At 72.3% G+C, this 44,126-nt stretch carries 39 protein-coding genes and 4 tRNA genes; 16 read left to right on the forward strand and 27 right to left on the reverse strand.

All coding sequences use genetic code 11. From position 1 onward, the window contains the following. Positions 1–41 precede the first annotated feature (41 nt). The 4 genes from ACFWE2_RS05770 to bcp all read right to left on the reverse strand — a co-directional run bounded on the left by ACFWE2_RS05770 (position 42) and on the right by bcp (position 3,348). Positions 42–1,478 carry a hypothetical protein gene (locus ACFWE2_RS05770; protein WP_377223257.1) on the reverse strand — a complete coding sequence of 479 codons (1,437 nt, stop codon included), beginning with the start codon at positions 1,476–1,478 and terminating at the stop codon, positions 42–44. 63 nt (positions 1,479–1,541) lie between these two features. Then, positions 1,542–1,623, reverse strand: a tRNA-Leu gene (locus tag ACFWE2_RS05775). A gap of 34 nt (positions 1,624–1,657) precedes the next feature. After that, the gene (locus tag ACFWE2_RS05780; RefSeq protein WP_377223258.1) at positions 1,658–2,869 is read right to left on the reverse strand and encodes an acyl-CoA dehydrogenase family protein; all 1,212 of its coding nucleotides are present in this window, start codon (positions 2,867–2,869) and stop codon (positions 1,658–1,660) included. After that, positions 2,869–3,348 (reverse strand): thioredoxin-dependent thiol peroxidase, encoded by a 480-nt coding sequence (gene bcp, locus ACFWE2_RS05785; RefSeq protein WP_377223259.1) that lies wholly within the window; start codon positions 3,346–3,348, stop codon positions 2,869–2,871. The genes ACFWE2_RS05780 and bcp overlap by 1 nt, the downstream gene beginning before the upstream one ends. Before the next feature lie 148 nt (positions 3,349–3,496). Here bcp and ACFWE2_RS05790 point away from each other — a divergent pair, with 148 nt between their 5' ends. The 5 genes from ACFWE2_RS05790 to ACFWE2_RS05810 all read left to right on the forward strand — a co-directional run bounded on the left by ACFWE2_RS05790 (position 3,497) and on the right by ACFWE2_RS05810 (position 9,082). Beyond that, positions 3,497–3,793, forward strand: coding sequence for a GroES family chaperonin (locus ACFWE2_RS05790; protein ID WP_377223293.1), 297 nt, complete (start codon positions 3,497–3,499; stop codon positions 3,791–3,793). A 93-nt stretch (positions 3,794–3,886) separates the two neighbouring features. Next, a tRNA-Lys gene (locus tag ACFWE2_RS05795) sits at positions 3,887–3,962 on the forward strand. Between the two features lie 106 nt (positions 3,963–4,068). Further along, positions 4,069–4,141: transfer RNA gene (locus ACFWE2_RS05800), tRNA-Lys, on the forward strand. 244 nt (positions 4,142–4,385) lie between these two features. Continuing rightward, positions 4,386–7,895 (forward strand): metallophosphoesterase, encoded by a 3,510-nt coding sequence (locus ACFWE2_RS05805; RefSeq protein WP_377223260.1) that lies wholly within the window; start codon positions 4,386–4,388, stop codon positions 7,893–7,895. Beyond that, positions 7,892–9,082, forward strand: coding sequence for a HupE/UreJ family protein (locus tag ACFWE2_RS05810; protein WP_377223261.1), 1,191 nt, complete (start codon positions 7,892–7,894; stop codon positions 9,080–9,082). Before ACFWE2_RS05805 ends, ACFWE2_RS05810 begins: the two co-directional genes overlap by 4 nt. Here the strand turns inward: ACFWE2_RS05810 and ACFWE2_RS05815 are convergent. Then, on the reverse strand, positions 9,079–10,080 hold the full coding sequence (locus ACFWE2_RS05815) for an alpha/beta fold hydrolase (protein ID WP_377223262.1): 1,002 nt from the start codon (positions 10,078–10,080) through the stop codon (positions 9,079–9,081). The two genes, ACFWE2_RS05810 and ACFWE2_RS05815, sit on opposite strands and share 4 nt — an antisense overlap. An 87-nt stretch (positions 10,081–10,167) precedes the next feature. Between ACFWE2_RS05815 and ACFWE2_RS05820 the strand changes: the two genes are divergently transcribed. Beyond that, the gene (locus ACFWE2_RS05820; RefSeq protein ID WP_377223263.1) at positions 10,168–10,767 is read left to right on the forward strand and encodes a TetR/AcrR family transcriptional regulator; all 600 of its coding nucleotides are present in this window, start codon (positions 10,168–10,170) and stop codon (positions 10,765–10,767) included. A 12-nt stretch (positions 10,768–10,779) separates the two neighbouring features. On the opposite strand, the gene ACFWE2_RS05825 is transcribed toward ACFWE2_RS05820, so the two are convergent. Further along, positions 10,780–11,070: a hypothetical protein gene (locus ACFWE2_RS05825; RefSeq protein ID WP_377223264.1), complete on the reverse strand. Its 291-nt coding sequence runs from the start codon at positions 11,068–11,070 to the stop codon at positions 10,780–10,782. Between the two features lie 192 nt (positions 11,071–11,262). Here ACFWE2_RS05825 and trmB point away from each other — a divergent pair, with 192 nt between their 5' ends. The 3 genes from trmB (at position 11,263) to ACFWE2_RS05840 (ending at position 14,267) form a co-directional block, all read left to right on the forward strand. Beyond that, positions 11,263–12,060 (forward strand): tRNA (guanosine(46)-N7)-methyltransferase TrmB, encoded by a 798-nt coding sequence (trmB, locus tag ACFWE2_RS05830; RefSeq protein WP_377223265.1) that lies wholly within the window; start codon positions 11,263–11,265, stop codon positions 12,058–12,060. Between the two features lie 219 nt (positions 12,061–12,279). Then, positions 12,280–12,618 (forward strand): DUF485 domain-containing protein, encoded by a 339-nt coding sequence (locus ACFWE2_RS05835; protein WP_377223266.1) that lies wholly within the window; start codon positions 12,280–12,282, stop codon positions 12,616–12,618. Between the two features lie 11 nt (positions 12,619–12,629). Further along, entirely contained in the window at positions 12,630–14,267 is a 1,638-nt protein-coding gene (locus ACFWE2_RS05840) for a cation acetate symporter (protein WP_377223294.1), read from the forward strand. Between the two features lie 79 nt (positions 14,268–14,346). On the opposite strand, the gene ACFWE2_RS05845 is transcribed toward ACFWE2_RS05840, so the two are convergent. Then, a complete protein-coding gene (locus ACFWE2_RS05845; RefSeq protein WP_377223267.1) occupies positions 14,347–16,674 on the reverse strand; it encodes an FdhF/YdeP family oxidoreductase in 2,328 nt (775 codons plus the stop codon). A gap of 78 nt (positions 16,675–16,752) precedes the next feature. Between ACFWE2_RS05845 and fdhD the strand changes: the two genes are divergently transcribed. Further along, positions 16,753–17,565 (forward strand): formate dehydrogenase accessory sulfurtransferase FdhD, encoded by an 813-nt coding sequence (gene fdhD / locus ACFWE2_RS05850; RefSeq protein ID WP_377223268.1) that lies wholly within the window; start codon positions 16,753–16,755, stop codon positions 17,563–17,565. Here fdhD and ACFWE2_RS05855 read toward each other — a convergent pair. Then, complete coding sequence (locus ACFWE2_RS05855; protein WP_377223269.1) at positions 17,538–18,419, reverse strand: alpha/beta hydrolase fold domain-containing protein; 882 nt, start codon at positions 18,417–18,419, stop codon at positions 17,538–17,540. The genes fdhD and ACFWE2_RS05855 overlap by 28 nt on opposite strands. Before the next feature lie 28 nt (positions 18,420–18,447). Between ACFWE2_RS05855 and ACFWE2_RS05860 the strand changes: the two genes are divergently transcribed. Next, a complete protein-coding gene (locus ACFWE2_RS05860) occupies positions 18,448–18,936 on the forward strand; it encodes a MarR family winged helix-turn-helix transcriptional regulator (RefSeq protein WP_377223270.1) in 489 nt (162 codons plus the stop codon). Positions 18,937–18,948: 12 nt separating this feature from the next. On the opposite strand, the gene ACFWE2_RS05865 is transcribed toward ACFWE2_RS05860, so the two are convergent. The 3 genes from ACFWE2_RS05865 to ACFWE2_RS05875 all read right to left on the reverse strand — a co-directional run bounded on the left by ACFWE2_RS05865 (position 18,949) and on the right by ACFWE2_RS05875 (position 21,899). Further along, positions 18,949–19,107, reverse strand: a complete 159-nt coding sequence (locus ACFWE2_RS05865) for a hypothetical protein (protein ID WP_377223271.1) — start codon at positions 19,105–19,107, stop codon at positions 18,949–18,951. A gap of 2 nt (positions 19,108–19,109) precedes the next feature. After that, on the reverse strand, positions 19,110–20,501 hold the full coding sequence (locus tag ACFWE2_RS05870; protein ID WP_377223295.1) for an OFA family MFS transporter: 1,392 nt from the start codon (positions 20,499–20,501) through the stop codon (positions 19,110–19,112). A gap of 105 nt (positions 20,502–20,606) precedes the next feature. Beyond that, positions 20,607–21,899, reverse strand: coding sequence for a serpin family protein (locus tag ACFWE2_RS05875; protein ID WP_377223272.1), 1,293 nt, complete (start codon positions 21,897–21,899; stop codon positions 20,607–20,609). Positions 21,900–22,109: 210 nt separating this feature from the next. Here ACFWE2_RS05875 and ACFWE2_RS05880 point away from each other — a divergent pair, with 210 nt between their 5' ends. Beyond that, entirely contained in the window at positions 22,110–24,515 is a 2,406-nt protein-coding gene (locus tag ACFWE2_RS05880; protein WP_377223273.1) for a Tex family protein, read from the forward strand. 49 nt (positions 24,516–24,564) lie between these two features. Then, positions 24,565–26,136, forward strand: coding sequence for a dihydrolipoyl dehydrogenase family protein (locus tag ACFWE2_RS05885; RefSeq protein WP_377223274.1), 1,572 nt, complete (start codon positions 24,565–24,567; stop codon positions 26,134–26,136). Between the two features lie 73 nt (positions 26,137–26,209). On the opposite strand, the gene ACFWE2_RS05890 is transcribed toward ACFWE2_RS05885, so the two are convergent. Next, the gene (locus ACFWE2_RS05890) at positions 26,210–27,241 is read right to left on the reverse strand and encodes a glycine betaine ABC transporter substrate-binding protein (protein ID WP_377223275.1); all 1,032 of its coding nucleotides are present in this window, start codon (positions 27,239–27,241) and stop codon (positions 26,210–26,212) included. Positions 27,242–27,351: 110 nt separating this feature from the next. Continuing rightward, positions 27,352–28,188: an SDR family NAD(P)-dependent oxidoreductase gene (locus ACFWE2_RS05895; RefSeq protein WP_377223276.1), complete on the reverse strand. Its 837-nt coding sequence runs from the start codon at positions 28,186–28,188 to the stop codon at positions 27,352–27,354. Positions 28,189–28,253: 65 nt separating this feature from the next. Between ACFWE2_RS05895 and ACFWE2_RS05900 the strand changes: the two genes are divergently transcribed. Beyond that, positions 28,254–28,850: a TetR/AcrR family transcriptional regulator gene (locus ACFWE2_RS05900; RefSeq protein WP_377223277.1), complete on the forward strand. Its 597-nt coding sequence runs from the start codon at positions 28,254–28,256 to the stop codon at positions 28,848–28,850. An 81-nt stretch (positions 28,851–28,931) separates the two neighbouring features. On the opposite strand, the gene ACFWE2_RS05905 is transcribed toward ACFWE2_RS05900, so the two are convergent. After that, on the reverse strand, positions 28,932–29,615 hold the full coding sequence (locus tag ACFWE2_RS05905; RefSeq protein WP_377223278.1) for an ABC transporter permease: 684 nt from the start codon (positions 29,613–29,615) through the stop codon (positions 28,932–28,934). After that, positions 29,612–30,271 carry an ABC transporter permease gene (locus ACFWE2_RS05910; RefSeq protein ID WP_377223279.1) on the reverse strand — a complete coding sequence of 220 codons (660 nt, stop codon included), beginning with the start codon at positions 30,269–30,271 and terminating at the stop codon, positions 29,612–29,614. The genes ACFWE2_RS05905 and ACFWE2_RS05910 overlap by 4 nt, the downstream gene beginning before the upstream one ends. 41 nt (positions 30,272–30,312) lie before the next feature. Here ACFWE2_RS05910 and ACFWE2_RS05915 point away from each other — a divergent pair, with 41 nt between their 5' ends. Together ACFWE2_RS05915 and ACFWE2_RS05920 are read left to right on the forward strand one after the other, a co-directional pair. Continuing rightward, entirely contained in the window at positions 30,313–31,374 is a 1,062-nt protein-coding gene (locus tag ACFWE2_RS05915; protein ID WP_377223280.1) for an ABC transporter ATP-binding protein, read from the forward strand. A 67-nt stretch (positions 31,375–31,441) separates the two neighbouring features. Further along, a complete protein-coding gene (locus ACFWE2_RS05920; RefSeq protein WP_377223281.1) occupies positions 31,442–32,338 on the forward strand; it encodes a RimK family alpha-L-glutamate ligase in 897 nt (298 codons plus the stop codon). A 66-nt stretch (positions 32,339–32,404) separates the two neighbouring features. On the opposite strand, the gene ACFWE2_RS05925 is transcribed toward ACFWE2_RS05920, so the two are convergent. The 12 genes from ACFWE2_RS05925 to ACFWE2_RS05980 all read right to left on the reverse strand — a co-directional run. Next, positions 32,405–32,480: transfer RNA gene (locus tag ACFWE2_RS05925), tRNA-His, on the reverse strand. Between the two features lie 72 nt (positions 32,481–32,552). After that, a complete protein-coding gene (gene orn / locus ACFWE2_RS05930) occupies positions 32,553–33,188 on the reverse strand; it encodes an oligoribonuclease (protein ID WP_377223282.1) in 636 nt (211 codons plus the stop codon). A 157-nt stretch (positions 33,189–33,345) separates the two neighbouring features. Continuing rightward, positions 33,346–33,495, reverse strand: a complete 150-nt coding sequence (locus ACFWE2_RS05935) for a hypothetical protein (protein WP_377223283.1) — start codon at positions 33,493–33,495, stop codon at positions 33,346–33,348. A 315-nt stretch (positions 33,496–33,810) separates the two neighbouring features. Then, entirely contained in the window at positions 33,811–33,987 is a 177-nt protein-coding gene (locus tag ACFWE2_RS05940) for a hypothetical protein (protein ID WP_377223284.1), read from the reverse strand. A gap of 204 nt (positions 33,988–34,191) precedes the next feature. Continuing rightward, the gene (locus ACFWE2_RS05945) at positions 34,192–34,998 is read right to left on the reverse strand and encodes an FHA domain-containing protein (protein ID WP_377223285.1); all 807 of its coding nucleotides are present in this window, start codon (positions 34,996–34,998) and stop codon (positions 34,192–34,194) included. Next, complete coding sequence (locus tag ACFWE2_RS05950; protein WP_377223286.1) at positions 34,995–36,284, reverse strand: VWA domain-containing protein; 1,290 nt, start codon at positions 36,282–36,284, stop codon at positions 34,995–34,997. Before ACFWE2_RS05950 ends, ACFWE2_RS05945 begins: the two co-directional genes overlap by 4 nt. 26 nt (positions 36,285–36,310) lie before the next feature. Next, positions 36,311–37,423 (reverse strand): PP2C family serine/threonine-protein phosphatase, encoded by a 1,113-nt coding sequence (locus ACFWE2_RS05955; protein WP_377223287.1) that lies wholly within the window; start codon positions 37,421–37,423, stop codon positions 36,311–36,313. Positions 37,424–37,474: 51 nt separating this feature from the next. Next, complete coding sequence (locus ACFWE2_RS05960; protein ID WP_377223288.1) at positions 37,475–39,775, reverse strand: tetratricopeptide repeat protein; 2,301 nt, start codon at positions 39,773–39,775, stop codon at positions 37,475–37,477. Next, positions 39,772–40,875 (reverse strand): hypothetical protein, encoded by a 1,104-nt coding sequence (locus ACFWE2_RS05965; protein WP_377223289.1) that lies wholly within the window; start codon positions 40,873–40,875, stop codon positions 39,772–39,774. Before ACFWE2_RS05965 ends, ACFWE2_RS05960 begins: the two co-directional genes overlap by 4 nt. Then, positions 40,872–41,870 (reverse strand): glutamate ABC transporter substrate-binding protein, encoded by a 999-nt coding sequence (locus ACFWE2_RS05970; RefSeq protein ID WP_377223290.1) that lies wholly within the window; start codon positions 41,868–41,870, stop codon positions 40,872–40,874. Before ACFWE2_RS05970 ends, ACFWE2_RS05965 begins: the two co-directional genes overlap by 4 nt. Next, complete coding sequence (locus tag ACFWE2_RS05975; protein WP_377223291.1) at positions 41,867–43,195, reverse strand: hypothetical protein; 1,329 nt, start codon at positions 43,193–43,195, stop codon at positions 41,867–41,869. Before ACFWE2_RS05975 ends, ACFWE2_RS05970 begins: the two co-directional genes overlap by 4 nt. Beyond that, the coding region (locus tag ACFWE2_RS05980; RefSeq protein WP_377223292.1) for an AAA family ATPase at positions 43,192–44,126 on the reverse strand (935 nt) is incomplete at its 5' end. The genes ACFWE2_RS05980 and ACFWE2_RS05975, both read right to left, overlap by 4 nt.

Genomic DNA, 44,126 nt, shown 5'->3' on the forward strand with positions numbered 1-44,126 from the left:
CCCGTGCCCGGGGACGACCGTCGCTGTCGTTCCGGCCTCCGTCACCGTCGCGCGTTCTGTCGCTTCGGCTTCGGCTTCGGCTTCGGCTTCGGCTCCGGTCTCGGTGTGAGTGACGGGCCCGTCGACGCCGGGTCCGGCCGCTTCTCGCCGTCCTCGCCCACCATCCGCGGTGCGGGCTTGACGGGCCAGCGCTCCACCACGCGGTTTCGTAGGTCGTAGCCGCGGGCGGAGACGGCGACGTCCCACACGAGGGCGAGGAGCACGAGGGCGGCCGAGATCGCGAGCGTGACCAGCGCCTGCGGTACGAAGCCGCCGAACGTCTCGTCCGCCTCGCCGTACAGCGTCGCGACGTCCGCCATCCCTCCGGTGCCGAGGCTGTACACCCCCCAGCCGAGCACAGCCCCCAGCGCGGCCAGCAGTGCAAGGGCCTGTACGAAGATCACCGGCTGATGGTCGGCGTACTTGCGCAGCAGGACACGAGGCGGGCGCGGGGCCGCGGGGTCCTCCAGCGCCTCGCGCAGGATCTCCTGCTCCCGCCGCTGCACGGCCGAGTCGGCGAAGAACCCCACGACCAGGAGCGCGACGGCCGCCACCATGAGGGCCGCGAAGACCCAGACGCCGGCGACGAGCACCACCTCGATGCCGTCCCCGTACTCCACGCGCGGACCGGGATCGGTCGTGGAGCGGAACGGGTGGGTGACGAACAGCCAGAGCTGCATGAGGCTGAACCCGAGCGCGAAGCACACGATGCCGACGTACTCCAACCAGGTCGCCCTGCGCCGCATGCGCTGAAGGTCCGCTGGGAGCGCCGTCGTGTCGTCGTCCTCGGCTCGCGCGGGGGCGGCTCGCCGCCAGGCGGCGTGCTCGTCGGCGGTGGACCAGTGCGCCGCGACCGCCAGGCGACGCCGGTGGTGCGCGGGGCGGCCCGCGAGCGCGAGCAGCACGAACGCGCCGCCGACCCCCGTGGTCACGAGGAAGCCCCACAGGATGGGCAGCTCGCTGCCGTTGACGGTGAAGGCCGCGATCACGGCCATCAGCAGGCCGATCCCGCCCACCAGGACGGCCATGACGAGGAACGCGAGGAACGGAGGCTGGGCCGTCAGCAGGTTGACCTGGCTCGGGTGCGGCACGGCCGTCCGGGGCGCACCCTCTGCGACCGCCCGGACGACGGCCCGCGAGGTGATCACCTCGCGCAGCGCGAGCAGGACGGTGGTCAGGACACCCGCACCCAGTGCGAGGACGAGCACCGGCATCATGGCGGCGCGCGCGAGCTGGTCGAGCGCGCCGCTCACGGCGGGTTCGTAGGCCAGCGCCTCCTCACCGACCAGCGCGACGGCCAAAAGGAGCACGAAGGCCGCCCCGATGCCGAGGAGGAAGGGGGCGAGCGCGTTGATCGCCGCGTTCACGACATTGCCCGCGAGTCCCACCGGGTACACCCGCCAGTGCGGCTGATCTGCTGCAGGTCGTTGTGTCGTCATGGCGCGGGCAGCCTATCCGTGCGGACGAGAAAGGGCCCGGCCAACGGCCGGGCCCTTCTCCGGTGCGCGAGGGGGGACTCGAACCCCCACGTCCGAAGACACCAGGACCTAAACCTGGCGCGGCTGCCAATTACGCCACTCGCGCGCGGCGCACAGTCTACGGGTAGCGAGCGCGCAGGTCAGCGGAACGCGGCGAGTCCCGTGATGTGTCGTCCGAGCACGAGCGTGTGGACCTCGTCGGTGCCCTCGTACGTGCGTACCGACTCCAGGTTGCCGGCGTGCCGCATCGGCGAGTGGTCCAGCGTGATCCCGTTGCCGCCCAGCACCGTGCGTGCCTCGCGGCAGACGTCGACGGCGATACGCGCGTTGTTGAGCTTGCCGGCCGAGATCATGTGCCCCTCCAGCCGCCCCGCATCCTTGAGCCGGCCGAGCCGCAGCGCCATGAGCTGCGCCTTGGTGATCTCCAGGGCCATGTCCACGAGCTTGGCCTGCGTGAGCTGGAAGCCCGCGATCGGCGTGCCGAACTGCTCGCGCCCCTTGGCGTAGGCCAGCGCGGCCTCGAACGCGTCCCGTGCGGCGCCGACGGTGCCCCACACGATGCCGTAACGCGCCTCGTCCAGGCAGGCGAACGGCCCCGCCAGGCCGGGGTGCTCCGGAAGCAGGGCGTCCGCCGGTACGCGGACGCCCTCCAGCGTGATGTCGCACTGCACGGACGCGCGCATCGAGAGCTTCGGCTCGATCGGCACCGCCGCGAACCCCGGCGTCGACGTCGGCACGATGAAGCCGCGCACCCGGTCCCGCTCGCCGCCGCCCTCCTGCGGCTCCGCCACCTTGGCCCAGATGATCGCGAGGTCCGCGAACGAGGCCATGCCGATCCACCGCTTGGCGCCGTCGAGCACCCACTCGCCGCCGGCGTCGCCGCCCTCGCTGCCCGGCACGAACCGGGCCCGCGTGGTCATGCTCGCCGGGTCCGAGCCGGCACCCGGCTCGGTGAGCCCGAAGCAGCCCACCACCTCGCCGGTCGCCATGCGGGGGAGCCACCGCTGCTTCTGTGCCTCGGAGCCGTGCTTGTGGATCGCCGACATCGCCAGCGAGCCCTGCACCGACACGAACGTGCGGATGCCGGAGTCGCCGGCCTCCAGCTCCTGCGCGGCCAGCCCGTACTCGACGGCGGAGCGGCCGGCGCAGCCGTACCCGTCCAGGTGCATGCCGAGGAGGCCGAGCTCGCCCAGCTCAGGTACCAGCTCCCGCGGGAAGTACGCGTCGGCGAACCAGCGGGCGATGTCCGGCCGGACGCGCCGGTCCACGAACTCGCGGACCCGGTCCCGGGTGGCCAGCTCGGCGTCGCTCAGCTCCGAGTCGAGGTCGAGCAGGTCGGCGGGTGAACTCATCAGTCGAGCCCGAGGACCTTGCGGATCCGGGCCACGTGGCCCGTCGCCCTCACGTTGTAGAAGGACTCGGCGACCGTCAGGTCCGGGTTCACCACGAAGGTGGAGCGGATGACGCCGACGTACGTCTTGCCGTAGTTCTGCTTCTCGCCCCAGGCGCCATACGCCTCCAGGGTCGCGTGGTCCTCGTCCGACGCGAGCGGGAACGTGAGCGCCTCGGACTCGGCGAACTTGGCCAGCTTGGCCACCTTGTCGGGCGAGATGCCCACGACGGCGTAGCCAGCGCCCAGCAGCGACGCCTCCGAGTCGCGGAAGTCGCACGCCTCCTTGGTGCAGCCCGGCGTCGCGGCGGCCGGGTAGAAGTAGACGATGACGCCCTTGTCGGTGCTCTTCGCCAGGTCGGCGAGGCTCACGGTGGAGCCGTCGGCGGTCGGGAGCGTGAAGTCGGGAGCCTTGTCCCCGGTCTCGAGACGTGTGGTCATGTCCGTAACGTTAGCCGCCTCGCGGGCCGACGGCGGTCCGTCCGGCGGGACCTGTGGACAACCCGCTCCGCCGGTCGCGTAGCGTTGTCCTGTGAGCACCCCCGCAGTGACGAACTCCGCCACGAAGCCCGGCACCCTCCCGATCCGCATGCTGCACGACCGGCTCCTGGTCGAGCCGGAGACGGAACCGGGGGAGCGGCACTCGACGGGCGGCCTGGTGATCCCGGCGACCGCCGTCGGGCCCAAGCGGCTCGCGTGGGCGACCGTCGTGGCCAAGGGTGAGCACGTGCGCCAGGTCGACGTCGGGGACCGCGTCCTCTACGACCCCGAGGAGCGCGCCGAGGTGGACCTGGCGGGCCGCGACTACGTGCTCCTGCGGGAGCGCGACGTGCACGGCGTCGCCGAACGGGACGAGGCGGACGGCTCGACCGGCCTGTACCTGTAGGCGGGGCGGTCTGTCGCGCAGTTCACAGGGCCGGGCTGCTCGTTCGGTTTCCGGTGACGGCGCAGGTCCTGGTAGTGTTTCTTCCCGTCGCAGGCGCCATTAGCTCAATTGGCAGAGCAGCTGACTCTTAATCAGCGGGTTCATGGTTCGAGTCCATGATGGCGCACCAGACGACGGTCCAGCAGGTCCCTCTCGAGGGCGTGTGCGAGGGTCGTCGTGAGGCGGAAGTAATGGTGCGCCAGAGGGTCCAAGCCCTGGTAATCTTTCCGTCGCAGGCGCCATTAGCTCAATTGGCAGAGCAGCTGACTCTTAATCAGCGGGTTCATGGTTCGAGTCCATGATGGCGCACAGCATCACGAAGGCCCCCACCGGTGGTGGGGGCCTTCGTCGTTCCCGGTGTCAGGAGCCCAGGACCTGGCGCTCAAGTTCACCCGGGTCCCGCGTGCTCGCTGACCTGCGGCTTCACCCAGCCCACTGGACAATTTGTCCGGTTGTTGCCTCCCGCACCCGTTCTGTTCACCCACCCGGTCCAGGTTGACCTCCGGGCGTGCTCAGGGCCGTCCACCTTTCACGGACCACAGGGAGGACGGCCATGCGGCCAGTCACCAGGAAACAGCGAGCTCGGCAGCAGGCCGGTCTCGTCGCGGCGGTCACGGCGGCCACGCTCGCCATGACGGGGTGGGTCGCGACGTCGTCGTCCGCCGCCCCCGCCCAGGCCGGCACCGCCCAGGCGGGTGCCACCGCGACGGCGCCGCACGAGCCGGCGGAACCGGCGCCGGGCGGTCCCGTCCTCACGCCCGAGGAGGGCGAGTTCCTCGAGGGGACCGTCCCGGTCGCGGCCGAACCCGTCGCGCCTGGTGACGACGTCGAACGCCTCACGGTCGACGGCGTCGACGTGCCGGGTGCCACCGAGACGCTGGGCACCTCGATCCTCGGCTACAACGTGGCGACGAACTCGACCGAGGCGCGCTACAAGAACTACGTGTCGGTGAACGGCTCGGAGCCGATCTACCTGCCGGACGCCGTGAGCAGGCGCGTCGAGCTGGAGATCCCCAACGAGTACCTCGTGACCGGCGAGAACACCGTCGAGGTGGTCGCCGGCACCATCAGCACCGACTGCGGCGTGAACCACGACGACTTCGTGCTCTCCGACTTCACGCTCGAGCCGCTCGGCGAGACCGCCGACGGCGAGGAGAACGAGTACACCTACGCGTTCGGCGACGGGAGCTGCGGCACCAACACGAGCCTCCTCCTGCGCGCCGAGCTGTCGTTCTTCGTGCAGGGCGACCCGCAGGGCACCACGGGGCTCAGCGCCGACCTCGACACGACGACCCTCGCGAACGGCGAGCACACCATCGAGGCACGCACGGCGGACGGCGACACGACGGCGCACCAGGTCCGCGTGAACAACGCGCCCGTCGGCGCCCCGCGTCTCACCCCGACCGACGGCACCCTCGCGAACGGCGCGGTCACCGCCATCGGCGCCCGCCCGGCGGACGGTGAGGGCGGCACCACCGAGCTCACCGTCGACGGCGAGGCGGTGGAGACCACGGCGACGCTCGGCTCCGGCGACGCCGCGTTCTCGTTCAACGTCGGGTCGAACGCCGTGGACGGCAACGCCGCGAACCTGCTGGTCGTCAACGGGATCGAGATGCCGCTGGGCGGCTCGTACGCGAGCCAGCGCGCGAACGTCGTCGTCCCGAACGAGTGGCTGCGGCCCGGCGAGAACGCCGTCAAGGTGGTCACCGGCACCTTCGCGGGCGACTGCAACCGCGACGACTTCACCATCTCCAACCTCGCGCTCACGCCCGCGGCGGGCACCGCGGCCGGCGTGGGGCTGAAGCCCTCCTACTCGATGGGCGACGGCACCTGCGGCTCGAGCGGCACCGCCCTGCGCGAGGTCACGGTGACCTTCGCCGTCGACGCCCCCGCACGCGGCCTGCGCGCCGACCTCGACACGGCCACGCTGCCCGACGGCGAGCACGAGCTCGCCGCCACCTCGACGACCGGCGAGCGGGCCACCCGCGCCCTGTTCACGGACAACACCGGCCCGGCCCTCGTGGCCGCGACGCCTGCCGACGGCGACCGGCTCACCACCGCCGTGCCCCTCGCGGTCTCGGTGGACGACGCCTCCGGCGTCGTGCAGGGCCCCGACGTCACGCTCGACGGCGAGGAGATCGCCGTGGGCGACCCGGTCGGACCCGGTCTCACCGCGGGCGGCCACACCATCGAGGTCTCCGCGACCGACGGACTCGGCAACGAGGTGACCCACGAGATCCCCTTCGTCAGCGCGGGGATCCCCGACGTGCCGGCCGACGTCGCACCGGCGTCGGGCACCTCGGACGTGGGCCGCACCGCGACGCTGCGCGCGACGGTGGCCGAGCCCGACGACGGCCGGGTCACCGCCACCTTCTCCAGCGCCGAGATCCTCACGCCGAGCCAGGCCTTCCAGGGCGAGGCGTCCGAGGTCCCGAGCACGCTGAGCGTGCGCGGCGAGAAGAGGCTGAGCACCCGGGCGCTGGAGCCGGGCGACGGCGAGTCCGCGGACTCGCCGGCGTCGGGCGACGTCACGTACCAGCGGTTCGACGTGCCGGTCCACGGCCGCGTCGAGGCGCCGGTGCTGCGCTGGGAGGGCACCGCCGACCCGGCGCGCCTGGTCAGCCTGCGGGCCTGGAACCCCGAGACGGAGGCCTGGGACGTCGTCGCCTCGGCGCGCGGCGCCGTCGACGCGGCTACCGTGCTGGAAGGCACCGTCACCAGCGACTACGTGCGGCGCGGCAAGGTGCACGCGATGGTCACCGGTGAGGACCCCTTCGCCGACGACATCGACCCCGGTGACCCGAACGGCTTCGCCGACCCGGCCGGGTACGACTTCTCGATGGTCCACTACACGGACACGCAGTACCTGACGGAAGGCGCCGTCGAGCAGGAGACCGCTGAGGAGCGCGCCGTCTGGGCCAAGGGCTACACGGGCGTCATGGACTGGATCGTCGACAACGCCGACGAGCGCAAGATCGCCTACGTCGCGCACACCGGCGACATCACCGAGAACAACATCCGGGCCATTCCGCCGGAGCTCGAGGAGCAGGTGGCGGGCGAGTTCGAGTTCGCCTCCGAGGCGCAGGGCCGGATCGACGCGGCGGGCATCCCGAACGGCGTCGTCGCGGGCAACCACGACAACCAGTCCGGCAAGAACCCCGAGCTGTTCGACGAGCACTTCGGGCCGGACCGGTACGAGGCGCTCGCCGAGGACTGGGAGAACGCGACGTACGGCGGGTCGATGACGCCGGGCTCGAACGAGAACCACTACGACCTGTTCTCCGCCGGCGGGCTCGACTTCGTGGTCGTCGGCCTGTCCTACGGCGTGACCAGGGACGAGGCGGAGTGGGCGGCGTCGATCTTCGACCGCTACTCCGACCGCAACGGCGTCCTGCTCACGCACGACTACCTGGAGCCGTCCACCTCGCCCGACGGGCGCGGGGCGAACTTCGGCGGGTCGGACGGGCCGCTGCTGTACAACCTGCTCGTCAAGGACAACCCGAACGTCTTCCTGGTGCTGGCCGGGCACCGGCACGGCGTGGGCACCAACGTGCGCCCGCCCGTCGTCGGCGACATCGGCGGCGGCGTGGTCGAGCTGCTCGCGGACTACCAGTTCTACACGGTGACCGCCGGCCAGCTCGGGCTCACCCAGATCGGCGGGTACGACCCGGCGGACCAGCTCCAGTTCGGCGCGTCGTTCTTCCGGATGCTGCAGTTCGACGTCGACCGCGGCGAGGTGTCCATCGACACCTACTCGCCGCTGCTCGGCGAGTTCGGTGCCACCGAGTACGACACCGAGCACCGGTACAACGGGCTGGAGGACAACATGGTGCTGCCCGTCGACCTGACCTCCCGCACGACGTCGTTCACGACCGACTCCGTGGTGCTGTACGACCCGGTGCAGCGGATCGGCAGCGACACCGTGTCCTCCGGCGAGGTCGCCTCGGTCCGGTGGACGGGCCTCAAGCCGGACCGCACCTACGCGTGGTTCGTCACGGCCCGCACCGCGGGTGGCGGTACGACGACGGCCCCGCCGTCGTACTTCACCACGGCACGGCGTTGAGACTCCCCTCTCTCCGGATCGGCCGCACCGTGGCCCTGGCGGGGCTGCTCGCAGTGCTGAGCAGCCCCGCCGTCGGGCCGGCCGCGTGGGCGCACGACGCGACGAGCGACGTCTACGCGGAGGTGGCTCCGGCGGCGTCGACCGGCGCTCAGGGTGGGCCCACGGCGGACGTGGCCGCCGTGCTCGACCTCGAGTACGACCTGCTCATGAAGTCCGCCTGGCTGCGGGCCGAGGCGTACGAGGCCACCGGCCGGGCGGACCAGCTCGCGCAGCTCGACGAGCACGATCGGGCTGTCGACGACTACGTGACCGGCCGGTTCGTCGTCACCTACGACGGCGAACCGTGCACCCCCTCGCTCGACGCCGTCGACGTGGTGGAGCGCGGGGACCGGCCCTACGCCTCCCTGACCTACACGTTCGTGTGCGACGGCGAGCCGGAGGGCGTGCACGAGGTCTCCAGCAACATCTTCCCGGACGCCGAGTCGTTCGTGCACTCGACCGAGACGATCATCCGGTACTCGCTCGACGAGGAGGAGGGCTCCGCCGTGCTGACCGCGGCGTCGCCCACGCTCACCACGGGCGAGTACCGCCTGATCAAGCAGGTGGGGGAGTTCTTCGTGCTGGGCGGCGAGCACCTGCTGTTCGGGCTCGACCACGTGCTGTTCCTGCTGGCGCTGCTGATCGGCGCCCGCAGGCTGCGCGACGTGGTGTGGACCGCCACGGCCTTCACCGTCGCGCACTCGGTGACGTTCCTGCTCGCGGCCCTCGGCGTGGTGTCGGTGCCGGCGATCGTGGTGGAGCCGGTGATCGCGGCATCGATAGCCGTGGTGGCGGCAGTGGACCTGTACCTGATCTGGCGGGGGCGCGCCCCCGCCGGGACCCGGGACGAGGTGACCGGCTGGGACCGCTGGCGGCTGCCCGTGGTGTTCGTGTTCGGCCTGGTGCACGGTGTCGGGTTCGCTGGCGCGCTGGGCATCGAGGCGGCGTGGTCGTGGACCCTGCTGTGGTCGCTGCTGTCGTTCAACGTGGGCATCGAGGCGGTGCAGCTCGCCATCATCGCAGTGGTGTTCCCCCTGCTGGTGCTGCTGCGCGTGCGGGCTCCCCGGGCCGCCCGCTGGGTGCTCGGGACGGCGACCGCGGGCATCGTGGCGGTAGCCCTCTACTGGGTGGTGGAACGCCTGGCCTAGGGATGCGCCGCCCAGAAGGTCTCCAGCTCCGCGTCCAGCGCCGGTGCCACCTGCATCGGGAGGGAGTGCGTGGTGTCGGGCCAGACCTTGACCTGGGCGTCCGGGATCAGCCTCGCCTTCTCCGCCCCCGCCTCGCCGCCGGCCAGCGGGGAGCCGCTCGCGATCCCCACGTAGACCGGCATGGGCAGGCTTTTCAGCTCCGTGTCGGTCAGCTGGACAGGGTTGGGCAGCCCTGACGAGCTGTAGCCCTCGGCGCCGACGTTGATCATCCGGGCGAGCGGGTCGTCGGGGTCGACCTCCTCGTTCTCGACCCCGCCGATCTCGTTCAGTGCCGCCTCCCGCCACGACTCCGGCAGGAACGTCAGCGAGACCGGGATGCTCGCGAGCACCACGGAGAGCGGCAGCGCGCTCAGGGTCAGCACCGGCTCGAGCAGGGTGAGGCTGGCCAGGCGGTCCGGATACCGCACGGCGACGGCGGCCGCGAGCCCGCCGCCCTGCGAGTGGCCCACCAGGTGCACCCGGTCGAGGTCGAGGCTCGCCATCGCCTCGTCCACCCAGCGCGCCGCGTCCCCGACGTCACGCAGGGGGACGGTCTGCTGGGACATGCCCGTGTCACCGATGACGTCGAAGGCGTAGACCGTGCGGTGCTCGATGTAGTGCGGCAGGTTGTCGCCCCACATCGGCGTCGCGGACGACCGCCCGGGCAGCAGGACGACCGGGGTGCCGTCCGGCCGCCCCTCGGGGATCCAGGTGTAGGCGCGCACCGTGCCGAAGGTCGTCTCGATGTCCTGGGTCCTGGTGGGCTCGGGCAGGCGGCCGAGCGCTTGTGCGTAGGCGTCCTCGTAGGCCTTGCGCGCCTCCGGCGTGCGGAAGTGGCCGATGCCGGGGCTGCTGGTCGCGAGGAGCAGCACCAGGCCGCTCGTCGAGACCGCGGCCAGGATCGCCAGCAGGACGACCGGCCACCGGCGGCGCCGGGGTCCGGTGTGGTTCTTGCGCATCGAAGGGGTCCTCTCGGAGGGCGGGTGTTTTGCAATGCGTTCGCATCGTAACACGTTACGATGCGAACGTATTGGTATCCTGAGCGCATGCCGAAAGTGGTCGATCACGAGGAACGTCGCTGGGAGATCGTCTACGCGCTCTGGCAGGTGATCGCGGAGCACGGGATCGAGGGCGTCAGCCTGCGTCATGTCGCGGCGGCCGCAGACGTCTCGATGGGCCGGATCCAGCACTACTTCGGCACCAAGGAGGCGCTCGTCCTGGCCGGGTGCACCGCGCTCGTCCAGAGCGCGCACGGCGGCTATCAGGAGACCGCCGAGGCGGCGCCGCGCGAGCGTCTGCTGCACGTGGTGAGCCAGCAGATCCCCCGGGACGACGCCGGCCGGATCGGTGTCAGCGTCTGGTACGCCTACGTGGCGAAGTCGATCAACCACTCCGCCGTCCGGCAGGTGCTGGCCGAGGCCCGGCGAGGGGCGGAGGAGGAGTGCGTGCGGCTGATCCAGGCCGATCGTGCCGGCCGTGCCGACGCTGCCCGCAGCGCCGCGGGTGACGACGGCGACCAGGCCGCCCTGGAGCAGGCCAGGCGCCTGCTGGCCCTGGCGGACGGCCTCACCCTGCGGGTCCTGGTCGGGGACCTCGAGCCGGGCGAGGCCGTGGCGATGCTCGAGTCCGAGGTGGGCCGGATCTGACCGTCCCGCGGATCAGTCGGGATCGGAAGGGCCGCGCAGCAGGTCACGGAAGAGGTCCTCGGACTGCCACGCGACCTCGGCGTCCCGCGCCACCCGGTCGGGCAGGGCGTGGCGCTCGCCCGGTTCGGCCCAGCCTCGGTCGCTCAGCAACCCACGCCGGATCCACTCGAGGACGAGCCTCGGGCCGTCGATGCCCCGCCGGTGTGCTGCCGCGGTGAGCCGTGCGAGGTCGGCGTCGGGCAGCTCGACGACGATCCGGCGCCCGTCGAGCTCGACGTGCGAGCAGGAGCCGCGGTCGGTCATGGGCGCCCGCACTGCTGCCGTACGTCGATGGTGGGTGCGGCGGCGAGCATGTTCGGTCCTGACTTCGCGGGGTGGTCCGGGGTGGTCCGGGCGTCCGTCCCCAGCCTGCCGCCCGCCGCCGCGAACCTGCCCGGCGAGTCCCGAATCCTTGCGGATACGCAACGCTCGGCCGCCACCTCGTACGCTCTACCCGTGAGCCACCCCGTACCTCCCCAGCCCGACGCCGCCCACCAGCCCGACGCCGCGGACCGGCCAGAACTGGCGGGGTTCCGGACCAAGCCGGTGTCGTTCGTGCGGCGGTCCGGCCGGCTCACGGACAAGCAGAAGCGGATGTGGGCCGCGCGCCACGGCGCCTACCTGGTCGACGTGCCCCGGGCGGTCGCACGCACCTCCGTGGACCCCGAGTTCGTGCTCGACGTCGAGGCGGTCTTCGGGCGCCGGGCCCCGCTCGTCGTCGAGATCGGCTCGGGCCTCGGTGACGCCGTGGTCGAGGCCGCCACCACCGACCCCGCACGCGACTACCTCGCCGTGGAGGTCTACCAGCCGGGCCTCGCGCACACGATCGCCCGCGCCGAGCGGGCCGGTGCGGCCCTCGGCCAGGACGGGCTGCACAACCTGCGGCTCGTCCAGGCCAACGCGGCGGAGCTGCTCGAGACGACGCTCCCGGCCGGGTCCGTCGACGAGCTGTGGGTCTTCTTCCCCGACCCCTGGCACAAGGCGCGCCACCACAAGCGCCGTCTGGTCACCGCGGAGTTCGCGGCGCTCGCGGCCCGCGTGCTGCGTCCGGGCGGGACGTTGCGCCTCGCGACCGACTGGGCGGAGTACGCCGAGCAGATGGTCGAGGTGCTGGAGGCGAGCGCCGACCTCACCAACGCGCACGGGCCCGGCGTCGTCGCCCCGCGGTTCGAGCGGCGTGTGCTCACCGGGTTCGAGCGCAAGGCGCACCGGGCCGGCCGGGAGATCGCCGACCTGGAGTACGTGCGGCGCTGATCCGGTGCCGAACGTGGCGTGATTCCCCACGGCCCTGACCTGTCCATTTTCGAGATCTCTACAGGGACTCCGCGAAATATAACGACTTGGTCAAGTCCGGAAATCCACCGTGTGATCTGTTTGCCCCCGGCATGTGAAGTGCGGCACATTGGGCCAAGGTGCGAAGTGCGCACCGGGTCGCGGGCTAGGCGCGCGCCCCCATGAGCCAATGGAGGCGTCATGAGTGACGTAGGGGCTTCAGGGCCCACGGAAACCGATTATCAGCGCGTGGAGAGATCGGAAGAGTTCCAGAGCCTCCGCAAGGCGTTCCGGAACTTCGTCTTCCCGATGACCGCGCTGTTCCTCGTCTGGTATCTCCTGTACGCGCTCATGAGCACGTACGCGCACGACTTCATGAGCATCCGCGTGGGTGGCAACGTCACCGTCGGTCTCGTCTTCGGGCTGCTGCAGTTCGTGTCCACCTTCGTGATCACCACGCTCTACGCGCGGTGGGCGAACAACAAGTTCGACGCCCGGGCCAAGGCCCTGCGCGAAGAGATCGAGGAGGGCGCGCTGTGAACGGGACCGTCATGGCCGCGGCAGCGGCGACGAACGTCGGCAACGTCTGGATCAACATCGGGATCTTCGCCGCGTTCGTCGTGGTCACCCTGGTCGTCGTCTTCTGGGTGTCCCGGGAGAACAAGACCGCGGCGGACTTCTACGCCGGTGGCCGCAACTTCACCGGCACGCAGAACGGCGTCGCGATCGCCGGCGACTACCTGTCCGCGGCGAGCTTCCTCGGCATCGCGGGCGCCATCGCCATCAACGGGTACGACGGCTTCCTGTACTCCATCGGCTTCCTCGTGGCCTGGCTCGTGGCGCTGCTGCTGGTCGCCGAGCTGCTGCGGAACACAGGCAAGTTCACCATGGCGGACGTGCTGTCGTTCCGGCTGAAGCAGCGGCCGATCCGGCTGGCCGCCGCGCTGTCCACGCTCGCCGTCGTGTTCTTCTACCTGCTGGCGCAGATGGCCGGCGCGGGCGGCCTCGTCGCACTCCTGCTCGGCATCACCGACAAGGCCGGCCAGGGCCTCGTCATCGCGATCGTCGGGACGCTCATGATCCTGTACGTGCTCGTGGGTGGCATGAAGGGCACCACGTGGGTGCAGATCATCAAGGCGACGCTGCTCATCCTGGGCGCCGGCATCATGACGATCTGGGTGCTCGCGCTCTTCGGCTTCAACCTCTCGGCCGTCATGGAGGGGGCCGTGAGCATGGCCGGCGACAAGGGCGAGACGATCCTCGAGCCCGGTCTGCAGTACGGCGCGACGGCCCTGTCGCAGCTCGACTTCCTGTCCCTCGCGCTCGCCCTGGTGCTCGGCACCGCCGGCCTGCCGCACGTGCTGACGCGCTTCTACACCGTGCCGTCGGCCAAGGAGGCCCGCAAGTCCGTGGTCGTGGCGATCTGGCTGATCGGCATCTTCTACCTGTTCACGCTGGTGCTCGGGTACGGCGCCGGTGCACTGGTCGGCCCCGAGGTGATCCTCGCGGCACCCGGCGGGCAGAACTCCGCGGCCCCGCTGCTCGCGTTCCAGCTGGGCGGCGAGATCCTGCTCGGCATCATCGCGGCGGTCGCGTTCGCGACCATCCTCGCGGTGGTGGCGGGCCTGACGATCACGGCGGCGACGAGCTTCGCGCACGACATCTACGCCTCGATCATCAAGAAGGGTCAGGTGGCGCCGGACGGCGAGGTCAAGGTGGCCCGCTGGACGGTGGTCGTGATCGGCGTCATCGCGATCATCGGTGGCATCTTCGCCAACGGGCAGAACATCGCGTTCCTCGTGGCGCTGGCGTTCTGCGTCGCGGCGTCGGCGAACCTGCCGACGATCATCTACTCGCTGTTCTGGAAGCGGTTCAACACGTCCGGCGCGCTGTGGAGCATCTACGGCGGCCTGATCTCGACGATCGTGCTGATCATCTTCTCGCCGGTCGTGTCGGGCAAGCCCGCCGACCCGGTCACCGGGCTCAGCAAGTCGATGATCAGCAACCCGGCCATCGACTTCCACTGGTTCCCGCTCGACAACCCGGGCATCGTGACCATCCCGCTCGCGTTCGTGCTCGGCATCGTCGGCACGTTCCTGAGCAAGGAGCAGTCGCACCCCGAGAAGTACGCCGAGATGGAGGTCCGCTCCCTCACGGGCGCGGGCGCGGAAAAGGCGACCGCCCACTGACCTGACCCACCCCGTTGAGTGCTGGGTATTTGTGCGATCTGAAGGCCTGATCGCACAAATACCCAGCACTCAGCTGTTGTCAGGTGGCGGCTGCCTCCAGGCGGATGACTATCGACTTCGAGGCCGGGGTGTTGCTGCCCTCCGCCGTGTGGTCCAGCGGCACCAGCACGTTGGTCTCCGGGAAGTAGGCCGCGGCGCAACCCCGCGCCGTCGGGAACGCGACGGCCCGGAACCCCTGGGCGCGACGCTCCTCCGTGCCGCCGTCCCGGGCGGGCCACTCGCTGACCAGGTCCACCGTGTCGCCGTCGGCGAACCCGAGGGCCGTCAGGTCCTCGGGACGCACGAACACGACGCGCCGTCCGCCCTTGACGCCGCGGTACCGGTCGTCGAGGCCGTAGACGGTGGTGTTGAACTGGTCGTGCGAGCGCACCGTCTGGAGCAGCAGGCGGCCCTCGGGGACCTGGACGACCTCGAGCTCGTTGACCGTGAAGTTTGCCTTGCCCGTCGCCGTCGGGAACAGGCGGGCGTCGCGCGGCGGGTGGGGCAGCACGAACCCGCCGGGTTCGGCGACCCGCCGTTCGAAGTCGTCGAAGCCGGGCACGACACGCGAGATCGAGTCGCGGACGCGCGCGTAGTCGCTGCCGAACTCCTCCCATGGTGTCTGGTCCTCGGGGCCGAGGGTGCGGCGGGCGAGGTCGCAGAGGATGTCGGTCTCGCTGCGCAGGTGCTCGGACGCCGGGTCCAGCCGCCCCCTGGACGTGTGCACGACGCTCATCGAGTCCTCGACGGTCACGACCTGCTCGCGGCCGCCCGTGCGGTCCCGCTCGGTGCGCCCCAGGCAGGGCAGGATCAGGGACCGCCTGCCGGGCAGGACGTGCGAGCGGTTCAGCTTGGTCGAGACGTGCACCGTGAGCGGCACGTCGCGCAGCGCGGCCTCGGTGACGGCGCTGTCCGGGGTGGCGGCTGCGAAGTTGCCGCCCACCGCCATGAAGACCCGCAGCCTGCCGTCGCGCAGGGCCCGGACCGTGTCGACGACGTCGTACCCGTGGGCGCGCGGCGGCTCGAAGCCGAACTCCGTGCCGAGGGCGTCGAGGAACGCCTCGGTGGGCCGTTCCCAGATCCCCATGGTGCGGTCGCCCTGCACGTTGCTGTGCCCGCGTACCGGACAGGCGCCCGCGCCGGGCCGGCCGACGTTCCCGCGCAGCAGGAGGAAGCTCACGACCTCACGGATGGTCGCCACCGCCTGCTTGTGCTGGGTCAGGCCCATCGCCCAGCAGACGATGATCTTGTCCGCCGCGAGGACGTCGCCCACGAAGTCCTCGATCTCCGACCGGTCCAGGCCGGTGGCCGCGTCGACGTCGGCCCAGTCGAGGCTGCGCCACGCGGCCGCGGCATCGGCGAAGCCGGAGGTGTGCTCGTCGATGAACGCACGGTCGAGCACCCCGGGGTGCCCGGCCGTGCGTGCGTCGTCATCGGCTTCCAGGAGCAGGCGGTTGACCGCCTGGAACAGTGCCAGGTCGCCGGCGAGGCGGACCTGCAGGAACCGGTCGGCGAGCTTGGTGCCCGGTCCGACCACGCCGCGCACCCGCTGCGGGTTCTTGAAGGTCTGCAGCCCGGCCTCGGGCAGCGGGTTGATGGCCACGATCCGCGCGCCGCGGTCCTTGGCCTCCTCGAGCGCGCTGAGCATGCGCGGGTGGTTGGTCCCGGGGTTCTGCCCGACGACGACGATCAGGTCGGCGTGGTCGGTGATGTCCTCCAGCGAGACGCTGCCCTTGCCGATGCCCAGCGTCTCGACCAGGGCGGTGCCCGAGGACTCGTGGCACATGTTCGAGCAGTCCGGCAGGTTGTTCGTGCCGAGCTTGCGCGCCAGCAGCTGGTAGACGAACGCGGCCTCGTTGCTGGTGCGGCCCGACGTGTAGAACGCGGCCTGGTCCGGCGAGTCCAGGCCGCGGAGCTCGGCCGCGACCAGGTCGAGGGCCTCGGCCCAGGACACCGGCCGGTAGTGGTCGGCGCCCTCCTCGCGGAGCATCGGCTCGGTGAGGCGGCCGGACTTGCCCAGCCGGTGGTCGGTCCAGGTCGCCAGCTCGGAGATCGGGTGCTCGGCGAAGAACGCGGCGTCCGCGCGCTTGCGGGTGGACTCCTCGGCGACGGCCTTGGCGCCGTTCTCGCAGAACTCGGCGAGGTGCGGCTTGCCGGGTTCGGGCCACGCGCAGCCGGGGCAGTCGAAGCCGCCGTGCTGGTTGAGCAGGGGGAGCGTGCGCAGTCCGCTCGCGACGCCCGCCTCCCCGAAGACGTGGGCCAGCCCATGGACCACCCCTGGCACCCCCGCAGCAGTGTCCTTGGGTGGCCCGACGCGCAGGCTCTGCTCGGGGGCGTCGGTGCGGGCCTCGTCGCTCACGTCTGTCACGCTGCCGACCCTACGCCGGACTTCACCCCGTGTGGAGTGGACGAACAGATCGGCCGGTGCGGGTGCGAGACTGGCGGCATGGGAGTCGTCACCGACCGACGGCGCGTCGTCCGCGTCCGCGAGGGCGCACGTGCGGAACGTCCGGACACGCTCGCCGTCGAGGAGCCGCTCATGGTCCGGCTGGTCGGACCCGGTCCGGCGCCCGGAAGCACCACGCTGACCGTGACGATGCGTACACCCGGTGACGACTTCGACCTCGTGGCCGGCTGGCTGGTCTCGGAGGGCGCGGTGGCCACGCCGGGCGACATAGTGGCGATGCGGTTGTGCCCGGACGAGGACAACACCGTCGAGGTGGCGCTCGCGCGCGGCGTGGAGCCCCCGCGGCAGCGGGCCTTCGCGACCACGAGCGCGTGCGGCGTCTGCGGGTCGGACACCGTGGTGGAGGTGCGGGCAGGGCTGCGCTGGCCGGTCAGGAGCGACCCGGTCACCGTCGGCTCGGACGTGGTCCTGGCGCTGCCCGACCGGCTGCGCGAGCGCCAGCGTGCCTTCGACCGGACCGGCGGCCTGCACGCGGCAGGCCTGTTCACCGCGGACGGCGAGCCGCTGTACGTGCGCGAGGACGTCGGCCGCCACAACGCCGTCGACAAGGTGGTCGGCGCGGCGCTGCGCGACGGCGCCCTGCCCGCCGCCGGGACGATCCTCCAGGTCAGCGGGCGGGCGTCGTTCGAGCTGGTGCAGAAGGCCGCGCGGGCCGGCATCCCGGTGCTGTCGGCCATCTCGGCGCCGTCAACGCTGGCCGTCGACCTCGCCGACGAGTGCGGCCTGACCCTGCTCGGCTTCGTGCGCGGCGACTCGATGAACGTCTACACGCGGGCGGACCGGGTGGTCTGATCCGCCGGACGGCGGTCCTGCCCGAGCACGCGGACGAGGAACGCCGCCGCGCTGTCCATCGCCCGTGCCGCCGTGGGCTCCGTGGCGTGGTGGTGCTGGAACACGTGCGGGCTGCCCGGGTAGACCTCGAGGGTGACCTCCACGTCCGCTGCGGCGGCGCGGGCGGCGAGGGCCGTGGAGTCGTCGAGCAGCACCTCGTACGTGCCGACCTGAAGCAGGAGCGGCGGCAGGCCGCGCAGGTCGCCCAGCAGCGGGCTCGCGAGCGGAGTGCCGGGGTCGGCGCCCTCCGGGAGGTACTCGTTCGCGTACTCCTGGATGTCGGCGGCGTCGAACACCGGGTCGACGCTCTCCTTGCCGGTGAGGCTCGCGCCGGACAGCGACAGGTCGAACCAGCCGGAGAAGGCGACGGCGCCGGCGGGCAGCGGGAGCCCGGCGTCCCGCGCGGCCAGCAGCGTCGCCAGGGCGAGACCGCCACCCGCCGAGTCGCCCGCGAGAACCACGCGTGCCGGGTCGTTGTCGTCGAGCAGCGCCCGGTAGGCGGCCAGCGCGTCGTCGACGGCCGCGGGGAACAGGTGCTCGGGAGCGAGCCGGTAGTCGAGGGACAGCGCGCGCAGGCCGGCCCGTGCGGCGAGCGCGGCGGTGAGCGGGACGCCGGTGCCCGCGTCGCCGATCACGTAGCCGCCACCGTGCAGGTAGAGCAGCACACCGGCGTCGTCGGCGACCGACGGTACGGCGACGTCCAGCGCGGGGACGCCCCCGAGGGCGGTCTCCGTCACCTGGGTGCCCTCAGGCACCGGCAGCTGGCCGAACGACGCGTAGAAGGTGCGGAGCTCGGCGAGCGACTTCTGGTCCATTGTTCCTCCATGCCCGAAGATAGATTCCATGGAAGCCAAACAAGATTCCCGGGAATCTATTCCCCTGGATGCGGGACTCGCCGGCGCGCGGCTGGTCGACGATCTCGTCCGCGTCGAGGTGCGGCTCTATACCCTGCTCGACGCCCGGCTGCGTGGGCTGCACGGCCACGGGCTGGGCCGGATCGACCTGCTGCGCGTGATCGCGGAGGTTCCCGACTGCCGGGTCTCCGACGTGGTCCGGCGGCTCGGCATCACGGTCGGCGCCGCGAGCAAGGGGGTCGAGCGGCAGGTGCGCGACGGCCTCGTGCACCGCGCCGCCAACCCGGAGGACGGCCGCTCGTCGTTCCTCGCGCTCACACCCGCCGGGCAGCGGATCCTCGACGAGGCGCTGCCGACGCTCGACCAGGAGGCGGCAGCGGTGCTGCGGGGCACGGGGGTGCCCGATGGCGACCTCGCGCACCTCGCGCGGATCCTCGCGGCGGTACGCGGTGCGCTGGAGGACGGCCGCGCGAGGTGAGGCCGGACGGCCCTACCCCGTGAACAGCGGGATGACGCTCCTGATCGTCTGGAAGAGGCCGTAGGCCAGCGGGACGGTCACCACGAGCCAGGTGATGACCAGGCGCGGCACCTGGTTCGACGTCGGCTCCGGGGCCGGTCTTCCGGCCTGCGTCGTGGTCTGCTCCGGCATGGTCACACCTTTCCCTCGGTGAGCGTGTCGGCCCGGCTCGGCGCCTCGTGGAACCGCGCGGCCACGGGGCGGATCAGGATGTTGGCGACGAAGCCGACCGCCAGCACGGCGACCATGGTGAACAGCGCGGGCCGGTAGTCGGCGGCGACCAGCTCGCCGGGGGTCCCCTGGGCGTCGAGGAACCCGTTGATGATCAGCGGGCCGGCGATACCGGCCGCGGACCACGCGGTGAGCAGGCGGCCGTGGATGGCGCCCACCTGGAACGTGCCGAACAGGTCACGCAGGTACGCCGGGACCGTGGCGAAGCCGCCGCCGTAGAACGAGAGGATCACCGCGGCGACGAGCACGAAGATCACCGTTGAGAGGTGCCCGACGGTCGCCAGCAGCAGGTACAGGATCATCCCGACGCCCAGGTACATGACGTAGGTCGGCTTGCGGCCGATGTAGTCCGACGTCGACGACCACACGAAGCGGCCGGCCATGTTGAACAGGGACAGGAACGCGACGAACCCAGCCGCTGTCGTCGGCGCGACGGACGAGGTGCCGCCGTCACGGAAGAAGTCCTGGATCATCGGCGAGGCCTGCTCGAGGATGCCGATGCCCGCCGTCACGTTGCAGAACAGCACCGTCCACAGGAACCAGAACTGCGGGGTCCTGATCGCGTTCGCCGCCGAGACGTTCGCGGCCGACACCATCGGCTTGGCCGCCACCGCACCGGCGTCGAACCCTGCGGGCGCCCAGCCGGGCGGCGGGACCTTCACCGTGAAGACGCCGAGCATCATCACGAGGAAGTACACGATGCCCAGCGTCACGAAGAGCGAGGTGACGGCGCCGCCGGAAGCCACGGAGGTGGGATCGGACGGGTCGTAGCCGCTGTCGTAGAACGCCATGAGCTGGCGCGAGAGCGGCGAGGCGACGAGCGCGCCGCCGCCGAAGCCCATGATCGCCATGCCGGTGGCGAGCCCCGGCCGGTCCGGGAACCACTTGATCAGCGTGGACACGGGCGAGATGTAGCCGATGCCCAGCCCGATGCCGCCGATGAAGCCGTACCCGAGATACACGAGCCACAGCTGCGACGTCGCGATGCCCAGCGCCCCGACGAGGAACCCGGAGGCCCAGAAGCAGGCCGAGGCGAACATCGCGGCCCGGGGACCTGCCCGCTCCACCCACGTTCCCAGCACCGCCGCCGAGAGCCCGAGCATGACGATCGCGATGGAGAAGATGACGCCGATCGCCGTCAGGCTCGACTCGAAGTGCGCGACCAGCGCGTTCTTGTAGACGCTGGTCGCGTACGCCTGGCCGATGCACAGATGGATGGCGAGCGCCGCCGGCGGGATGAGCCACCTGCTGTAGCCGGGCTTGGCCACCGTGTGCTCGCGGTCGAGGAAGGACAACGCCACGAAAGCACCTCCTCGTGCTCGGGGGATCCGGTCGCAGGGGAGTGCGCTTTCACCCGTTCGCTGCGCACGCTACTGGCGGCCGGATGCCCCGGTCAATGGTCAGTGCTGCGGGCTGCGCACCGCCGCGAGGAACAGGGGCAGGCCGGTCTCGGTGTGGGCGATCCGCAGCAGGTAGGGGCGGTCCACGTGCATGGTGACAGCGGGGTCGGTGGGTACGGCGCCGCTCGCCTCCATGGCGATCTCGGTGGTGGCGGCCGCGACCGTACCCGCCTCGTCCAGGCTCAGGTATGCCTGCTGCAACACCTGGCTGACGTAGAGGTCCTCGGTGGTCGTGATGCCGGACAGGTCGGGGGCGTCGTACAGCCCGCCGAGGCCCGCCGCTCTCAGCGCCGGCTCCAGGTCGAGCGTGGGCGGTTCGAGCTCCAGGGACGGCATCGCCAGGTCCACGAGCCGCGGTGACCCGGCGTCGAGCGCGGTGGTGAGAGCGGCCAGGGTCTCGGGCGTGACGTCCGCGGGTTCGGTACCGGCGGGAGGCAGCAGGACATCGGCGTGGAACGCCTCCACATACGGCAGCCGGACGGCGGCCCACCCGTCGCTCTCCGCATACGCGAAGCTCTCCGCTGCGTGCAGCATCTCGGTGGGCTCGGTCCCGGACGGGCCCGTGAAGTCCTTGTCGGCGGTCGAGTACTCCGCGAACGGGGTCTCCCAGCGCGCCGCGAGCAGGATCGCGTTCTGCAGGACCAGGCGCAGCCTCAGGCTGGGCTCGACCGCCGACTTCTCGATCAGGCCACCGGTGTGGTGGTTCACCCAGGAGTCGAGGACCCGCTTGCCTTCCGCGCTGCCCAGATCCGTGCGCTGGACGCCGGCGTCGAACGCCGTGGCGATGCGGTCGAGATAGGCAGGGTCGACCTCGAGCCCGTCGTCCAGCACCGCCTGGTTCGCCAGGTGCAGCATCGGTTTCTCGGGCAGCTCGTCCTCCTGCGCGACACCCGGGTCGCCGTCGTGCTCCGCGAGCGCGCCCTGGAGGGCGTTGTAGGTGGTCGTGCGGTCTGCACCCGAGGTGCCGAGCGCCGCGTCCAGAGCCGCCGCCGTGTCGCCGTCGGCACCCTCGGCGAGCAGCGCCAGGGCGAAGGAGAGCGACGCGGGGGAGACAAGGGCGTTCTCCTCCGGTTCAGTGGTCGCACGCAGCGCGAGCAGCCCCAGCTCCTCGGTGGCGCGGACGGCGTCGGCGCTCGCGGGCGCGTCGGCGACGGCGATCACCGTTCGTTCCGCGTCGGAGCGCTCCAGGCCCTCGTCGGCGGCAGGGCCGCAGGCGGTCAGGGTGAGAGCCGCGGTCGCGGCCATCGCCGCGGTCGCCGTCGTACGGCGGTGGGTGGGGCTGGGTCGCTGCACTGTTCCTCCTGGGGATGGCCGGCGCGGGAGCGCCCGCGGCGAGGTTCTGACCTCTTGTGTGCCGGCCCGCGTGGGGCTTGCAGCGGTTCGTGGAGGGCCGCTCAGGTCGTCATCATGACCCGGCTGTCTGACGCGCCCGGTGGATGCGACAAGTGTCAGTGGCTCCGGGCACAATCTGTCCCGACCTTCTAGGAGTGAGGTAAGGGACAAGTGGCGAGTATCAATCAGCGGATCGCTGAGGAGCTGGGCGTTCGAGAGGGGCAGGTGGCTGCTGCGGTCGACCTGCTCGACGGCGGGGCGACGGTGCCGTTCATCGCCCGCTACCGCAAGGAGGTCACGGGCACGCTCGACGACGCGCAGCTGCGCACGCTCGAGGAGCGGCTGCGGTACCTGCGCGAGCTGGAGGAGCGGCGCGCGGCGATCCTGTCGTCGGTCCAGGAGCAGGGCAAGCTTGACGACGAGCTGCGCGCCCAGATCTTGTCGGCGGAGACCAAGTCGCGCCTGGAGGACATCTACCTCCCGTACAAGCCGAAGCGGCGCACCAAGGCGCAGGTCGCGCGCGAGGCCGGCCTGGAGCCACTCGCCGACGCGCTGCTCGGCGACCCGTCGCTCGACCCGACGGCGGCTGCCGGCCCCTACGTCGACGCCGACAAGGGCGTGGCGGACCCGGCCGCGGCGCTCGACGGCGCCCGCGCGATCCTCGTCGAGCGCATGGGTGAGGACGCCGACCTGATCGGCACCCTGCGCGAGCGGCTCTGGCAGCGCGGCCGCATGCTGTCCACCGTCCGCGACGGCGCACAGGAGAAGGGCGCGAAGTTCTCGGACTACTTCGAGTTCGCCGAGTCGCTGTCCAGCCTGCCCTCGCACCGCGTGCTCGCCCTCTTCCGGGGTGAGAAGGAGGACGTGCTGGACCTGACGATCGAGCCGGAGGAAGGCGTCGAGGCGGGGGTGCCGACGTCCTACGAGGCGACCATCGCGCACCAGTTCGGCATCGCGAACCAGGGCCGCCCTGGCGACCGCTGGCTCGCCGACACCGTGCGCTGGGCCTGGCGCACCAAGATCCTCGTGCACCTCGGCATCGACGTGCGGCTGCGCCTGCGCTCCGAGGCGGAGGAAGGGGCCGTGCGCGTGTTCGCGACGAACCTGCGCGACCTGCTGCTCGCCGCGCCCGCCGGCACGCGGGCCACGATGGGCCTCGACCCCGGCCTGCGCACGGGCGTCAAGGTCGCGGTCGTCGACGCGACGGGCAAGGTCGTGGAGCACGCGACGATCTACCCGCACGCGCCGGCGAACCGCTGGGACGAGTCGCTCGCGACACTCGCCACCCTGGCCAGGAAGCACGACGTCGACCTCGTGGCGATCGGCAACGGGACGGCCTCGCGCGAGACCGAGCGCCTGGCCGCCGACCTCATGAAGAAGGCACCGGAGCTCGGCCTGACCAAGGCCGTCGTCTCGGAGGCTGGGGCCTCCGTGTACTCGGCGTCCGCCTACGCGAGCACGGAGCTGCCCGACCTCGACGTGTCGATCCGGGGTGCCGTGTCCATCGCGCGCCGCCTCCAGGACCCGCTCGCCGAGCTCGTGAAGATCGACCCCAAGTCGATCGGCGTCGGCCAGTACCAGCACGACATCACCGAGACCAAGCTCTCGCGGTCGCTGGACGCGGTGGTCGAGGACTGCGTGAACGGCGTGGGCGTCGACCTCAACACCGCGTCGGTGCCGCTGCTGTCGCGCGTCTCCGGCATCACCTCGACGCTCGCGGAGAACATCGTGGCCTACCGTGACGCCAACGGCCCGTACGCGTCCCGTGCGGCACTCATGAAGGTCCCGCGACTGGGTCCCAAGGCGTTCGAGCAGTGCGCGGGCTTCCTCAAGGTCTCGGGCGGCGACGAGCCGCTGGACGCGTCGTCGGTGCACCCCGAGGCGTACCCGCTGGCACGGCGCATCGTGACGGCGGCGGGCGCCGACGTGCGGGCCCTCATCGGCAACGGGAGCGCGCTGCGCACCCTCAGGCCCACCGACTTCGTCGACGAGACGTTCGGTCTGCCCACGGTGACCGACATCTTCGCCGAGCTGGAGAAGCCGGGCCGAGACCCGCGGCCCGCGTTCGTCACGGCCTCCTTCGCGGACGGCGTCGAGAAGCTCGGCGACCTGGTGCCCGGCATGGTCCTGGAGGGCCAGGTCACCAACGTCGCGGCGTTCGGCGCGTTCGTGGACGTCGGCGTGCACCAGGACGGCCTCGTGCACGTCTCGGCGATGTCCAAGAACTTCGTGAGCGACCCGCGCGAGGTCGTGAAGTCGGGCGACATCGTCAAGGTGAAGGTCATGGACGTCGACCTGCAGCGCAAGCGGATCGCTCTCTCGCTGCGCCTGGACGACGAGATCGGTGCGGCCGGCGGCCGCACCTCCGGTGGCTCCCGCTCCGGCGCGGAGGGTTCGGGCGGGCAGGGCGGCGGTCAGCGCGGCGGACGTCCGGGTGGCGGCGAGGGTCGCGGCCGCAACGGGCGGGGCCAGGGTGGTCCGGGTCAGGGCGGTCAGGGCGGCCAGGGTGGCCGCGGTCGTCCCGCGCCCGCCGACACCGCGATGGCGGACGCGCTGCGCAAGGCCGGGTTGGTCTGACACGTCGAGCCGTCTGGCGATCGGGCCGCCGGGAGGCCACGATGACGGCATGAGCATTCCTGAGGAGACGTTCGACGTCGTCGTGATCGGTGGTGGCCCGGTCGGTGAGAACGCCGCCGACCGGGCCTCGCGCACCGGCCTGTCCGTTGCCCTGGTCGAGTCCGAGCTGGTGGGCGGTGAGTGCTCGTACTGGGCCTGCATGCCGTCCAAGGTGCTGCTGCGGGCGGGCGCGGTGCGCGCCCTGGCCAAGGAGACTCCCGGCCTCCGGGATCCAGGTGCGCCCGACGCCGCTGCCGTCTTCGCCCGGCGCGACGAGATCACGAGCAACTGGGACGACTCCGGTCAGGTCTCCTGGGTCGAGAGCGCAGGTCTGACCCTGGTGCGCGGGCACGGGCGGCTGGTCGGAGAGCGGCTCGTCGAGGTCACGCTGCCGGCAGGCTCCGACAGCGAGGCGCAGGGCGGAGCGGACAGCGGCCTCGGGGAGGCGGAGACGGGAGAACCGCCGGCGAAGCGGCTCCTGCGCGCCCGGCACGCGGTGATCGCCGCGACCGGCAGTGTTCCCGTCCTGCCCGGCACTCCCGGGCTGGCGGAGGCCGCACCCTGGTCGAGCCGCGAGGCGACGGCGGCGGACACCGTCCCCGAGTCGCTGGTGGTCATCGGCGGTGGGGTGGTCGGCGTCGAGATGGCGAACGCGTACGCGGACCTCGGCGCGCGGGTGACGCTGCTGTCGCGCGGCCGGCTGCTGTCCTCGGCCGAGCCGTTCGCCGGCGAGATGGTCGCGGAGTCGTTGACCGCCCTGGGCGTGGACGTCCGCACCGGCGCCGAGGTGGCCTCTGTCGAGCGGCCAGGCGTCGGCGCCGAGGACGGTGCCCCCGGCCCGGTGACCGTCACCCTTGCGGACGGTGCCACGATCACCGCCGCCGAGATCCTCGTCGCGACCGGCCGGGTGCCGCGGACCGCCGACCTGGGTATCGAGAGCGTCGGCCTGGACGAGTCAGGGCTCGGTCGCGGCGGCGCCGTCGTCGTCGACGAGTCGCTGCAGGTCACCGGCGTGCCGGGCGGCTGGCTGTACGCCTGCGGTGATGTGACCGGTCGTGCGCCGACCACGCATCAGGGCAAGTACCAGGCGCGGATCGTCGGTGACGTGGTGGCGGCACGCTACGGCACGGAAGCGGGCGACCGGTCGCCGACGAGCGGTGACCCGGAGCCCGCCGTCGGGCAGGAGGGCAAGGCGTGGTCGCGGTATGCCGCGACCGCCGACCACAGCGCGCGCGTCCAGGTCGTGTTCACGCGGCCGCAGGTCTCGTGGGTGGGACCGACAGAACGCGAGGCGCGCGCGGCGGGCATCCCCGTGGAGGCCGTGTCGTACGACCTGGCCTGGGTGGCCGGCGCGAGCGTGGAGTCGCCCGGCTACAAGGGGCGCGCGCAGGTGCTCGTCGACACGCAGCGGCGGGTCCTGGTGGGCGCCACCTTCGTGGGGCCCGACGCCGGGGAGATGCTCCACGCCGCGACGATCGCCGTCGTCGGCGAGGTGCCGCTCGACCGCCTCTGGCACGCGGTGCCGGCCTACCCGACGGTCAGCGAGGTCTGGCTCCGTTTCCTGGAGTCCTACGGCCTGTAACAAGACGTTGAGTGCTGGATATTTGCGCTGAAACGACGATCAGAAGCGCAAATATCCAGCACTCAACGGTTGGTCACGCGTTTGGGGTCAGGGAGCCGTCCGAGCTGAAGACCAGGCCCAGGGTGACCTCGCCCTGCTGGAGTGCGCTCTTGGTCAGCGGGCCGCCGGCGTCGAGCGAGCGGAACTCCGCGAACTGAAGGCCGTAGGTCTCCTCGAGGCCCGGCTGGCAGAACGGGCGCTCGGTGCACTCCGGCGGGCCGCCGAGCACGAGGCCGCCACAGGCCTCGGCGAGCTCGCTGAGCGACGTGACGCCGTGCTCGTCCGCGAACGCCTTGGTCACGGCGAACGCGTTCTGGTCCTGCGCGGGGGAGGGCTGGCCGAACACGAGGCCGACCTCCTCGCCGAGCCCGGTGAGCGCCTCGACGGTCGCGTCCAGGTCGCTGCTGGCCACCGCCTCGGCGTCGGCCCCGTTGACGTCCTTGTTGATGAACTCCGTGAGCGTGCCCACGTACTCGGGGATGATCTGGACCTGCTTGCCGTCCTCCAGTGCGGGGAGGTAGGTCTCGCGGTTGCCGATTGTGGTGACCTCGGCCTCGTACCCGGCGGCGTTCAGCACCGTCGCGTAGATGGTGCCGAGCGTGGCGCTCTCCGCGAAGTCGGCGGCACCGATCACGATCTTGCCGCTGCCGCTCTGCTCGGGGGCGTCGAGGCCGGCGTCGGCCACGAACTCCTCCGCGACCTCCTTCGAGGTGCGGCGGTCGACGTCCACCGCCTTGTTCAGGCTGATGAGGGTGTCGGTGTCGAGCGCCGCCGAGACCGAGTCGAGGAGCGGCACGAGGGTGTCGTCACCCTCGACGGCCGCTGCGTTGACCGCAGGGATGATGTTGTCCACTGTCTGCAGCTGCTTGTCGTCGTCGAGCACCACCAGCTCGTCGCCGGGGACCGCCTCGCAGGCCGCGACGTTGCTGCCGCCCGTCGGGGTGCTGCCGCCGCCGCCTCCGGCGGATCCCGGCTCGCCGCAGGCGGTGAGGAAGGTGAGGCTGACGACGGCGACCGCCGCGCCGAGCGCCCGGGGCAGGGATAGATGCGTGCGGGGGAACTTCATCGATGTCTCCGAACCTGGGTGACGTACAACTGTTCTACGGCTTCGATCGATCCCATTCGACCCCGGCCGGCCGACTATGGCAAGGGGTAAACGCGCTCGTGAGAATGTCGTTACATCGCCCGGTTCGCCCCGGCCCGTGCGGCCGCGTCGGTGTTGCGCGAGCGGGCGCCGACCGAGCCCGACAGGAGCACCGCACGCCGCCGGGTGAAGAACCGTCCGAGCCCTGCCGCCAGTGCGTTGCGCCGGCCCGAGACGATGCTCGGTCGACCGTTTCCGCGGTCCAGCGTGCGCAGGCCCGTCTCGACGACCTGCTCGGGTGTCTGGTAGCTGCCGTTATAGGTGCCGCCGGGCAGGTCGTCGAAGAACTCGGTGCGGGTCAGCCCGGGGGCGAGGGACAGGACGCGGAGGCCGCTCGACCGTGACTCGAACCAGAGCGCCTCCGTGAAGCTCAGGACGAAGGCCTTGCACGCGGCGTAGACGGCCATGCCGGGCGAGGGCGCGTACGCGGCGAGGCTCGCGACGTTGACCAGGATCCCGCGGCCCTCCCGCCTCAGCGGCTCGATGAAGGCGCGCGAGATGTCGACGAGGTTCGCGACGTCGACGGCGATCTCGTCCTGCAGCCGGTCCGGGTCCTCCTCGTGGAACGGCCCGTCGGTGCCGAAGCCGGCGTTGTTGACGAGCCCGGTCACGGTGAGGCCGCGGGCCGCCACCTCGCCGGCGAGGACCTGCCCGGCGCCGCGCCGGCTGAGGTCGAGGGGGATCGGGGTTGCGCGTACGCCGTGCTCGCGTTCGAGCTCGTTCGCGAGCTCCTGCAGCCGGTCGAGGCGGCGGGCGACCAGGACCACGTCGGAGCCGCGCCTCGCGAGGGCTCGTGCGAAGGCGGCGCCGATCCCGGAGCTGGCGCCGGTGACGATCGTGGTCTGTGCGGTGAAGTCGATGCGAGTCATGCCTGCACCGTACGCAGGTTGTTGCACCAAGTGCAAGTGCTCGCACCGTGGGTAGGATCTGGTCCATGGACTCGACGCCTGACACCCCGACCCTGCGTGAGCGAACGCGCCGGGCAGTCCACGCCGAGATCACGGACACGGCGCTGCGCCTGTTCGCCGAACAGGGCTTCGACGCGACCACCGTCGACCAGATCGCAGCCGCGGCCGGTATCTCCAGGCGGTCGTTCTTCCACTACTTCGGGAGCAAGGAGGACGTGGTCATGGGCGACCTCGACGCGCTCGGCCGGCGGGTACGCGATGCGCTCGAGGCACGTCCGGCGACCGAGGGTGCGTGGGAGGCCCTTCGCGCAGCGCTCAAGACCCTGCGAGGCCCCGAGACCGACGCCGTGACCCAGCTCCAGATCGCGACCATGTACGCCGACGCGCCATCGCTCCGCGCGAAGCACCTCGAGAAGCATCTGCGCTGGCAGGAGCTGTTCGCCCCCGACATCGAGCGGCGGCTCGGCATCACCCCCGGTGCCACGGCGGACCCGCGCGCCCGCGCGATCATCGCCGCAGCGCTCGCCTGCCTCGACATCGCCGTCGACGCGTGGCGCGAGTCGGGCGGTGCGGGGGACCCCGTGGAGCTGTTCGACGCGGCGGTCGCCGCGGTCCGGGCCTAGCCCGCGCTCGGGCCTGGCCCGCGCTCGGGCCTGGCCCGCGCTCGGGCCTGGCCCGCGCTCGGGCCTGGCCCGCGCTCCGACCTAGCGCGCGCTCGCGCGCAGCGGGGCCGGCGTGGCCAGGCGCTGCCCGATGGCCAGCACCATGTCGATCGCGAGGCAGAGCGCGGCCACCACGACGCCGCCCGCGAGCACCTCGCCGTACCGCTGGGTGCCCATGCCGAGCGCGATGATCTGGCCCAGCCCGCCCCCGCCGACGAGAGCCGCGAGCGGGATGGTCGCGACCACCTGGACGATGGTGGTGCGCAGCCCGGCGGCGACGAGAGTGGTGGCGAGCGGCAGCTCGACCTGCAGCAGGATGCGCCCGTCGCTCATCCCCATACCCCGTGCCGCGTCACGGGCGTCGGGGTCGGCGCCGCGCACTCCCTCGTACGTGTTCACCAGCAGCACGGGCACGGCGAAGAACGCGGCGGCGATGACGGTCGCGGTGTTGCCGAACAGCCCGCCCGCGGCGAGCAGCAGGATGATGCCGAGCGTCGGCATCGCCCGGGAGGCGTTGGTGAGCCAGACGACGAGGCCGGCTCCCCGCCCGCTGTGCCCGAGCCACGCGCCGACCGGGATCGCGACCGCGGACGCCGCCGCGACGGCGACGGCGGTCATCGCCAGGTGCTCCCCGGTCAGCTCGAGCACGCCGCCGGGCTCGGTCCAGGTCAGGGGGTCGTTGAGCCACACGAGGGCTTCGTCGACGACGCCGGTGGGGGCGCTCATGAGGTCCTCCTGCGCAGCCAGGGGGTCACGGCTCTGCCGGCCGCCCACAGGGCGAGGTCCAGCACGAGGGCGAGCAGGATCGTCGCCAGCGTGGCGGTCATGATCTCGGCCCGGTAGGAGTTGTTGCGGAAGCCCTGGAACATGATCTGCCCCAGCCCGCCGTACCCGACCACGACGCCGACGGTCACCAGCGCGACGCTGGAGACCGTGGCCAGCCGCAGACCGGCGATGATGCTCGGCAGGGCGCTCGGCATGGCCACCTGGACGAGCAGCCTGCCGGACCCGTAGCCCAGACCACGGGCGGCGTCGAGGACGGCGGGGTCGACGGTGGCGAGGCCGGCCACGGTGTTGCGCAGGATGATGAGCAGCGCGTAGACGACCAGGCCCACCAGGACGGGCGGCCGGCCGATCCCGAGCACGGGCGCCAGGATCGCGAACAGCGCGAGGGACGGCACCGTGTACAGGACGGCCGCCGTGCCGACGACCGGCCCGGACAGCCAGCGGAACCGGGAGACCAGCACCCCCAGGGGGATGGCGATGGCCGCGGAGATCGCGACGGCCTCGATCGTGAGCCCCGCGTGCTCGAGCGTGCGTTCCCAGAGGACGGGCGCGTTGTCGACCACGTAGGACCAGGAGAACCACGGGTTGCCGGGCATGTCTTAGAACCTACCGCGTGCGACCCGGTAGGTTCTCAGACATGGCTGCCCGCACCGTGATCGAGCTGGATTCCGTCCGCAAGGCCTACGGGGACGGCACCGTCGCCGTGGAAGGACTGAGCCTCGCCGTGCGCGAGCACGAGGTGCTCGCGCTGGTCGGCCCGTCGGGCTGCGGCAAGTCCACCACGCTGCGCATGGTGAACCGCCTCGTGGAGCCGACGTCGGGCAGGATCCTGCTCGACGGCGAGGACGTCACCACCGCCGACCCCGTGGCGCTGCGGCGCCGCATCGGCTACGTGATCCAGAACGTCGGGCTGTTCCCGCACCGCACGGTCGAGGCGAACATCGCGACGGTGCCCGGGCTGCTCGGCTGGGACCGCAGGCGCACGCGGGCGCGCGTCGCCGAGCTGCTCGACCTGGTGGGCCTGCCCGCCGCGACCTACGCGAAGCGGTACCCCCACGAGCTGTCCGGCGGCGAGCGGCAGCGCATCGGCGTGGCCCGGGCGCTCGCCACCGACCCGCCGGTGCTGCTGATGGACGAGCCCTTCGGCGCCGTCGACCCGGAGTTCCGGCGGCACCTGCAGGCGGAGTTCCAGCGCATCCAGCGCGAGACCGGGACCACCGTGATCCTCGTGACGCACGACATCGACGAGGCGGCGCGCCTCGGCGACCGGATCGCCGTGCTGTCCCGCGGCGGCAAGCTCGAGCAGGTCGCGAGCCCGCTCGCTGTGCTGGCCCACCCGGCGTCCGACCGGGTACGGGACTTCACCGGCGAGGGCGCCGCCTCCCGCATGCTCGCCCTCGCGAGCGTGGAGCCCGCGGACCTGGAGGGCGCCGAGCGGATCGTCGAGCCCGCGCCGGCGCCCGTCCGGCTGGGGGCGCGCCTGACCGACGCGTTCGAGGCGGTCGCGGCCCTGCCGAGTTCGGCGATGGGCCGGGTGCCGGTCGTGGACCACGCGGACGACGTCGTCGGCTCGCTCACCGCCGACGGCATCCTCGGCGCGCTGCGCCGGGCCGCGGACGCTGCGGGAGCCGACACGGGCGTCCCGGACACCGAGGACGACGTCCCCGAGGACACGCCCCGCCGCGAGCCCGCAGTGTGACCGACGCCGCTCGGTCCGTGACGCCCGGCGCGGGACCCGGCCTGACCCGTCCCGATAGTCTCGGGGCGTGACCAACGCCCGCGTAGCCCTCGCGACCTGCTCCCAGCTGCCCGACCTCGACACGGACGACGTGCCGCTGATCGCCGCCCTGGCGCAGCGCGGCGTGACCGCCGAACCCGCCGTGTGGGACGACCCCGCCGTGGACTGGTCCGCCTACGACCTCGTGCTGGTCCGCTCCACCTGGGACTACTCGCCGCGCCACGACGAGTTCCTCGCGTGGGCGCGCTCGCTGCCCAAGGTGGCCAACTCCGTCGACGTCATCGAGTGGAACACCGACAAGCGCTACCTCCGGGTGCTCGAGGCCGCCGGGATCCCCGTGATCCCCACGATCTGGCTCGACCCCGCGCGGCACCTGTCCAAGCGCGCCGTGCACACCCGCATGCCCGCGTTCGGCGACTTCGTGGTCAAGCCCGTCGTCAGCGCCGGCGCCAAGAACACCGGCCGCTACCAGCCCGTGTCCGCGCAGTCGCGTGCCAAGGCCATCGCGCACGCCGTCCGCCTGCTCGACGACGGCCGCTGGGTGATGATCCAGCCCTACGTCACCTCGGTCGACACCGCCGGCGAGACCTGCCTGATCTTCATCGACGGCGAGCTCACCCACGCCGTCCGCAAGAACGCGCTGCTCACCGGCCCCGCCGAGGACACCAGCGAGCTGTACGCGGAGGAGGAGAAGGAAGCGTTCGAGGCCACGCCCGCCCAGATCGACGTGGCCCAGCGGGCGCTCGCCGTGGCCAGGGAGGCCACCGGCGCGGAGTTCACCTATGCGCGCGTCGACCTGGTCTCGGGCGACGACGGCGTCCCGATGGTGATCGAGCTGGAGCTCACCGAGCCGTCGCTCTGGATGAAGTACGGCACGGGCGTCGAGGAGAAGCTCGCCGACGCCGTGGTGAAGCTGCTGGGCTGAGTGCAGGGCGCCGGCGGAGTCCGGCTACGACGAAGGGCCCCTCACCGGAGTGAGGGGCCCTTCGTATGGGGTGAGCGACGGGACTTGAACCCGCGGCCCTCGCGACCACAACGCGATGCTCTACCAGCTGAGCTACGCCCACCATGCTCGCCGATCCTGGACCGGCGACCGTCGAAAAGCATACATGGTCACCAGCCCCGGACCGAACTGAAAACTATCGCGTGAGCGGCTTCGTGACGGACGTCTCTGCGATGCGCTGTGCCGCGGCGCGCGCGGTCGCCGTGTCCGGGCCGGGGTGGGCGGGGAACAGGACCTCGCGGTAGTAGCGCAGCTCGTCGATCGACTCGAGGATGTCGGCGAGCGCACGGTGCCCGCCGTCCTTCTTCGGGGAGGCGAAGTAGACGCGCGGGTACCAGCGGCGGGCCAGCTCCTTGATCGACGACACGTCGACGATCCGGTAGTGCAGATGCGCCACGAGCTCGGGCATGTGGAGGTCGAGGAACGTCTTGTCCGTGCCGACCGAGTTGCCGGCCAACGGCGCCTTGCGTGGCTCCGGTACCCACTCGCGGACGTAGGCGAGGATCTGCGCCTGCGCCTCCTCGAGAGTCAGCCCCTCGTCCAGCTCGTCGAGCAGGCCGGACGTGGTGTGCATGGTGCGAACGAAGTCGTTCATCTGTGCCAGCGCCTCGGCCGGAGGCTTGACGAGGACATCGACACCGGTGCCCAGGACGTTGAGGTCGGAGTCGGTGACGATCGCGGCGACCTCGACGAGCGCGTCGGCGCGCAGGTCCAGGCCGGTCATCTCGCAGTCGATCCAGACGATGCGCTCGTTGGGGTTGGGAAGGCTCACGCCGCTCAGCCTATTGCGTCCGGAGCAGGGGAGTTACGCGGTGGGTGGTCAAGGCGGGACAGTCCGGGCAAACGGAAGGCCCTCCCGCAGACCGACCGAGTGGTCGTCCGAGGAAGGGCCAGGAAGTTCGGCGACGGCGCCTGTGCGCCGGGACCGGTCAGATCAGGCGGAGTCGCTTGGTGCGCTTGGCGGTGCGGCGTTCGGGACGCTCGCGGAGCGCGCGCGCCTGAGCTCCGGCGACCTCCGCGCGGCGGGCGATCTCGGCGACCTGTGCGCGGCCGATGTCGTACGCGGTCTGGGCATGCATGTGTCTGGTCCTTCCAGGGGTGGGGAGAGGGTGACGGTGCGGTGGGGTGTACCGGCCGGGTCGCGGCTCGGCGCCTCGCACTGTTTCCGTCGTGTTACATCATCCCTGATCCCGGAAATCCCGCGCAAGCCGGACAGGGGTGACGTGCGGCACCCTTCCGCAGGTCAGGGCGTTGCGCACGCCCGCAGAGGGGTCGTGTCCGGGGCGATCAGCTGTCGTACTACGCCGAAGCAGAGCGGGTGCCGTGCACGCGCTCTGCTTCGGGGTGTGGAGGGGCGCCGGGTGTCGGGTGGGACCCGGCCGGCGCCACGGGGGTCATGCCGACCGCACGCGCAGGGCGGGAACCCGTACGCGGCTGTTGGTGCGTGCGGCGCCGGCCTCGGCCGTGCGTCGCTTCTGCTCCAGGCGGAGCGTTCGTGAACGCCGGTTCTCGTCGGCGTCGCGGAGGCGGTCCCGGTGAAGGGTGAGCGCCAGGTCGTACTCGGTATGCACGTGAGTGCCTTTCGTGACGCTGGATGTGCCGGTCTCCCGACATGGGTCTGGCCGGACCCTTTCCACCGCCCGGTATGGGACCGGACGGACGTCACCGCGGTGTGCCCTGAGCCTCCCAGGTGACACCCGGTCGGCGCACGGCTTTTTATCCGGGCAGGTCAGAGACCCGCGTCACAGGGCGACCCGGGCCTCCGCCAAGACCTGTCAGGCCTCGCCCGGGAGCGCCTTGCGGATGACCAGCCGCGTCCAGGCCCCGATGTAGACCCGGTCGCTCTCCTCGATCTCCCGGCGGACGCCCTGCGTCAGCGGGACGTCGGGCAGGGGGTCGCCGGTGGCTGCGACGAACGTGCCGTTCGACGACCCCAGGTCCTCCACCCACCAGCGCATCCCGTCGGTGGTGAGCTGGCAGTGGCGCCGGGACACTCCCGGGTCGCTCCCGCAGTCGACGTCGGGCCGGATCCCGCGGGACTGCGACGGCCGCCCCACGAGGAGGCTGCGCTGCCGCAGCGTGACGAGGCCCGGCAGGCCCGCCGACGGCATCGGGTCCTCGGGCTGCTCGTGCGCGTACCAGTCGGGATCGACCCAGATCTCCGCGACCCAGGTGTCGTCGCCCGGTACCGGCGGCGCGCTGAGCCCGCCGCCCGTGCCGGGCGACGGCGCGGGCGCACCGGCCGACGGCGGCGGTGTGGCCTGCGCCGGCGGGCTCGGCTGCTGCGGCGCGCTCAGGCCGCCCAGGTCCAGGGCGGACGTCGGAGGCGGCGGCGGAGCCGTCGTGCCGGTCGTGAAGTCGTACCCGCAGTTCTCGCAGAACAGCGAGCCGGAGGGGGACAGCTCACCGCAGTTGGGGCAGGTCACGGGGCCGCCGCCGGCCGGGGACCCGGCGGACGAGGCCTCGGCCGCCCCGGTCTCGGCAGGCTCGACCGCCGAAGACCCCGCGGGGATCGGCGTACCGCACACGTCGCAGTAGTCCGTGGACTGGCTGGTGTGGCCCTCCGGGCAGACGACCGTCATGCGCGCCGTACCCGGGTCGTCTTGGTGGAGGCGGTGTCGAGTGCCATCTCGTCCAGCTTGGCGGAGTTCCGCTTCAGGCGCACGGTACCCGCCTCCTCGTCGTCCACCTCCACGATCTTCCGCAGGCGCGAGGTCGCGTCGTCGTTGCCGGTCTCGGCGGCGAGCTGGACGGCACGGCCGAGCTTCACGGTCGCCGTCGCCTCGTCGCCGGCGGCCTTGGCGGCCAGGCCCTCCTGGATGGCCGAGGCGAGCTCCGCCTGGCCCGTGTAGTGCGCCACCTCGGGGCTGATCCGGGCCGTCAGCGTGGAGTCGTCCGACCACTTGGCCTTGACCAGGCCCGACGCCGTCACCTCGTCACCGACGGCGACCTGCACGCGCGCCGCGAGCTGTTCGGAGCCCACGGGCTTCGCCGGCACACGGACCGCCACGTGGTACTCGCGGGTCTCGTCGGCCCACGCGCCGGTGGGGTACGCACTGGTCAGGGCGTTGACCTGGGTACGGCGGCCGGTGAGGTCGTCCACCTCCGGCGCCACCTGCCTGACGAACAGGACCTCGGAACCCTGGGGCGCCCACACCCGCAGGTCCACGGCGGCGACACCGCGGGCCATGGACTTGCGCACGAGGGCGGAGAAGTCCTCCGCGATGTCCTCCGGCCTGGCGATGAGGTCGACGGTACCGAGCAGCGCCGTCGAGATCTTGCGCAGCTCCTCCACCACCCAGCGGTCGCCGACGCCGCGGGCGTCGCACTGGAAGTGCCCGGTGACGTCGGCGATCATCCGGTCCAGGTGCATGGTCGGCTCGGACTCGTTCTTGCCGTCGGTCAGCAGGATCAGGTGCTTCTGGGCCGCGGGGGCGGTGGCGAAGAGGTCGTCGGCGAGGCGCAGCCAGGAGGAGATGGCGGTGCCGCCGCTCGCCGACATGGTCGAGATGGCGCGCTTGGCCTCGTTGCGGGCGGCGGGCTCCATGGCCACCATGGGCACACGCGCGTTGGGGTAGGGGAAGATCCGGGTCGCCACGTGGGAGCCGCCGATGATGGCGAACAGGGTGCCGTCGGGAATCTGGTCCACCGCCACCGCCGCCGCGTACTTGGCGGCCTCCATGTTGCGGCCCTGCATGGACCCGGAGGTGTCGACGGCGACGATCTCGGCGACGCCGCCCGGTCCGCCGGCGCTCACCCCGCCGCCCCCGCCGGCACCCGTGCACGTCACGGACACGACAGCGTGCACGTCGGTGGCGCCGTCGGACAGGAACTCGTTCTGGAAGACCTCGGCGGAGAACTCGGCCACGGTGGCTCCTCTCGGGTAACGGCAGGCTATCGCTGCTCGGTGACAGTGGGGGAGACGCGGGCGAGCGCCGCGGTGATGTTGTCCCGCCCACCCTGTGCGTTGGCCCAGCGCACGAGCGCCGCGGCCGTGGAGTGCGGGTCGCCGGAGGTGGCGAACCGGCGCACGAGCTCGTCCATCTCGTGCGCGTCGGAGCAGTAGTTCCAGAGCCCGTCGGAGCAGACGAGCAGCCAGCCCGGCCCGGACGGGACGGTCGCGGCGCAGCGGGCGTCCGTGTCCGGGGCGTCGGGGCCCAGCCACCGCGTGATCGCGTGCGCCTGGGGCGACGTCTCGGCCTGGGACCGCGGCACGCCGGCCGCGATCATCTCCTGGGCCCACGAGTCGTCGACGCTGAGCTGTTCCGGCCGGCCGGCGTCCGGCAGCCAGTACACGCGGGAGTCGCCGAGCCAGCCCGCGACGATCAGGCCCTCGTCCACCACCGCGGCCGCGAAGGTGCACGACGGCGGGTCGTCCGCCGCGTTCTTCCCCTTCGTCGCGGCGAGCTGTTCGGCGGCGCCCCGCACCGCCTGGCCCGCCGCCCGGGAGGCGGCGACCATCGCGTCGGTCCAGCCCGCGATGCGCCTGCTGGTCGCGCCGACCACCGAGCTGGCCCCCTCGGGGCCGTAGGCCACCAGGACGTCCCGCGCGGCGCGGCTCGCGGCGAGCGAGGCGACGTCGGAGTCGGGTGCGCTGGACACGCCGTCGCACACCACGAGGGCCGCGAAGGTTCCGCTCGTGGCGAGGGCCATCGCGTCCTCGTTGCGGGGGTGCCGCACACCGCGGTCGCAGACGCCGGCCACCCACTCGGCAGGGCGTTCCTCGAAGTGGTCGCGCTCCGACTGGCCGGGCGTACCGCAGTCGGCGCAGTACCCGTCCGGGGCGATGGTGCCGCCGCAGGCGCCGCAGGTCCGGCGGCCGGAGGCATCGCCGGTCGCCGGGTCGGGGTCCACCACGGTGGGTGCCACGTCGAGGGTCACCTCGGAGGGGACGCTCGCGGCGGAGCCGCGCAGCGGCGTGCCGCAGTTCTCGCAGAACCTGGCGCGGGGCGCCGCGTTCTCTCCGCAGCGGGGACAGCGGACGAGGCTATTGTCGTCGGCACTCATGTCTGGGAAGGTCTCCTTGCCTCGTCAGCTGGCTTCAGTTCGGTCGACCGCTCAACGCATGGTCCACCGCCGTACGGAGTTTGCCCGGTCGACGAGGTCCACGCGCCTCAGGCGGTCGTCGGTGAGGTGGGCGAGCGTGCGCAGGGCGAGCTCGAGCCGGTCCCGCAGCTCCGGCTCCGTGGCCTCGGCGCCGGCTATCCGCACGCTCGGGTCCGGCCCCTCCTGGGTGACCAGGTCGAGCGCGCCCGCGAGGGCGTCGACGGTGACCTCGGCCCTGGGGCGGTCGGGGACGTGGGCGCCGTCGAGCCCGGCGACGGCGTCGGACAGGTCGAGCAGGGTGCGCCGTGCGTCGACGAGGAGCCGGGCCCGCCGCAGGCGCGCGTCGGGGAAGGACCCACGGCTGGGGCTCACCAGGTCGAGCGCGCGCAGGGCGCCGTCGAGGTCGCCGCCCCCCGCCCGCACCCGGGCGAGGCCGAAGGCGGCGGCGCCCGTGTAGTTCGAGTCGGCTCGCGCGATGGTGCCGTAGAGCTGCTCGGCGACGCCGGGCTCGCCGGAGACCTCGCAGGCGGTGGCGAGCGCGAGCTTGGGCGCCGGCTCGCCGGGCACCTGCCCGTATACGGCGTTGAACGACGCGCGGGCGGCTGCCGGGTTGCCCGCCGAGAGGTGGCCGAGGCCCTCCATCCAGGCGGCGCGCCACTCCCACGGGTCGTGCTCGAGGATCTGCGCGACCGTCTCGCGCAGGCGGTCCAGGTCGCCGGCCTCGATCGCGGCCCGCGCCAGGGCGAGCCGTACCTCGACGGTGGCCTCGGCCGCGCCGGAGAGCGCGACCATCCGGGCCGTCGGGTCGGTAACGTTCACGCCGGACAGCCAGGACGCCATCGGGTCCGTCGAGTCGACCTTGAGCACCGGCAGCTCGTCCCAGCCCAGCGCGTCGTCGGCGCCGTCGAGCGGCGGCACGCCGAACAGGACCGACTCGGCGGACGTCGTCGCGGTGTACCCGGGGCCCTTGTCGGTGGCGACCACCTCGCGGAGCACGCCGAGGAGCTGGACGCGGGCCTCGTCGACCCCGCCGAACCGGTCGGCGGGGTTCGGCGCGCACGCCTTGGCCAGCCAGCGGTAGAACGAGTCGTACTTCTGGAAGACCGGCGTCTCGGACACCGGCGGGAACGACGCCTGGTACACGGTCGTGTTGCCGCGGAAGTCCAGCACCAGGGAGGCCAGCGTGCGGCCCAGCGTGAAGATGTCGGAGGCCACCGACGGCCCGATCTCGGGCACCTCGGGCGCCTGGTAGCCGACGGTGCCGTAGATCGCGGACGTCAGGTCGTTGATGCGGCGCACGCCGCCCATGTCGATCAGCTTGACGCCGTCGCCCTGGGCGATGATGTTGTCCGGCTTGAAGTCGCAGTACAGCAGCTCGTGGTCGTGCAGATAGCTGAAGGCGGGCAGCACCTCGAGGATGTACGCGATGGCCTGGTCGACGGGCAGCGGCCGGGCCTGCCCGCCGCCCTGTTCGCGGCGCTCCTTGAGCACGTCCTTGAGCGACTTGCCGCCCACGAACTCCATGACCGTGTAGCCGAGGCCCTCGTGCAGCACGAAGTTGAAGATCTCGACGATGAGCGGGTGCTCGACCTCGGCGAGGAACTGGCGCTCCGCGACCGCCGCCTCGTACGCCTCGCGGTCACCCGCGTTGAGCAGACCCTTGAGCACCACCCAGCGGCCGCTGACGTTGCGGTCGCGGGCCAGGTAGATCCAGCCGAGGCCGCCGTGCGCGAGGCAGCCCACCACCTCGTACTGGCCGGCGAGGAGGTCGCCGGCCTTGAGCGCCGGCGCGAAGTCGTACCGCGCGCCGCAGTGTCCGCAGAACCCGGCGATGCGGCCGGGCACGCCGTCGCGGGCGCGTCCGACCGGCTGGCCGCACGTGGGGCAGAAGCGCTTGTTCTCCGCGAGCTCCGGCGTGGCCATCACGGCCTGCAGCGGGTCGGCGACCGGGGTGTGCGGCACGGTGGTCAGGCCGGCGCCCAGCCGGTGCCCGCGCAGCCGGGTCGACCCGGTGCCCACCCGGCGGGTCTGGTACGTGCCTGACGACGCCGCACGCGCCGAGCCCAGCGCCGTCGACGCGAGGCGGGACGAGCTGGTGCGGCCGGTCGACGGCTGGCCCATCGAGTCCGGGCCAGCGCCCGATCCAGAGGCGCGGACGGTCGACGCGTCCTGGTCCCCGCTGGTCCACGACGCCGCGACCTCGGCGAGCGCGTCGCCGGCGGGGTTGCCCCCGGCGGGCGCGCCGCACACGTTGCAGTAGCCGTCCTCGATGGTGCCGGTGCAGCCGGGCTCGGCGCAGGCCTGTGTCGTCATCGGTGTCCCTCCGGGAGATCACGCACTAGCGTCTCGAGCTGCTCGGTGAAGTGCCGTGCCAGGGCCAGGTCGCAGGGTGTCGCGTCCAGGGCCTCACGTGCCTCGTCCTCGCCGGCCTTCACGGTCGACGACGCCGCCCGCCCGTTGCCCTGGGCTTTTGTCATGAGCTGCTTAACGCGGTAGCGCAGCTCGGCGCGTTCGCGCAGGGGCGCGGTGTAGGCGTCCTCCACCCTCGCCATCGCCCGTTCGACGGCGCCCAGCCGCTGGACGTACGTCTTGAGCTGGTCGGGTTCCGTCGGGACCTCGCCGAGCCGGGCCACGTCCGGGATCGCGAGCCGCGGCGGGTCGGCGATCTCCCGGCGGCAGCGTTCGGCGACCTGGTTGAGCACGGGCGCCCGGTCGGCCAGGGTGGTGCGCAGCGCGACGGCGCGGTCCCGGTCCTTGGCGAGCGACCGGCGCCGCGCCGTCGCGACGATGAGGTCGCGCTCGGTGCGCGCCGCCTCGTCCTCGAGCGCCGCGAGCGGCCCCGTGATGTCGGCGCCGCGGGCGGCGTCGGACCTGAGGCGGGCGAGCCGGTCGCGCAGGCGGGCCACCACCGCGTCGTCCTCGGTGTCGGCAGAGGCGAGCGCGGCGTCCTCGGCCCGGACGAGGCCTGCGGCCAGGGAGCGCAGGCGGGCGGTGACGTCGGCGGCGTGCGGGTCGAAGAAGAGCCGGGCCGCGAGCTGGTCGGCCTGGGCGTCGCACAGGCGCGCGGCGTCGACCAGGGAGAGCAGCGAGGTCGCCGGGTCGCCGCCCAGCCGGCCCCAGATGAGCTGGGACATGCGCTCGCGCGCGACGGCGTCCGCGCGGCCGGAGTCCCACACCGTGACCAGCTCGTCGGTGCGCGTGCGCACCGCCTGCCACAGCGTCAGCGCCAGCACGACGTCGGCCGTGACGCCCTCCGTGCCCGACTGGCGCGCCGCGGAGTCGAGCCGGTCGAGGTCGGCGCGTCGCGCGTCGAGCCAGGCCTGGAGGTCCGACAGGTAGGTCAGGAGGTCAGTGGGTTCCGCGGCGACCCCCAGGGCGCCGGGTGGCGCCGGCGCGCGCTGGGTCCTGCTCACGGTGTCCGTCCGTAGACCGGGTCAGGGGCGGCGGGCGCGGGCCCGAGCGCATCGCCCAGCCAGCGGTCGTAGGACTCCTCCCACTGCCCGCCGGCGACCATGTCCTCCAGCACGCCGTTGACGAACCGCACCATGTCCGGCTGGTCGGCGGGGATGCCGACGCCGTACGGCTCGTCGCTCACGGCGTCGCCGACGACCTTCGCGTACGGGTCCTGCGCGGCGAAGCCGGCCAGGACGGTGTCGTCGCCGGTGATGGCGTCCACCTCACCCTGCTGGAACAGGACGAGACACGTGGTGTGGGTCGCGGCGGGCACCGCCTCGACGCCCTCCCACTCGCCGAGCCGTTCCAGGGTGGTGGTGCCCTCGGGTGCGCACACCCGCTGCCCCTCGAGGTCGTCGATGCCCGCGACCTTCGACGTCGAGGGCACCAGGAGCTTCTGGCCCGCGTGGTAGTACTCCGCCGAGAACGCGATGTTCTCCCAGCGGTCGCAGTTGATGGTGAAGGCGCGCGTCACGACGTCGACCGCGTGCTCGGCCAGCACGGTCTCGCGGTCGCCCGACGTGATCACGCGGAACTCGATCTTGTCCGGGTCGCCCAGGATCGCGTCGGCGATCTGCCGGGCCACGTCGATGTCGAAGCCCTCGATGTCGCCGGTGAACGGGTTGCGCGAACCCATGAGCAGGGTGTCGGCGGACACCCCCACCCTGAGGGCACCGTGCTCCCGGATGGCGGCCATGGTCGAGCCGGACGTCACCTCGGGGTCACCGTCCGGGTCGAGCGACGCGACGGCGGGCCGCCCGTCGGCGCAGTCCTCCGCGGCGGTCGCGACGCCGGCCGGTGCGCCACCGGTGGCGGCCTTCGGGGCCGACTCCTGCGCCACCGAACCAGCGCCGGTGAGCAGGTGCGTCGTCGGTTCGGGTGCGCACGCCGCCGTCGAGCCGACGACGGCGAGCGCGACGAGGACGGCGACCAGCGGTCTGCGAACGGTGCTCATCGGTACTCCTTCAGGCGGACGTTCATCCCGGCGGCAGCGGCCACTGCCCCTGCCACGCCGAGCACGAGGGCGATCCACGCGGCTGCCTGCGCGGTGGTCGCCGCGGACCCGAGCCGGTCGACGGCCTCCGTGCTGGTGGCCTCGACGTCCTCGTGGGCCCGGTCGGAGAACGCGGCGAAGGCCGCCCCCGCCGAGCCGTCCCCGGTGGCCGTCGCCGCCTCGACGGCGTCGTCCCAGCGGCCGCCGTCGTCGAGCTCGCGGATCTCGGCGTGCCTGGCGTCCCACTCCTCCAGGAGGGGCAGAGGGCCCGAGCCGGTGCCCGTCGCCTCGGCGGCCTCGGCCAGCAGGCCCTTCGCCTCCGTGAGCGACGACCGGTAGGACTCCTCGAACTCCGCGCCTGAGCCGCGCTTGATCAGCGTGAAGGACTCCATCGACTTGGCGTCGGTGGCCAGCGACAGCGCCTCGGACGTCGCCACCGTCGCCGCGTACGGGCCGCTCGCGACCGACCGGGCGACGCCGTTGCCGCCCAGGACCGCCGCCATCGTCACGACGCCCCCGACCAGGAGGGCGACGCTCGCGGCCGCCAGCCCGGTGTTCAGGACCCGGTGCGTGCGCCGGGCGAGCCAGAGCTGGACGGCGCCCAGCGCCACGAGGGCCAGCAGCACGAACAGGAGCAGCGCCTGGGCCAGCGAGATGGAGCCCAGGTCGGCGTCCACCCGCTGCGACGTCGAGACCGCCACCTCGTCGATGGTGGGCAGGACCTCGTCGCGCAACGCCGCCGACGCCTGGTCCAGGTACGCCGCGCCGACCGGGAAGCCCTGCCGGTTGTTCGCCCGCGCGGACTCGACGAGGCCCGCGTACCGCTGCACCGCGTCGGACACGGCCGCGAGGTCCGCAGCCTCCCCGGCGCCCCGCGCGGTCGCGGCGAGGGACGGGACGGCCTGCGCGGCCTCGGACAGGCTCGCCTCGTAGCGCTCGCGCGCCTCCGTGGGCTCCAGCCCGCCCACGAGGAACGCGTTGGTCGCCGTCGCGTCGGCGGACACCAGGTCGTTGCGCAGCTCCTGCGTGCCCACGAGCTGGGCCGCGTCACGCTGCGCGTCGTGCAGCGCCGCCGACTGGCCGTTACCCGCGAGGAACCCGGTGATGCCGAGGAGCAGGCAGGCCACCACTGCGACGGTCGTGGCCAGCGCGAGCTGGCCCGGGGTGGTCGTCAGTGCCATCGAGAAGCGGCTGCGCCGACGTAGCACGGCGCTGCTGCGCGGCCCGGGGACCTCGCCGGGATCAGGGTCGGACGTGGCCGGGCTCGTCGTCGTCGGTGCGGTCACGCGGTGGCCTCGCTGTCTGTACCGATGTCCACGACATCCTCCAGGTCCTCTGGGACCAGCGTGCGGAGCTGGTCCAGCGTCGGTCGTTCAACGTCCCGCAGGCGCCAGGCGTGCCGGGCGATCGCGGAGTCGAGCACGTTGCGGGCCCAGCGCCCGTTGCCGAAGCCCTCGCCGCGCGGCTGGTCGGCCGCCAGACGGTCAAAACGCTCCAGGGTCTCCGGCTGTGGCTCGAAGTCGGCGGACCTCGTCATGCTCTCGAAGATCCGGCGCAGCTCGTCGGCTGAGTAGTCGTCGAACGTGATGGTGCGCGCGAACCGGCTCTCCAGGCCCGGGTTGGTGCTCACGAACCGAGCCATCGGGCCCGGGTAGCCCGCCACGATCACGACCAGGTCGTCGCGGTGGTCCTCCATGTCCTTGACCAGGGTGTCCACCGCCTCCCGGCCGTACTGGTCCTCGGCCAGGGCGTAGGCCTCGTCGATGAACAGGACGCCGCCCAGGGCGCGCTGCACCACCGCCGTCGTCTTCTCGGCGGTCTGGCCCAGGTAGCCGGCGACCAGCTCGGAGCGGTCGACCTCGACCAGGTGACCCTTGTCGAGCAGGCCCAGCGCGCGGTAGATCCCGGCGACCAGGCGGCCGACCGTGGTCTTGCCGGTGCCTGGGTTGCCGACGAAGACCAGGTGGCGGGTGAGCGTCGGGGCGCTCAGGCCGGCTTCGGCGCGGAGGCGTTCTATGCGGAGGAGCTCTGTCTGGCGGTGGATCTCGTCCTTGACTCTTGCTAGGCCGGTGAGGGCGTCTAGCTCGTTCAGGAGCTCTTCTAGGGTTCGCTCGGGCTGGGGCTCTTCGGCTGGGGCGGCCGCGGGGTCCGAGATACCGCGCCGGGATGCGTTCACGGGCCCCAGGGGGCCCTCCACTTCGGGAAGGAATACATCCC

Source organism: Promicromonospora sp. NPDC060271 (assembly GCF_042726755.1).
Classification (GTDB): domain Bacteria; phylum Actinomycetota; class Actinomycetes; order Actinomycetales; family Cellulomonadaceae; genus Promicromonospora.

Excerpts from the sequence above, each read along its gene's own strand:
- ACFWE2_RS05910 (WP_377223279.1), bottom strand. The coding sequence starts at position 30,271 with ATGCCCGGCAACCCGTGGTTCTCCTGGTCCTACGTGGTCGACAACGCG.
- bcp (WP_377223259.1), bottom strand. The coding sequence starts at position 3,348 with ATGACCACACGTCTCGAGACCGGGGACAAGGCTCCCGACTTCACGCTC.
- ACFWE2_RS05860 (WP_377223270.1), top strand. The coding sequence starts at position 18,448 with ATGGAAGCCAAACAAGATTCCCGGGAATCTATTCCCCTGGATGCGGGA.
- ACFWE2_RS05815 (WP_377223262.1), bottom strand. The coding sequence starts at position 10,080 with ATGCGCAAGAACCACACCGGACCCCGGCGCCGCCGGTGGCCGGTCGTC.
- ACFWE2_RS05915 (WP_377223280.1), top strand. The coding sequence starts at position 30,313 with ATGGCTGCCCGCACCGTGATCGAGCTGGATTCCGTCCGCAAGGCCTAC.
- ACFWE2_RS05840 (WP_377223294.1), top strand. The coding sequence starts at position 12,630 with ATGGCCGCGGCAGCGGCGACGAACGTCGGCAACGTCTGGATCAACATC.
- ACFWE2_RS05895 (WP_377223276.1), bottom strand. The coding sequence starts at position 28,188 with ATGACTCGCATCGACTTCACCGCACAGACCACGATCGTCACCGGCGCC.
- ACFWE2_RS05865 (WP_377223271.1), bottom strand. The coding sequence starts at position 19,107 with ATGCCGGAGCAGACCACGACGCAGGCCGGAAGACCGGCCCCGGAGCCG.
- ACFWE2_RS05955 (WP_377223287.1), bottom strand. The coding sequence starts at position 37,423 with ATGAGTGCCGACGACAATAGCCTCGTCCGCTGTCCCCGCTGCGGAGAG.
- ACFWE2_RS05945 (WP_377223285.1), bottom strand. The coding sequence starts at position 34,998 with ATGACGGTCGTCTGCCCGGAGGGCCACACCAGCCAGTCCACGGACTAC.
- ACFWE2_RS05780 (WP_377223258.1), bottom strand. The coding sequence starts at position 2,869 with ATGAGTTCACCCGCCGACCTGCTCGACCTCGACTCGGAGCTGAGCGAC.
- ACFWE2_RS05885 (WP_377223274.1), top strand. The coding sequence starts at position 24,565 with ATGAGCATTCCTGAGGAGACGTTCGACGTCGTCGTGATCGGTGGTGGC.
- ACFWE2_RS05890 (WP_377223275.1), bottom strand. The coding sequence starts at position 27,241 with ATGAAGTTCCCCCGCACGCATCTATCCCTGCCCCGGGCGCTCGGCGCG.
- ACFWE2_RS05900 (WP_377223277.1), top strand. The coding sequence starts at position 28,254 with ATGGACTCGACGCCTGACACCCCGACCCTGCGTGAGCGAACGCGCCGG.
- ACFWE2_RS05970 (WP_377223290.1), bottom strand. The coding sequence starts at position 41,870 with ATGAGCACCGTTCGCAGACCGCTGGTCGCCGTCCTCGTCGCGCTCGCC.
- ACFWE2_RS05960 (WP_377223288.1), bottom strand. The coding sequence starts at position 39,775 with ATGACGACACAGGCCTGCGCCGAGCCCGGCTGCACCGGCACCATCGAG.
- ACFWE2_RS05855 (WP_377223269.1), bottom strand. The coding sequence starts at position 18,419 with ATGGACCAGAAGTCGCTCGCCGAGCTCCGCACCTTCTACGCGTCGTTC.
- ACFWE2_RS05805 (WP_377223260.1), top strand. The coding sequence starts at position 4,386 with ATGCGGCCAGTCACCAGGAAACAGCGAGCTCGGCAGCAGGCCGGTCTC.
- ACFWE2_RS05825 (WP_377223264.1), bottom strand. The coding sequence starts at position 11,070 with ATGACCGACCGCGGCTCCTGCTCGCACGTCGAGCTCGACGGGCGCCGG.
- ACFWE2_RS05820 (WP_377223263.1), top strand. The coding sequence starts at position 10,168 with ATGCCGAAAGTGGTCGATCACGAGGAACGTCGCTGGGAGATCGTCTAC.
- ACFWE2_RS05790 (WP_377223293.1), top strand. The coding sequence starts at position 3,497 with ATGCTGCACGACCGGCTCCTGGTCGAGCCGGAGACGGAACCGGGGGAG.
- ACFWE2_RS05905 (WP_377223278.1), bottom strand. The coding sequence starts at position 29,615 with ATGAGCGCCCCCACCGGCGTCGTCGACGAAGCCCTCGTGTGGCTCAAC.
- ACFWE2_RS05770 (WP_377223257.1), bottom strand. The coding sequence starts at position 1,478 with ATGACGACACAACGACCTGCAGCAGATCAGCCGCACTGGCGGGTGTAC.
- fdhD (WP_377223268.1), top strand. The coding sequence starts at position 16,753 with ATGGGAGTCGTCACCGACCGACGGCGCGTCGTCCGCGTCCGCGAGGGC.
- ACFWE2_RS05935 (WP_377223283.1), bottom strand. The coding sequence starts at position 33,495 with ATGCATGCCCAGACCGCGTACGACATCGGCCGCGCACAGGTCGCCGAG.
- ACFWE2_RS05835 (WP_377223266.1), top strand. The coding sequence starts at position 12,280 with ATGAGTGACGTAGGGGCTTCAGGGCCCACGGAAACCGATTATCAGCGC.